General features: G+C 69.6%; 28 protein-coding genes and 1 tRNA gene. 10 read left to right on the forward strand and 19 right to left on the reverse strand.

The features are described 5' to 3' along the window. The first annotated feature begins 174 nt into the window (after positions 1-174). The gene (locus ON38_RS19000; protein WP_039826196.1) at positions 175-357 is read left to right on the forward strand and encodes a hypothetical protein; all 183 of its coding nucleotides are present in this window, start codon (positions 175-177) and stop codon (positions 355-357) included. A 303-nt stretch (positions 358-660) separates the two neighbouring features. On the opposite strand, the gene ON38_RS19005 is transcribed toward ON38_RS19000, so the two are convergent. Next, complete coding sequence (locus ON38_RS19005) at positions 661-1,134, reverse strand: nitroreductase/quinone reductase family protein (RefSeq protein ID WP_051164958.1); 474 nt, start codon at positions 1,132-1,134, stop codon at positions 661-663. A 750-nt stretch (positions 1,135-1,884) separates the two neighbouring features. Next, positions 1,885-1,958, reverse strand: a tRNA-Met gene (locus ON38_RS19010). 559 nt (positions 1,959-2,517) lie between these two features. On the opposite strand from ON38_RS19010, the gene ON38_RS19015 reads away from it, so the two are divergent. After that, entirely contained in the window at positions 2,518-2,853 is a 336-nt protein-coding gene (locus ON38_RS19015) for a transglycosylase family protein (RefSeq protein WP_039826197.1), read from the forward strand. Positions 2,854-3,028: 175 nt separating this feature from the next. On the opposite strand, the gene ON38_RS19020 is transcribed toward ON38_RS19015, so the two are convergent. Next, positions 3,029-6,031: a UPF0182 family protein gene (locus ON38_RS19020; RefSeq protein WP_039826198.1), complete on the reverse strand. Its 3,003-nt coding sequence runs from the start codon at positions 6,029-6,031 to the stop codon at positions 3,029-3,031. Positions 6,032-6,211: 180 nt separating this feature from the next. On the opposite strand from ON38_RS19020, the gene ON38_RS19025 reads away from it, so the two are divergent. Beyond that, entirely contained in the window at positions 6,212-6,805 is a 594-nt protein-coding gene (locus ON38_RS19025) for a PPA1309 family protein (RefSeq protein ID WP_039826199.1), read from the forward strand. A 58-nt stretch (positions 6,806-6,863) separates the two neighbouring features. Here the strand turns inward: ON38_RS19025 and ON38_RS19030 are convergent, their stop codons facing one another. Further along, positions 6,864-7,889, reverse strand: a complete 1,026-nt coding sequence (locus ON38_RS19030) for a YlbL family protein (RefSeq protein WP_039826200.1) — start codon at positions 7,887-7,889, stop codon at positions 6,864-6,866. Between the two features lie 87 nt (positions 7,890-7,976). Further along, entirely contained in the window at positions 7,977-8,207 is a 231-nt protein-coding gene (locus ON38_RS19035; protein WP_039826201.1) for a mycoredoxin, read from the reverse strand. Positions 8,208-8,922: 715 nt separating this feature from the next. Here ON38_RS19035 and ON38_RS19040 point away from each other — a divergent pair. Continuing rightward, positions 8,923-11,052: an ATP-dependent DNA helicase UvrD2 gene (locus ON38_RS19040; RefSeq protein ID WP_039826202.1), complete on the forward strand. Its 2,130-nt coding sequence runs from the start codon at positions 8,923-8,925 to the stop codon at positions 11,050-11,052. Positions 11,053-11,727: 675 nt separating this feature from the next. After that, a complete protein-coding gene (locus tag ON38_RS19045) occupies positions 11,728-12,009 on the forward strand; it encodes a WhiB family transcriptional regulator (RefSeq protein ID WP_051164962.1) in 282 nt (93 codons plus the stop codon). A gap of 151 nt (positions 12,010-12,160) precedes the next feature. On the opposite strand, the gene ON38_RS19050 is transcribed toward ON38_RS19045, so the two are convergent. From ON38_RS19050 to ON38_RS19070, 5 genes are all read right to left on the reverse strand, one after another. After that, positions 12,161-13,480 (reverse strand): ABC1 kinase family protein, encoded by a 1,320-nt coding sequence (locus ON38_RS19050; protein WP_083872810.1) that lies wholly within the window; start codon positions 13,478-13,480, stop codon positions 12,161-12,163. Between the two features lie 105 nt (positions 13,481-13,585). Beyond that, the gene (locus ON38_RS19055) at positions 13,586-14,449 is read right to left on the reverse strand and encodes a TOMM precursor leader peptide-binding protein (RefSeq protein WP_039826204.1); all 864 of its coding nucleotides are present in this window, start codon (positions 14,447-14,449) and stop codon (positions 13,586-13,588) included. A 182-nt stretch (positions 14,450-14,631) separates the two neighbouring features. Further along, a complete protein-coding gene (locus tag ON38_RS19060) occupies positions 14,632-16,047 on the reverse strand; it encodes a zinc-dependent metalloprotease (protein ID WP_039826205.1) in 1,416 nt (471 codons plus the stop codon). Between the two features lie 203 nt (positions 16,048-16,250). After that, positions 16,251-17,180, reverse strand: coding sequence for an NAD(+) diphosphatase (gene nudC / locus ON38_RS19065; protein WP_039826207.1), 930 nt, complete (start codon positions 17,178-17,180; stop codon positions 16,251-16,253). Positions 17,181-17,220: 40 nt separating this feature from the next. Continuing rightward, a complete protein-coding gene (locus ON38_RS19070) occupies positions 17,221-18,285 on the reverse strand; it encodes a potassium channel family protein (protein WP_039826208.1) in 1,065 nt (354 codons plus the stop codon). Between the two features lie 134 nt (positions 18,286-18,419). Between ON38_RS19070 and ON38_RS19075 the strand changes: the two genes are divergently transcribed. After that, a complete protein-coding gene (locus ON38_RS19075) occupies positions 18,420-18,833 on the forward strand; it encodes a DoxX family protein (protein ID WP_051164963.1) in 414 nt (137 codons plus the stop codon). A gap of 149 nt (positions 18,834-18,982) precedes the next feature. On the opposite strand, the gene ON38_RS19080 is transcribed toward ON38_RS19075, so the two are convergent. After that, on the reverse strand, positions 18,983-22,345 hold the full coding sequence (locus ON38_RS19080; protein WP_039826209.1) for an ATP-dependent helicase: 3,363 nt from the start codon (positions 22,343-22,345) through the stop codon (positions 18,983-18,985). Continuing rightward, entirely contained in the window at positions 22,342-26,646 is a 4,305-nt protein-coding gene (locus ON38_RS37565) for a PD-(D/E)XK nuclease family protein (RefSeq protein ID WP_245564105.1), read from the reverse strand. The genes ON38_RS19080 and ON38_RS37565 overlap by 4 nt, the downstream gene beginning before the upstream one ends. Before the next feature lie 93 nt (positions 26,647-26,739). Between ON38_RS37565 and ON38_RS19090 the strand changes: the two genes are divergently transcribed. Together ON38_RS19090 and ON38_RS19095 are read left to right on the forward strand one after the other, a co-directional pair. Beyond that, positions 26,740-27,516 (forward strand): alpha/beta hydrolase, encoded by a 777-nt coding sequence (locus ON38_RS19090; RefSeq protein ID WP_039826238.1) that lies wholly within the window; start codon positions 26,740-26,742, stop codon positions 27,514-27,516. Next, the gene (locus tag ON38_RS19095) at positions 27,516-27,812 is read left to right on the forward strand and encodes an MGMT family protein (protein ID WP_039826210.1); all 297 of its coding nucleotides are present in this window, start codon (positions 27,516-27,518) and stop codon (positions 27,810-27,812) included. Before ON38_RS19090 ends, ON38_RS19095 begins: the two co-directional genes overlap by 1 nt. A gap of 17 nt (positions 27,813-27,829) precedes the next feature. Here the strand turns inward: ON38_RS19095 and ON38_RS19100 are convergent, their stop codons facing one another. Both ON38_RS19100 and ON38_RS35010 read right to left on the reverse strand, forming a co-directional pair. Next, positions 27,830-28,621, reverse strand: a complete 792-nt coding sequence (locus ON38_RS19100; RefSeq protein WP_039826211.1) for an amino acid ABC transporter ATP-binding protein — start codon at positions 28,619-28,621, stop codon at positions 27,830-27,832. Then, on the reverse strand, positions 28,618-30,096 hold the full coding sequence (locus ON38_RS35010; RefSeq protein ID WP_083872814.1) for an ABC transporter substrate-binding protein/permease: 1,479 nt from the start codon (positions 30,094-30,096) through the stop codon (positions 28,618-28,620). Before ON38_RS35010 ends, ON38_RS19100 begins: the two co-directional genes overlap by 4 nt. Positions 30,097-30,260: 164 nt before the next feature. Between ON38_RS35010 and ON38_RS19110 the strand changes: the two genes are divergently transcribed. Further along, positions 30,261-32,051: an NTP transferase domain-containing protein gene (locus ON38_RS19110; RefSeq protein ID WP_039826212.1), complete on the forward strand. Its 1,791-nt coding sequence runs from the start codon at positions 30,261-30,263 to the stop codon at positions 32,049-32,051. 228 nt (positions 32,052-32,279) lie between these two features. Here the strand turns inward: ON38_RS19110 and narI are convergent, their stop codons facing one another. From narI to ON38_RS19135, 4 genes are all read right to left on the reverse strand, one after another. Continuing rightward, positions 32,280-33,020, reverse strand: coding sequence for a respiratory nitrate reductase subunit gamma (gene narI, locus ON38_RS19120; protein WP_039826214.1), 741 nt, complete (start codon positions 33,018-33,020; stop codon positions 32,280-32,282). 58 nt (positions 33,021-33,078) lie between these two features. Next, a complete protein-coding gene (gene narJ / locus ON38_RS19125; protein WP_039826215.1) occupies positions 33,079-33,759 on the reverse strand; it encodes a nitrate reductase molybdenum cofactor assembly chaperone in 681 nt (226 codons plus the stop codon). 61 nt (positions 33,760-33,820) lie between these two features. After that, entirely contained in the window at positions 33,821-35,662 is a 1,842-nt protein-coding gene (gene narH / locus ON38_RS19130) for a nitrate reductase subunit beta (RefSeq protein WP_083872816.1), read from the reverse strand. A 120-nt stretch (positions 35,663-35,782) separates the two neighbouring features. After that, positions 35,783-39,520 carry a nitrate reductase subunit alpha gene (locus tag ON38_RS19135; protein WP_039826216.1) on the reverse strand — a complete coding sequence of 1,246 codons (3,738 nt, stop codon included), beginning with the start codon at positions 39,518-39,520 and terminating at the stop codon, positions 35,783-35,785. A gap of 442 nt (positions 39,521-39,962) precedes the next feature. Between ON38_RS19135 and ON38_RS19140 the strand changes: the two genes are divergently transcribed. After that, positions 39,963-40,706: a chymotrypsin family serine protease gene (locus ON38_RS19140; RefSeq protein ID WP_039826217.1), complete on the forward strand. Its 744-nt coding sequence runs from the start codon at positions 39,963-39,965 to the stop codon at positions 40,704-40,706. 104 nt (positions 40,707-40,810) lie between these two features. Here ON38_RS19140 and ON38_RS19145 read toward each other — a convergent pair. Next, a partial coding sequence (locus tag ON38_RS19145) for a CbiX/SirB N-terminal domain-containing protein (protein ID WP_039826218.1) occupies positions 40,811-41,089 on the reverse strand: 279 nt, incomplete at its 5' end.

Genomic DNA, 41,089 nt, shown 5'->3' on the forward strand with positions numbered 1-41,089 from the left:
GAAAAACGCTAGAATTGCGGCACATTGGTACCGGGCGGGTCCGGCGATCTGCTGTCACTACGTTGCTCGGTCGCGGGAATTCCCGGCGACACCGGTGACTGGGGCGGCGCAATCGGAGCAGCGTACGAATACGCGCAGCGACCCGCCGGCGCACCACGCGTACAGGAGGCAAGGATGCCCGACAACACCGGCCCCGAGGAGAACGACGTGGAATCGACCGCCGAGCACGCACCCGTGATCTGGCCGGAGCCCAGCCGGTTGGACTCCTGGTGGCGCGACATCATGACCGATCCGGTCCAAGGAGCCGCGGTCGCGGAGGCCGAACCGGTGCCCCCGAGCCTCACCCGCAACGGCTGATCCGCCTACCGGCCATCGGCCGGCTCCGGCGCCGGTTCGGCGCCGGAGCACCGGGCGATACCGCGCACCGGCTCTTCACCACGCCCCGGCGCTCGACCACGACAGATCGGGTGCCGGTTCCCGGCGCAGGCCCGGCAGCGTCCCGGGCGTCCAGGGCAGGGCGCTGCCGCCTGCGGACGAGGAGCGGGCCGTCGTCCGCCCACACCTCGGCACCTGTCCGCAGCGTGCGGTGATCCGGTCTCGACGCGCGATCGACGGACCGGGTCTCATGCCGCCGGGACGTAGAGGCCGGTCGAACCGCGTCTACCCGAGGTTCTCGCCGCGGCCGCGTCGCGGTCGAGTCCCACTTGCGGCAGGCGTGAGCCGGACTAAAGGGATCTCCCGATCGGTGCGCTTCTGGTAATCCCCGTATACCGGATAGGCGGCGGTGATCCGGGACCACAGCGGCGCCCGCTGTTCCGCGGAGAGGATCTGTGCCGTCATCGGCCGGCGCGGACCGTTGCGGAAGGAGACCTCGACGGCAGGATTGTCACGGAGGTTCCAATACCACGCCGGGTGGGTCGGATCGCCGGCGCGGGACGCGACGATGATGTAGTCCTCCCCGTCGACGATCGGCGCCGTCAGCATGACCGAGCGCGGTTGCCCGCTCTTGCGGCCGACCGTGGTCAGTTCCAACGCCGGCATCCCGAAGTACTCGGTCCCCAGGCGGCCGAAGCTGATACGCAGCAGAGTTCGGTGTACGGCGTTGACGGCCTTGAGCGTGAAATCAGATGGCACGGCTGGTCCTCCGGTTCGCGGCAGTTGTCCCAGCAAAGCAGCTCGGTCCGCGCCCGGCAACGCCGCACGCCCGCCCTACGGCCGGAGCCCGGCATGGACGCCACCCAGTGACCCCCTACCCGCGGGCTCACGCCTCCGGGGCTTCCGCCGGCGAAACCCGCGCGGCAGGAGGCGAATCCGCGCCCCATCGCCCCGTCGCGGGCGGTCGGAGCGCGGCCATGCCCTGCACCGGCGCAGTTCCGGGCCGCCGCGGACACGGGTGGGCCGGGCCGGCCGGGGCCGATCGAATTGCACCGTTGTAATTCATGAGATGCGTACCTGCTATTACGAATTCGCTCGCTCATAAATATGTCTCGACCACTCGTTTCGAGCGGTATTCACGGGCCGCAAACGACCCGATGGGCCTTTCTTTTATGTGATAGCCGGATGATTGCCCATTCTTTCGCTGTCCCAGCACATCCCGCCATCGGCCGTCCCACCACCGCGGACCACGCACCGAAGGCCCGCCGACCTCGCACGATTCGGCCGGATCACAGGCCCCGGAGAGCATGAAGGAAGCCGGACACCGCCCCCAGCTCGACGCCGGCACTTCCCCACACGACAGCAGCCACGCACGACCGAGGGGCGGACTACAGCGGCTTCGGAGAGCTCGGCCCACCAGCCGCGGAGAAGGAGCACGCCGGACGGAAGGGAGGCGATACGGCAAAAGGAAAAGGCCCCGGAGAGAATCTCTCCGGGGCCTTCCTGTAGTAGCGGGGACAGGATTTGAACCTGCGACCTCTGGGTTATGAGCCCAGCGAGCTACCGAGCTGCTCCACCCCGCGTTGGGTGAACACAACATTACACACGGCTTCGGACTTATACCAAATCGCCTGGTCAAAAGCTTTTTTATCCAAATCCGGCGCCTCCGGGGGCGGGCTCGGCACAGGCCCCGCACCCCATCGACACCCATCGATCCTACGGAGTCGCCGCGACCCCCGGACAGCAGCCCGCCAACTCGGCATCGGAACGTTAGCGGAGCGATTGCCCCTTGTCCCGATCGCTATACGCGTGACACGAATTACGCATTTTCGGTGATCCCCGTCACATTTCAGTGTTGCCGCGGAACGCCATGGGTACGGGAGAAACCCGTTAATGACCTGGACTTTTTCACATATTCCCGCTTTGCACCAATCGACGTATTGATAGTTATCGATACGTGATCTGACGAGATTTCTTCGTTACCGTCGTTGCCAGGCCCCGACCAACCGGGACGGGCCGACCGAACCGGAGAACGCCGGCAACCCTGTCCCACGGTTCGGATCAAACCCCGACACATCACCTGGGGACAGGGGCACGCAAGCTTCGACCGCGCTGCCGGTGGGCACAGGGAGGGATTCGCATATGTCCAAGACCCGAAAGTTCAGCACCCGCGTTCTCGGCATGACCGCTATCGCCGGGGCCCTCGTTGCCGTACCGTTCGGTCTTTCCACCGCCACCGCCTCGGCTTCCTCGGGCAACTGGGATGCTGTCGCCCAGTGCGAGAGCAGCGGCAACTGGTCCACCAACACCGGTAACGGCTTCTACGGCGGCCTGCAGTTCACCCAGAGCACCTGGGAGGCCAACGGCGGCAGCGGCAGCGCCGCGAACGCCAGCCGTGAGGAGCAGATCCGCGTGGCCGAGAACGTTCTCGCCACCCAGGGCCCCGGCGCGTGGCCGGTGTGCGGTCAGTACCTGTGACCCCGCCCGGCGCGTCCTGAGCGCGTCGCCATCCAGCGCGTACGAAGAGGCGCTGCCACCCGATCGGGTGGCAGCGCCTCTTCTTCGTTTCCCACCTGGAGCCCGACCGGACCCGGCAGCCGCCCGCCACGCCGTGGAGTCGACAGCGGCCGGCTCCGCGGTCGCGACCCGGCTGTTACCTACCTCCGCCGGCGTCCTGATACGCCTTCACCGCGGCGTCCAGCTCGTCCAGTGCCCGGCCGAAGTCCTCGAAGTTGCCGGTACGCATGGCCGCGCGTACCTCTTCGATCTTGCGGCCCAGCTCCGCCGCCGCGGCGTCCCGCGCGGCCGAACCGGTACTCGCGGGCGGCGGCGCCGAGCCGTTGGGCGTCGCTGCGCCCTGATCCTGGGAATCGTCGCCCTGGGGCTGCGGCGGCGCGGTGCCGGGGTTCGGCCGGGTGGCCGGGTCACCGCCGGACGGGGTGGCCAGCGCACCTGCGCCGGGTAACACCTGGTTCAACGCATCGGCCAGTGTCGAGCCGTAGCCGACCTTCACGCTGCCGGCCTGATCCCGGTAACTGACCAGCACTCGCAGCAGCTGCGGGAAGGTCGCCGTGTTCTGGCCGGTATTGCGCTCGTTGTAGAAGGGCTCCACATAGAGGATGCCGCCGTCGGCCACCGGCAGGGTGAGCAGATTGCCGTATCTGATCTTGTTCGAGTTCGACAGCAGCGTCTTCTCCTGGGAGACCTGTGGCGCCGTCGTCATCGTGTTCTGCGTCTGCTGCGGACCCTGGGTCTGCGTATCGGTCGGCAACTGCAGGATCCGGAACTTTCCGTAGCCGTCGGGGTCGGAGCGCACCGATATATAGGAGGACAGGAACTGCCGGTTGTACCCGACCATCGCACTGGTCAGATTGAACACCGGCTTCCCGGTCTCCGGATCGCCGAGCAGCACGTAGTACGGCGGCTGGCTCGCCGACACCCCCTCCACCGTCGGATCGGCGGGCACGGACCAGAACGCGTTGTTGGTGAAGAACTCGCGCGGATCGTCCACGTGGTACTTGGTCAGCATCTCGCGCTGCACCTTGAACAGATCCTCCGGATACCGGAAGTGCTCACGCAGATCGGGGCCGATCTCGCTTTCCGGGATCACCGCGTCCGGGAACACACCCCGCCAAGCCTGCAGCACCGGGTCGGTGGGGTCGGTTTCGTACAGCTTGACCGTGCCGTCGTAGGCGTCGACCGTGGCCTTCACCGAGTTGCGGATATAGCTGACCTCTTTACGCGGCAGCAGCCGGCCGGTGCGCTGGTCGACACTGTCCTCGACCGCGCCCTCGAGCGAGGTCGTCTGGGCGTAGGGGTAGCTGTCCAGCGTCGTGTAGGCGTCCACGATCCAGACGATGCGCCCGTCCACCACCGCCGGGTAGGCGTTGCCGTCCGGCGTCAGCCACGGCGCGACCTTCTGAACCCGGTCCCGCGGCGAGCGGTTGTACAAGATCTTCGAATCACCGCTGATCGCCGAGGAGAACAGGATATTGCGTTCGGCGTACTTGGCCGCGAACGCGAGCCGGTTGAACCAGTTCCCGATCGGCACACCGCCGGCGCCGTCGTAGGTGAAGCGGGCCTGGTCGGTGTCGTACTCCCGGGGCGTCTGGCCGTCCTTCGCACCGACGATGGCGTAGTCGGGATCGGACTGCGAGATCAGCTCGCCGTAGTAGATACGGGGCTGATCGACCTTGATCCGCTGCTGATCCTTCGGCGTGAACAGATCGCTGACCAGGAAGATGGGGTAACCCGAATCGCTGCTGCCGCCGGCGGCGTTGGGATCCTCCGACTGCGGCCGGTTGACCCGGTTGGCGGGCGCGGCGACGAATCCGTTGCCGTGCGTGTAGACCGTGTGCTTGTTGATCCAGTCGGTCTGGTTACCGCTCAGGGTGGCCGGGGACAGCTCACGGGCGGCCACGATGTAGTCCTGGACCTGACCGTTGAGCGAATACCGGTCGATATCGAGCGCCTCGGGGAAGCCGTAGAAGTTCTTCAGCTGCCGCAACTGGGTGAAGGTCGGGGACAGGATGTTGGGATCCAGCAACCGGGCGTTGGCGATGGTGGCATGGTCCACCGGCACATTCACCGGATTCTTGCTGCTCTCTCCCTTGTAGTCGACGTATTCGATCTTGTCGTCGGTGATTCCGTAGGCGTCCCGGGTGGCGGCGATATTGCGCTCGATGTACTCGCTCTCCTTCTCGGCCGCGTTCGGGCGCACCGAGAACTGCTCGACCATGAGCGGCCACACCGCACCCACCAGCACCGAGGAGAGCACGAGCAACGCCGCCGCCATCGCCGGCACCCGCAGGTCACGCAGCACGATCCCGGCGAAGAAGGCCAGCGCGCAGATGATCGCGATGGACATCAGGATCAACTTGGCCGGCAGCACCGCGTTGATATCGGTGAACGAACCACCGTTGAAGGTGGGTTCCTTCCGGTTGCTCATCAAGAGCTGATAGCGGTCGAACCAGTAGGCGACCGCCTTGAGCAGCACGAAGATCCCGGCCAGAACCGCGAGCTGGATACGTGCCGGAGTGGTGAGCACACCCTCGCGCCCGGTCAGCCGCAAACCGCCGAAAATGTAGTGCGTCACCAGATTCGCGAAGAACGCGATCACCACGGCGACGAACAACCAGTTCAGCACCATCCGGTAGAACGGCAGATCGAAAGCGTAGAAGCCCACATCGAGACCGAACTGCGGATCGGTGCGGCCGAACGAGCCGCCGTGCAGGAACAACTGCACGGTGACCCAGTTCGACTGGGCGACCAGCCCGGACAGCACACCCAGCAACGCCGGGATACCGATCCCGAACAATTTCAGCTTGCCGAGCACCGTCGTCCGGTACCGGGCGATCGGATCACCGGCGCCCGAGGTCGGCACGAACACCGGGCGTGACCGGTATGCGAGCAACAGGGCGAGCCAGACGATCACGCCCACCACGAGCGCGACCACCGCGAACACCGCGACCCTGGTCAGCAGCACGGTCAGGTAGACGCCGCGGAAATCGACCTCCCCGAACCACAGCCAGTTCGTATAGGTATCGACGAGCCGAGGCCCTACCAACAGCAGTGCGGCCAGCACCACCGCAGCCACCAGCAGCAAACGACTGCGCCGGGACAGCGACGGTAAACCGGCGGGGGGGCGCATGCCCACGATGCCACTCTCCAGGGTCCGGCGGCGAGTGAGCCGGTAGCGCCACCGGCCGCTGCGCCGCAGTCCGAATTGTTGAGGTCGGGCCCGTACGGACCCTCTGCGCCCACTCTACGGAAAACGGACATGTTCGCGACCGCAGGGTTGGGGCGGTGTCGCGGCGGCGGATGCGAGGATGGTCGGGTGAGCGCCGATCTGCATGCCGAAATAGTCCTGGCCCGTTCCGTCCACGAAGTCGCGGAGTTCGTGGACGCCGAGGGCTGGGGAAGAGCGCCGCAGATGTTCGCCCTGGTGCGGACCGCAGATCTGGTGGCCGCCGAACCCGCGCTCATCGACGAGGTCGACGCCGCGGACGAACTGACACCGATCGCCCAGGATCCGCTGCCCGATCATGTGGCCGGCGGATCGATGGCACTCGACGAATTCCTCGCCACCACCAGTTGGCCCCCCGCGGTGGCGGGCTGTGTCCTGGTGCAGGAGATCGTGGTTCTCCCGCCGGACGCCGAGGAGGATCTCGACGAGGCCCTCACTCCGTTGCTGGCCGATGCGGACGCCGCCGACGCGGCCGGCCGGGCCGCCGCCCATGCGCACCCCGGACGGCGCGAGGCCCGGCTCTTCGCGGCTGTGCTGCGAACGGGAAACAGTCTGTGCCTGTTGCAGCTACGGCCCGAAGAGGGCGAAGAGGACAGCGCCGATCTCGACCTGCGCACCTATCCGAACCTCGCGCCCAATCTGGTGGAAGCCCTGCGGCACACGCTCGAGGAATCGGCCGACTGAACGGAGTGCGCCCGGGCTCGCGGGCCCGGGCGCACGTACTCCACCGTCCGCGGGTGCCTCAGCCGCAGCTGGGCACCTCCTGCCCCGCCGACAGATCCTCGAGCGATTGCACCGCTCCCGCGAGCGTCTCCACCCGTACCAACCGCAAACCGGCGGGGACCCGCTGGCTCGCCTCGTTGCAATTACCCGCCGGCACCAGGAACGTTTCCGCGCCGGCCTCCCGGGCCGCCATCATCTTGTACTGGATCCCACCGATCGCGCCCACCTTGCCGTCCTCGTCGATACTGCCGGTCCCCGCCACGAAGGACCCGCCGTCGAGGTCGCCGGGACTCAGTTTCTCCACCAGTGCCAGGCTGAACATCAGACCGGCCGACGGGCCGCCGATATCGGCCAGATTGAAATCGATCTGCATGGGCGGCGCCGCGGCCACGGTGGGCGTCAATCCCAGAAACCCCTTGGCCGCGTCATCGGGCCGGGCACCGAGGGTGATATTCGCGGTCTGCTCCGCACCGTCGCGGCGGTACACCACCGGAACCACGGTCCCGGGCGCCCGGCTCGATGTCTCGTTGAGCACATCCTGTGCGGTCGCCACCGATTTACCGTTCACGCTGACGATCTGATCACCGGCGCGCAGCGCCTCCTGGGCCGGCGCGCCCTCGGCGACCTTGTGCACAAACACCGCGGTCGGCAGATTCAACTGATGCATCGCCGCGACCTCGGCATTGCTCTCCGACGTCGTGAACTCCTGCTCGTTCGATCTGTCGACCTCCTCCCGCGACACTCCGGGCGGATACACCTCGGCGCGCGGCACGATCCCGTGCCGACCGCTCACCCAGAAACCGAGCGCCTCGAAGATGGTGAGCCCATCCCGCACCGCGACCGTGGTCATGTTCAGGTGCCCGGTGGTCCGGTCGACCTCGGCCCCCGACACCTGTACGACCTCGAGACCGTCCACTTCGCCCAGCGTATCGACGGTGGGTCCGGGCCCCAGCGCCACGAACGGCACGGTGAACACACTGCCCACCACACCGAACAGCACAACCGGGACAAGGGCGACCAGGAGCGTGATGATCCGACGATTCACCCGGCCAACACTAGCCATCCGCCCCCGCACAATGCGGGACAGGCACGCGAGCGCGGCCCGGGAGATCACCCACCGCGCCCGGCCGGATCACGCCTGACGCGCGAGCGCCTGCTTCACCTCGGCCAGGGACGGATTGGTAGCGGTCGACCCGTCGGCGAACTTCAGGGTCGGCACCACATGGTTGCCGTTGTTCACGCTGCCGACGAACTCCGCCGACGCCGGATCCTGCTCGATATCGATCTCCACATAGCTGATCCCGGCCTCTTTCAGCTGGGTCTTCAACCGCCGGCAGTAACCGCACCAGGTGGTCGAGTACATGGTCAGATCAGGAGTCACGTCAGTCACGAACAGAGCAACATCGGGCGGGCCGGGTTTATTGCAGTGTTTATTGGCGCGCCTCCGGCGCGCGGGGTTGAGGCCCCCTTGTGTCTCGCCGTTTCGGCCTCGAGACTTGCGCTTCGCGCGGGCGCTTTCGAGGCCGAAACGGCGAGACGGGCCTCAACCCTTTGAGGTGTCTCGCAAAACTCGACACATGCGGGTTGCGGCGGCATTCGAGGTCTGGGTCGGATGCCGACTCAACCGCCCGGCCGACCTGGCGTCTTGATCGCTTTCACGAACAGCAGCGCTTTCGGGGTGCCGAGTTCAGCGAGGCCCACAAAGGGTCGAGGCCCGTCCTGCCCTTGGCCGAAGGTGCTCGATGGTCGCGCTTCAGGTGTGATGTCCAGGGAGGTCGTGCCGGGTTCGTGGGGACTTGGCGTGGTTGTTGAAAGGTGAAGACCTCCCGTTGTGAAGTGGAGATGTCGAGTAACCGCTTCACACATCGGGAGGCGTTCGTGGTCCACGCTGACGCGACATTGGCCCCGCGCACACGATTGCGGCTCGCCCGTTTGATCGTCGAGCAGGGATGGACCTTCTGGCGATAGCCCACCGCACCTCGCCGGCGCGGTAGGCGCGAGTCCCGAGGGCTGAACGTCGCGGCCCAGGGGGCCTCGACCCCGTGCCGCCGCAGGAGGCGCCTATATACACTGCTCGGGTGGGCGCTGTCGATCTTTCCGAGTTGGACCCGGAGCAGGCCGCCGCAGTCCGCGCGCCGCGTGGGCCCGTCTGTGTGCTGGCCGGCGCGGGTACCGGGAAGACCCGGACCATCACCTATCGCATCGCGCATCTGGTGGCGGCGGGGCAGGTGCGGGCGGATCAGGTGCTGGCGGTCACGTTCACCGCCCGGGCGGCCGGGGAGTTGCGGGCACGGCTGCGGGCGCTCGGGCTGGGGGCGGCCGCGTCCACCGTGCAGGCGCGGACCTTCCATGCCGCCGCACTGCGACAGCTGCGGTATTTCTGGCCGCAAGTGGTGGGTGAAGTGCCGTGGCGGATGCTGGACAGCAAGTTTCCGGTGGTCGCGCAGGCTGCGAACCGGGTGGGTCTGGCTTCGGGGACCGAGAGTGTGAAAGATCTGCTCGGCGAGATCGAGTGGGCAAAATCGTCGCTGGTGGCACCGGAGGATTACGCGGCGGCGGCCGCGGCCCACCGGCGGGATACGCCGTTCGCGGCGGCCCGGGTCGCGGAGGTCTATGCCGCCTATGAGTCGGTGAAGACCACGGCGGAGGGTCTGCTCCTGGATTTCGACGATCTGCTGCTGCACACCGCCGCCGCACTCGAGGACTATCCATCGGTCGCCGACGAGTTCCGGGAGCGCTACCGGTGCTTCGTGGTCGACGAGTACCAGGACATCACCCCGCTACAGCAGCGGGTATTGGACGCCTGGCTGGGCGACCGCGACGATCTCACCGTCGTCGGGGATGCCAACCAGACCATCTATTCGTTCACCGGCGCCGGGCCCGGCCAGTTGCTGGATTTCTCCCGCCGGTACCCGGAGGCGACCGTGGTGCGTCTCGAACGCGATTACCGGTCGACTCCGCAGGTCGTCGATCTCGCCAATCGGGTGATCGGGATGGCGCAGGGCCGTATCGCGGGGTCCCGGTTGCAGTTGATCGGGCAGCGGCCGGACGGGCCGGAGCCGGAGTTCGCCGAATACGACGAGCTCGGCGCAGAGGCGGCCGATATCGCCCGCCGGATCGAGGAACTCCTGGCCGGCGGTACCCCGGCCGCCGAGATCGCGGTGCTGTACCGGATCAACGCCCAGTCGGAGGCCTACGAGCAGGCGCTGACCGAACGCGGGATCGCCTACCAGGTCCGCGGCGGTGAGGGTTTCTTCCAGCGGCCGGAGGTCCGCCAGGCGGTGCAGGAGCTGCGTAAGGCGGCGTCCCGCGACGATCTCCCCGACACTGCGCGGTCCGGGAAGAACCTGGTGAGCCTGGTGCGGGCCGCGCTGGCACCGATCGGTCTCACCGCGTCTGCGCCGGCGGGGGCACAGGCCCGCCAGCGGTGGGAGTCCCTGACGGCGCTGGTCCGGTTGACCGAGGAACTCGTCGAGCACGAACCGGAGCTGGAACAGAGCGGACTGCTGCGCGAACTCGCCGCGCGGGCCGAGGCCCGGCACCCACCGACCGTGCAGGGCGTGACCTTGGCCTCATTGCACGCGGCCAAGGGCCTGGAATGGGATGCGGTGTTCCTGGCCGGGCTCACCGACGGCACCCTGCCGATCTCCTACACCCTCAACGGTGACGGGTCGGTCGCCGATGTGGCGGCATTGGAGGAGGAGCGCCGGCTGCTCTATGTGGGGGTGACCCGCGCCCGGGTCCATCTGCGGTTGTCGTGGGCGCTGAGCCGCGGTGACGGTGACCGCCGGCCGCGGCGGCGCTCCCGGTTCCTCGCCGGGCTGGTGCCCGACGGCTCCCCGGCGTCCCGGATCGCCGCCCCGGCCCGCCCTGCCGCGGACGCGAACCGGCCGGTGTGCCGGATATGTGGCCGCGCGCTGCTCGATTCGGAGGCCCTGCTGCTGCGCCGGTGCAAGAACTGTGTGGGACAACCGGATACGGAACTGCTCGGCGCCCTTCAGGATTGGCGCCGGGAGAAGGCGGCCGAACTCGCCGTGGACCCGCGCGGAATCCTCGGTGTGAACACGCTCACCGCGATCGCCGAGCAGCTGCCCGAGGACGAAGCCGCGCTGGCCGCACTGGGTATCGGCGACAGCAAGATGCGCAAGTACGGGGCCGAGGTGCTGGCCATCATCCGGTCCCGGCGCCGTTCGATCGCCGGCCGGTAGCCGCACTCGCTACCGAATTCGGCAAAACTGCAGGTAGAAAATAGGTTGTGGCCTCCGGCGAGATTGCTTAAGGTGGAAATCGCGCTCGGGAGGGTACATCCACGCGCATAGTTGACACACAGTTGAGATCACGACCACGAGTACAGGAGGGAGGCAGTCAGATGAACGGCACAACGAACTACGGCTTCGTCACCGTAGCGCCGAATATGCGGTCGTCCGCTGCTTCCCGGGGGTTCCTCGCTTCGCAGGGGACCGGCCTGTCCTGCCTCGATATTGCCGGTGAGCAGGCGCGTATCCGCTATTCGCATCAGCCGAACATCGTCGAATCGCAGGACCAGTCCGTCGTGAACTGGCACCCGGGGGCTGCTCTGGCAGCCGTCGGCTCCTTCGCTATCGATCCCGCCGCAGCACCCGCAGTGGCAGATAAGCGACCGGAAAGCCTTCGCAAAGGACACCGAGCGACCGTGAACAGGCGGCCCCACAGCCGACCAAGGTAGGGATTCACCCCACACCTCCTGGCCACGGGACGCAGATGCGAAACCGTGGCCAGAATTTTTTGGCCTTCAGCCCACAAGGCACCGGTTTCGCAGAACGAACACCGAACCGCTGCACAACAAGCTGAAGGAGAACGACGTGGTCACCACCACCCAGAGCTGGCCGTCGGCCACCACTGATGTGGCGTGTAGCACCGTGGCAACCGATTCGGGGGACCAGCGACAGCGCGTCCTGCCCTGCCGGGCGGGCGACCCCGATCTGTGGTTCGCCGAGAGCCCGGTCCAGCTGGAAGAGGCCAAGGCGCTGTGCGCTTCCTGCCCGATCCGTAAGGGCTGCCTGACCGCGGCCATCGATCGGCGGGAGCCGTGGGGCGTCTGGGGCGGCGAGATCTTCGACCAGGGGGTCGTCATCGCCCGTAAGCGTCCGCGTGGTCGGCCGCGCAAGGTCGCCAGCTGTGTCTGACCGGGACTCCGTGTCCCCCGCGGACACCCACCCACACCGGAAACGAGCCGCTCATCGCTTCGCCGATGAGCGGCTCGTTCGCTTCCGCGCCGGAATCGATAGGCGCGGGGCGATCACCGGAACCCGGGGAAAACCTGCGCGGTAACGGATTTCAGGCGCTGTCCCGCTGCTCCCGGAATCCGGGCAGCCAGGTGGCAGCCAATTGGATGAACGGCACCTCGGCGTCGAGCTGGGCACAGATGCCTATGGACCCGCCCAGCACCCGGAAGATCATCACATATTCGGCGGGCAACATCATCGCCCGCGCGGTCTTCATTTCCGGCGAGGAGTAATCGGTCGCCTTGCCCGCCACCCGCTGCATCCAGCGCCTGGTGAAGTGGAAGGATTCGGTGCGGATCGGGTCGGTGAACGGGCGCAGGTACTCCTCGATCTCGGTTTCGGTGAGCGTCCGGCCCGGCTGAACCCAGCCGTTGGCATGCAGGATCTCGGTCAGTTCGCCGTACTCCTCGGCGACCGCCAGCGCGAGAATCCGACCCAGCAACTCCGGGAAACCACCGGGCAGAGGCGCGCAGGCGCCGTAGTCGATCACCGCGAGCTTGCCCTCCGGGGTGATCATGAAATTGCCCGGATGCGGGTCGGCGTGCAGCAGACCCACCGTTTCCGGAGCCGAGAAATGGAACCGGCCCATCAGCCCGGCCACCCGGTTGCGCAGGACCCGGGTGCCCTCCGGATCGGCCTGGCCGGCGCTGATGATCGTGGAAACCGGTGTGCCGTCGAGCCATTCGCTCACGATCACCTTGGGCGCACTGGCGACCACCTTGGGCACCACGAATTCGGGGTGGCCGTCGTAGGCCTTGCTGAAGGCCCGCTGATTCGCGGCCTCGTTGCGATAGTCCAGTTCTTCTTCGGTGCGCTCGGTGATCTCGGCGAGCAGCGGTTTCACATCGGCGCCGGGAATGACCTTCGCGAACAGGCCGGTCATTCGGTTCAGGGTGCGCAGATCGGCGCGCAACGCCTCGTCGGCCCCCGGATACTGCACCTTCACCGCGACCGGCCGCCCGTCCGACCAGACTGCCCGGTGCACCTGGCCGATACTCGCCGACGCGGCCGGAGTGTCTTCGAACGATTCGAACCGCTTACGCCAATCGGTGCCGAGCTGCTGGTCGAGAACGCGGTGCACGGTGGCGGCCGGCATCGGGGGCGCGGCGGCCTGCAGTTTGGTGAGCGCCTCGCGATAGTGCTCGCCGAACTCCTCCGGTACTGCGGCCTCCATCACACTGAGGGCCTGGCCGAATTTCATCGCGCCGCCCTTGAGCTCACCGAGTACGGCGAAGAGCTGTTCGGCCGCCTTCTGGTTCAGCTCCGTGTTGATCTCTTTGCGGTCACCGCCCGCGAGCTTCCTGCCGAAACCGACCGCGGCGCGCCCCGCCACTCCCAGCGGGATCTTTGCCAACTTCGCATTGCGGGACATGGGCCGGCGCACGATCTCAGACACTCTCCCATAATGGCCGACAACCCCGGTTCACTGCCACGGAAAACCGGAGAGAATTACCCTCGGCGTCGAATGTGAAAGTCCTCACATACTCTCGCCGACTGTGCTTCCGAGACAACCGCAGCGCGGGTGCGGTGCCCATGACCGGCGATCGAGGCACCGGGTATCGAGATCGAGCTCGAGGGTCCTGTTCAGTGTTTCCGGTGGGAAACGCGGTTCACAGGCGATGATCGTCTCGAGTTCGCCGAGCGCCAGCGCGGCCACCGCGGCGATGCCGGCGGGGCTGGCGTGCCCGGTCCGGCCGAGCAACTGCGCGGCCAGCCGCGGCCATTCCGCGTCGTGATCGACTCGTGTCAGGTCCGCGCAGCGCAGGCAGCTGGTCCGGCCGGGCTGGACCAGCGGGCCGACGATTCCCTTCCCGTCGCGGAGCCGCACGACCAGATGAGCCGTCCGCGTATGGGACAGATCGCGCACCAGCCGCGGATCCGGAATCAGCGCGTCGGCGAGTACCACGAGATCGGCGGGGCGGGCCCGGCCGAGGCTATCACCGCGGTAGTCGCGTGAGCGCTGCGGGCGGATTCCCAGATCGCGCAGACCCGCGGCGATCGCGTCGGTGAGCGGACCGATGCCGTGCACGCGGATGGTCCGCACACGACCGGCCGGCCGAGGCGGATGGACCAGCAGGCCCGCGGTATCGATCACCTCGAACAGCGCCGTGGCCTGCCCGGGCGCCAATCCGAGCGAGCGGGCCCGCCAGATGATCGCGGGCTTGCTGTTCAGCCCGTCGATCAGCCGGAGGAAACCCAGCACCTGCTGGGTTTCCAGACCTGGCGCCTCACAGAGCACCGCGGTATCGGGATCCCAGCCCAGTTGGACCTGCCCGGTGGATCGGACCAGAATCGGCACCCGGGGATGCAGCAGGGGGGCGCGTGGCCGGAGCATCGTCATGCCGGAAGTATGCGAGTCCCGATGCGGCGCAATGGGTTCGCGCACCGGGTTGTCCACAGGTTTTCGCCCTGTGGACAACTGCGTTTCCCGAGGTGAGCGGGTGTCCGTGACGGCCCGCGCGGATACGCGCGGAAATTCGTGCGAAACAGGCCCCGGAAGCCGCCGCCGGGGCCTGTCGGTCGCTACTTCTTACCGGACTCCGGATCCTCCGGGTCGGTATCGGGGCGCTGCTCGCCGCCCTCGTCCTCGGTCTTCGCCGCCTCACGTTCGGCGGCCTCGGTGGCGGCCAGCTGCGCGAGCGGATCGTCGAACGCGCCCGCGCCGCCGCCGATCACCGAATCGATGAATCCGGCGGGCGCGTCGAGGTCGGCGGCGTCGGGCAGCAGGTCGGGATGCGCCCACACGCCGTCACGTGCGTCGATACCGGCGTCGTCGGTGAGCCGCTGCCACAGGGTGGCGGCCTCGCGCAGTTTGCGCGGGCGCAACTCCAGACCGACCAGGGTGGCGAAGGTCTGTTCGGCGGGACCACCGGTGGCCCGGCGCCGGCGCAGGGTTTCGGCGAGCGCGCCCGCGCCCGGCAGCCGATCGCCCACCGCCGCGGCCACCACCACCTGGACCCAGCCCTCGATCAGGGCGAGCAGTGTTTCCAGCCGGTCCAGCGCCTGTTTCTGCTCGGGCGTGGTCTGCGGCTCGAAACTGCCCTGAGCGAGGATCTCCTCGAGTTTGGACGGATCGGTGAGCGCGGACGGGTCGAGATTGCGGGCGGCGTCCTCGAGGGCGGAGAAATCCATGGTGATCCCGCGCGCGTAGTCCTCGACGGCGCCGAGTACCTGCTGACGCAACCAGGGCACATGGACGAACAGCCGCTGATGGGCGACCTCGCGGGCGGCGAGGAACACCATGATCTCGCTCTCCGGCTGCTCGAGTCCCTCGCTGAACTCCGAGATGGCGGTCGGCAGCAGGGCGGCGGTACCCGCCGGGCCCAGCGGCAGACCGATATCGGTGCCGGTCAGCACCTCCTTGGCCAGCTGTCCCAGCGCTTGGCCGAGCTGGGAGCCGAAGGCGAGCCCGCCCATCTGCCCGAGCATCCCCATCATGGGGCCGGCCATCTCGCGGGCCTCCTCGGGCAGCCCGGCGGTCCACATACCGGAGATCTGCTGCGCCACCGGATCGCACAGTCGCTGCCAGGTGGGCAGGGTTTTCTCGATCCAATCGTTGGCGGTCCAGGCGACGGTGCTCGTCGCACCGGCCGGGAAGGTGGTCGCGTCGTCGAGCCACAGTTCGGCCAGATGCGCGGCATCGGCGACCGCGGCGGCGGTACCGCTGGACACGGGCGGGACGGTTTTCCCGAGCTGCTGGCGGGCCAGTCGCTTGGCGACGTCGTAGTTGACCGGGCCGCCGCCCCCACCGGACATACCCTGGCCCATACCGCTGAGCATCTGGCCCAGCGAGGACAGCATCTGGCCCAGTGCCGCCGGATCGAAACCGGCGCCGCCGGCACCGAAACCGAAGGGGTCGTTACCGCCGCCGCCCGGTTTGTCGCCGCGGCCGCGATCGTCGTCGTCGCCGTGCGAGAAGCCGAACGGGAGGTCGCTCATTCCGCCTCACCCGCCGGCATAGCGTCCGGGTGGTGTCCGGGGAGCGCGCGCGAGCCGTTGTCGGGCGCTTCGTGAAGCTGCATGTCGTCCATAGTAGGCGCGGCGAACCGCCCGGTCCGCCTCCCTGGACGGTCTTCGCGCTGGGTGAACATCGCGACGCGGGGCAAGCCGGGTATCGGTCCGGCCCGGACCTGCCGAACCTCTCAGCCGGCGGCGACCCAGGATTCCACGATCGTCCGGGCGATCGAGATCGAGCCGGGCAGCAGCAGCCGCGCTCCGCCGGCCGGGGCGGCCTCGCCCTCCTCGGGCCGGCTCCGCCAGCCGCCCGCCGCCAGCGCCGCGCGCACCTCGTCGCGGGTGAACCAGTGCGCCTCGGCGATCTCGCCGTCGCTGAAGACCAGCGGCTGCGCCGGGTCGGCCTGGGCGCAGAACCCGAGCATGAGCGAGCGTGGGAACGGCCAGGGCTGGCTGCCGAGGTACTCGATATCGCGCACGTCGAGCCCGACCTCCTCGCGCATCTCCCGCTCGACACACCGTTCCAGCGACTCCCCCGCCTCCACGAATCCGGCCAGCAGGGAGAACATCGTCTCCGGCCACGTCGCCTGCCGGCCCAGCAGGACCCGGTCACCGCCGTCGTGGATGAGACAGATCACGGCGGGGTCGGTCCGCGGAAAGTCCTCGCGCCCGTCCTCGGCCACCCGGGACCAGCCGCCCTTGGCCGGCATCGTCGGCGAGCCGTCGAGCCCGTGGTACGCGGCACTGGCATGCCAGTTGATCAGCGCGAGCGCGGTGGACAGCACCCCGGCGGTGAAATCGTCGATCGAGGCGTCGGAGAGCCGGCGCAGATCCTTCAGGTCGCCGGTGAGCGCATTGTCGTGCACGGCCCACAGGTGCACTCCGTCCTGGACACCCAGGAACACGGCATCGGGACTCGGTTCGGGCGCCAGCTCGAGGGCGGCTTCCCAGACCAGCGCCCCCGACTCGTATCGCACCGCGCCGCGCGGACCCACCCGGAGCAGCCGGGCGGTGGCCCAGCCCTCCTTCAGCGATGGCTCGTCGGTGCGCAGATGATCGGCTCGGTCGAGCGCCGAACGGGACAGCAGCGGGATCTGGTTGAGCTGGAAGAGGGCCACATTTCGAGAGTATCGCGACCCGATAACGGCCGCGGCACGGTCAGCGGGCGCGGCGGATGTAGAGGAGTTTGTCCCCCGACTCCAGCGCGTCGACCGCGGGCTCGCCGACCCGCACCAGTTCACCGTCGCGCACGACGCCGAGCACGATATCGCTGAGATGCCGCGGCGATCCGCCGACCTCACCGGGTTCGACCTCGCGTTCGGCCACCGCGAAACCGTGCTCCGGGGTGAGCAGATCCTCCATCATCTCCACCACACTCGGCGTGGTGGTGGCGATTCCGAGCAGCCGGCCCGTGGTCTCCGAGGACACCACCACCGAATCGGCGCCGGACTGCCGCAGCAGATGGGTGTTCTCCGATTCCCGGATGGAGGCGACGATCTTGGCCTTCTTGGTGAGTTCCCGGGCGGTGAGGGTGACCAGGACCGCGGTGTCGTCGCGGTTGGTGGCCACGATGACCGAGGCCGCGTTCTGCACACCCGCCAGTCGCAGCACATCGGACTGGGTGGCCGATCCGTGCACGGTGACCAGCCCGGCGGTCGAGGCCGCCTCCAGGCTCACCGCGTCGGTGTCGACGACGACGATATCGGCGGGCTGCACGCCGTCACCGAGCATGGCGTCGATAGCGGTGCGGCCCTTGGTGCCGTACCCGACGACGACGGTGTGATTACGCACGGTGCGCCTCCAACGCTGGATCTTCAAGGCCTGGCGGGAACGTTCGGTGAGTACCGCCAGTGTGGTGCCGACCAGGACGATGAGGAACAGCACTCGCAATGGCGTGATGACGAAGATGTTCACCAGGCGGGCCGACGGAGTGACCGGGGTGATGTCGCCGTATCCAGTGGTGGACAGCGAAACGGTCGCGTAGTAGAACGCGTCCAGCAGGGTCACCGAATCGTCGGCGCCGTCCCGATAGCCGTCGCGGCCGAGGTACACCACGATCGAGGCGGCACACAGCAACCCGATCGCGAAGAGCACCCGCCGGGTCAGCGAGATCCACGGGCTGTTCTGGACCTCCGGAATACGGAGGAGCCCCACCAGGGCGAAATCCGGTGGTCCGGCCGCGCCGCGGGCCCGGCTCCCGAGATCGGCGAACCGCGAACTCACCGGCGACGCCTCTCACCGATCCGGTCGTCACACGCACCGGTCACTGTCAGTCCCTCCGACACAGCTCGGGAGCCTACCCCGTCGCCCGCCGTCACGTCGGGCACCCGCTCACGGCGGGTATCTATGGTGGTGCCATGGCAGATATCACCCCGGCGAGCGCACCGGATTCCGGTCGCACCCCGGCGCTTCGACTGGCCGCGCTGCTCCTCGGCGCCGGCGTCCTGCATTTCGTGGCCCCCAAACCGTTCGATTCGATCGTCCCCCCGCAGTTGCCCGGAAAGGCACGGTCCTACACCTATTGGTCCGGAGTGGCGGAAATCGGTGTGGGGACCGCGCTGCTGATCCCCCGGACCCGGCGGCTGGGCGGCCGGCTGGCCGCGCTGCTTTTCGTCGCGGTGTTCCCGGCCAATATCCAGTTCGCCGCGGATTCGGTGCGCAACCCGAAGGCACCGTCGATCCTGAAGGCGGTCTCGGTGCTGCGGTTGCCGCTGCAGTGGCCGATGATCACCAGCGCGCTGGCGGTGAGCCGCCGGGCCGCCCAGGACTGACGACCGGCCGAACGGGCGGTGGTCGAGGTACTGCCGAACCCACCGGCCGGCAACCGGGCGAGACCCCGGCGCGCGAGCTTCCGTCCCCACCGGCCGGCAACCGCCCGGCCCGAAACACCGGCGAGCAGCGCCGGGGTGCGGCGGGGCTGCTATCTCTCGTCTCCGTCCCGGCGGGTCGAATCGGTGAGCAACGCGACCAGTTCCTCCGGGCCCGGCAGGCGCTCGGGCGCTACCGTGCGACCGCTGCGCACGTAGTGGAAGGCGGCGCCGATCCGGTCGAGCATCCGCTGTTCGGTCTCCCCGGTACGCGCCGCCTGCAGCCGCGCCCACGCCAGCCGGTAGACCGCCAGCTGCATCGCCACCGCGGCTTCGTCGGCCGGGCCGGGTTCGGCGCCGGTCTTCCAGTCCACGACGGTCCAGCCGCCGCCGGGTTCGGCGAACACCGCGTCCATCCGGCCCCGGATCACCACTCCGGCGATGGTGGTCTCGAACGGTACTTCGATCTCCACCGGGCGGCGCGCCGACCACGGTGAGGACAGGAAGGCGTCCTGCATCCGGGCCAGTTCGGCGTCCGCGGCCGCGCCCGCGTCGGCCGCGCCGGGCAGATCGTCGAAACCGGGTAGCTGGTCGGTGGCGAACCAGCGCTGCACCCAGGCGTGGAAGGCGGTGCCGCGGCGGGCCAGCGGATTGGGCGGATAGGGCAGGGGGCGGCGCAGCCGGGCGGCGAGCCGATCCGGGTCGGCGCGCATCTCGACCAGCGCCGTCGCCGGAAGCTGAGTGGGCAGTTCGACCTCGGCCGCGGCGGCCGCGCCGGCCCGGTATTCGGCGAGCAACGCGTCCACATCCGCGATCCAGCCGTCGGGATCGTCACCGGTTTCGAGCGCTTCCGCGCCGGCGGCGAATTCCGCCAGCGCCGAGTGGACCAGCGCTGCCCCCGCTTCGATATCGGCGCGCCGGGCGCCGAGCGGATCGCCGGGCCAGGCAGCGGTCATCGGAGTGGCCGCCAGCGGATTCGGTTCGCCGGGTTCGGGATCGGCCGCCCAGCACGCGATCTCCACCCCGCTGCCGGGTTGTTCGGCGGCGGCTTTCACCTCGAGCAAGAATGCCGACGGGCCTTTGGGCTTGTCGCCGGTCTCGGGCCAGTGGTGCGCGGAGACCAGCAGGACGCGCTCGGTTCGAGTGAGCGCGACATAGAACAGCCGGCGGTCCTCGTCGAGCCGGCGTCGCGCCAGCGCTTCCTTGTGCGCGGTGAGACCGCGCTGTAACTCCGCCCGGTCGGTGACATCGGACAGATCGAGAACCGGGACCCCGTCCGGGGATTCCGCGGTGGCCCGGTCACCGCGCAACGAGGTGGGTAGTTCGGCCAGCGCGCCGAGCCAGGTATTCACCCCCCGGGTGGACGGGAAGACGTCGCGGGTGACATGCGGTACCGCGACCACCTCCCATTCCAGCCCCTTGGCGGCGTGCACGGTGAGCACCTGGACCCGGTCCGGGGCGACCTCCACCTCGCCGGGTTCCAGGCCGTTCTCCACCGATTCGGCGGCGGTGAGGAAGGCGAGCAGCCCGCCGAGGGTGGCGCCGGTGTCGTTCGCGAATCCGGCGACCACTTCGGCGAAGGCGTCCAGGTGTTCGCGTCCGGCGCCGGACCCCGCGAGCGCGCGCCGAGCCTGGCTCTCGACGCCGACCCCGATGGTGCGTTCCACATCGGCGACCAGTTCGGTGAGCGGCTGGGCCGCCCGTTCGCGCAGCATCGCCAGTTCCCGTCCCAGCGCGGTGATCCGCCGGTATCCGGCGGCCGAATAGCGGTCCGCCGGGCCGGGATCGGCGAGGGCGTCGGCCAGGCCGGCCCGCTCGGCGGGTTCGGGGGCCACCTCGTGCAGGGCCGCCGCCAGAGTCGTGGAGTCGGTGATATCGCCACCGGGGTCGCGGGTGATGGACAGTTCCCGGGCCCGCCGGGCCAGCGCGGCCAGATCGGCGCTGCCGATCCGCCAGCGGGCGCCGGTGAGGATCCGCACCGCGGCACTGCCGGCGGCCGGGTCGGCGATGAGGCGCAGGGTGGCGACGATATCGGCGACCTCCGGTGTCGAGAGCAACCCGCCCAATCCGACGATCTCGACCGGCAACCCCTGGCCCCGCAGCTCTTCGGCGAGTTCGGCGGCATCGGCGTTGCGGCGGATCAGCACCGCGGAGGTGGGCGGCGGCCGGTCCGCGTCCCGGGCCGCCGTCCAGTGCGCGGCGATCCGTTCGGCGATCCATCGGCGTTCGCTCGCGACGGTATCGGTCAGCGCCAGCGCGACGGCACCCGGTTCCGCACCGGGTTTCGGGCGCAGCGGGTCGACCGTGACCCCGCCGCTGTCCCGGGCCCCCGCGCGCAGTGGTTCGACGACCATATTCGCCAGATCCAGCGCCTCGGGCGGATTGCGCCAGCTGGTGAGCAGCGGCAGCACCGGCGCCGCGATACCGGGCGCGACCGGGAAATCGGTGGTGAAGCGCGGGAGGTTGGCGGCCGAGGCACCGCGCCAGCCGTAGATGGACTGCATGGGATCGCCGACCGCCGTCACCGAGAGCTCGCGCGGCCGGGCGCCGCGTCGCGCCGGGTAACCGGCACCGAACAGCGCGGACAGCAGGATGCGCTGGGCGTGGCCGGTGTCCTGGTATTCGTCCAGCAGCACCAGCCGGAAGCGGGCGCGTTCGGCGGTGGCGACCTCGGGGTGCTCGGCGGCCAGACGCGCCGCCAGCGACATCTGGGCGCCGAAATCCAGGGCGCCGCGCTGATGCAGTGTCTCTCGCAGCTGCTGGACCAGCGGCAGCAGCGCCACCCGCTCGCGCTGGGCGCGCAGGATCGACAGCAGCTCTTTGTTCGGCCCGCCGCGCTGCCGCGGACCGGGCGGCAGGGTGTGTACGAGTTTCTCCAGCTCGGTGTGTGCCTCGGCGAGTTCCTCCGGTTCCACCAGATGTTCGGCCAGCTGCCCGGACAGTGCCAGTACCGCCTCGGTGACCGTCAGCGGTGAACGCTCGGTGTCGAGGTCGCCGTCCCAGCCGCGCACCACCTGGTGGGCCAGCTGCCACAGCTGGGTCTCGGTGAGCAGCGCCGCCGACGGCTCCACCGGCAGCAGCAGGCCGTGTTCGCTCAGCAGCCGGCCGGCGTAGGAGTGGTAGGTACTGATCTCCGGTTCCGCACCGGCCAGGGTGGCACGCAGTTCGCCGGAGGGGTCGAGATCGCGCAGCAACCGGGATCCGGCAAGCCGGGCCAGCCGCGTACGGATCCGGGCGGTGAGCTGCTGGGCGGCCTTGCGGGTGAAGGTCAGCCCCAGCACCTCCTCCGGCGTGACCAGCCGGTTGGCCACCATCCAGACCACCCGGGCCGCCATGGTCTCGGTCTTGCCCGCGCCCGCCCCGGCCACCACCAGCGCCGGGCCGGGCGGCGCGGCGATCACCGCGGCCTGTTCCGCGGTCGGCGGCGGGAGCCCGAGTGCGTCGGCCAGCTGTTCCGGCGAGACCCGGGCGCTCACTCGTCGGTCACCTGGCGCCCGGCGTCCTGCACCGGGCAACTGTTCTTCACGGCGCAGTGCCGGCAGCCCTCGTTGCGGATCGCCAGGAAACCGGGTCCCTCGGTGCTCGCGGCCGCGGCGTGGATGGTCTCGCGCCAGGTCTCCAGCGCTTCGGCGTCCAGCGCGGGCTGGATCCGCTCCTTCGCCACTCCGCCGGCCGCCGGCAGACCGACGTACACCAGCCGTGCCCCGCCGGGTTCGGGATCGCCGGCGCTCTCCTCCAGGGCGCCCGCCGCGGCGGCGACCTGGTAGGTCGCCAGCTGCGCGTGCTGGGCGGCGTCGGCTTCGCTGACCGGGTTCTTCCCCGTCTTCACATCGACGATGACGAACCGGCCCTGGGCGTCCCGTTCCAGCCGGTCGATGCGGCCGCGGATGCGGACCTCGGGCATCTCGTCGCCGGTACCGGGCAGCACACAGTCGACCGGTACCTCGATTCCGGCCTGGGTGAGTTCGCCGCGGGTGGTGCGCACCCAGGCGACGAACGCGTCCAGCATGGCCTCGGTGCGGCGCAGTTCCTGCCGGGAGTACCAGCTGGTTTCGGGATCGATCGTGGACCAGCTGCGGGCCAGTTCGGCGCGCACCTGGTCCAGCGGGACCCGGCCGGCCAGCGCCTGGACCAGCGTGTGCACCAGGGTTCCCTTGACCGCGTAGGGATTCTCGCCATCGGATCCACCGTTGCGTTCCAGTGCCCACCGCAGCGGACAGGTCCGCAGCAGCTCCACCGTCGAGGGCGACAGCGCGATCGGGGCGTCGTCGTCCCACAGCGTCTCGGTGGAGCTGAGTTCGGGCACCCCGTACCAGTCGTCGGGCGCGGTACCGGGGATCCCGGCCAGCGCAAGCCGGGCCAGTTGCCGGGCGGCGCGCCGGCGGCGTTCGTCTCCGGCGCCGGGATCGCAGACCGCCGCGCGTAGTTCGGCGATCAGCGCGTGCAGGGCCAGGACCCGGCCGGGTTCGGCGATGGGAAGCGCACCGGGTTCCCCGCCGGTGTCGCCGCCGAGCAGTTCGGCGAGGAACCGGGAAGGCACCAGATCACGTTCTCCGGTCACCGATTCCACCGCGGTCACCAGCAGCGACCGGCGGGCCCGGCTGCACGCGACGAACAGCAGCCGCCGTTCCTCGGCCAGGATCGGCGCGGCGCGGCTGACCCGTTCGGTGATACCGGCGACCTCATCCACCAGATCCTCGGTGTGCAGCAGTGTTCCGCGCGGGCGGGGATCCGGCCAGATCCCCTCCTGCACCCCGGCGACCGCGACGACCTCCCATTCCCGGCCGGCCGCCGCGTGGGCGCTCAGCAGATCCACTGCCTCCTCGCGCTGCGCTCGCACGACTCGGTCCTGCGGGATCTGCTGCTGGAGCATGTATTCGACGAAACCCTCGATGGTCGCGCCCGGCAGGCGGTCGGTGTAGGCGGCCGCGGCGTCGAACAGCGCGACCGCGGCATCGAGATCGCGGTCGGCCTGCATACCCGCCGCTCCCCCGCGCCGGGACTGCGCCAGCCAGCGCCGCTCCAGCCGCGACCCGGTCCACAGCGCCCACAGCACGTCCTCGAGGCCGCCGCCCGCGCGCCGGACCCGGCGGGCACTGTCCAGGGCACGGGCCGCCCGCGCGAGCGGGGCGAGCTCGACCTCGGTGAGGCCGGCCACGATCCGGTCGTCACCGGCGCCGAGCAGGAGGTCGCGCAGCACCTCCACCGAAGGCCGGTCCGGACCGGAGCCGCCGGGGCCCGGTCGCCCGGGGTCGGCGCCCGGTCCGCCGGTGGGGGACCGCGGATCTGTTCGGGGAGCGCCGGATTCGACGACGACCTCGCCCGGGACCGGCCCGATCGACTCCCGTCCGGAACCGGGCGATCCACCCGGTTTTCCGGGATCGGTGCTCGGGTCGCCGGCGGAGCCCCCTGGATTTTCCTGGTAGGCGCCGGAATCGGAGACACCGCCGGACCCGGCCGGTTCTCGTCCGCCGGTGCCGGTACCCGGCCCGCCCGCGCGGCCTCGTGCGTCGAATCGATCACTATCGGTTCGCGCGGGATCGGAGGCTTCCACCCCGATGGCCTCATCGGACTCGCCGGGGTACAGCTCCGGCGGGAAATCCTCTTCGTCCACGGGAGGTTCCGGCGGGAGACCGTCCCACGGGTCGTCACCGAAGCTCGCCTCCTCGAGCCCGTACCAGTCCGCGTCGGCCCGGTGCCGGCTGACATCGGCGAAGAGATCCCGGGGTGGGAACTCGTCGAGAGGGTCCTCGGCCGGGTAGGTGTCGAGGACGGGGGGTTCGCGCACCGGCTCGGGCGGGAAGTCCGGGGGCACGGCGGAGTCCGGTCCGGCAATGTGGGCAGGGCCGGAGTCCGGGGTGCCGGCAAGGTCAGGGCCCGGGGGCCCGGCAACGTTCGGGCCTGTCGCAGCGTCGAGGACCGGTCCTGAGGCACGGGCACGGCTCGCTCCCGGCACACCGCCATCGCCCGAACCCGGCACACCCGCAACGCTCGGATCCGGCACACCCCCGACGCTCGAACCCGGCGCGTCGGAAGGGTTCGGCCCCGGGGCACCGGCGGCATCCGCGGTGCGGGCGAGTTCCACCGCGGCGCGGCGGATACCACGACGCAGGCGCCGCAGGCTGATGGCGTCGGCCCCGCCGAGTGGTCCGGACAAGAGATCGAGGGCCTCGTCCGGGCCGAACAGGGATTCGGTCGAGCCGGTGCCGCGCCGGGTGGCTTCGCCGGCGAGTACCGCGCGTAGAGCCAGCAGCATCCAGGCGGCGCCGCGGCGGCGGGCCAGCGGGATATCGTTCGCGGGCTGCGCGATCGGGACCCCGGCCGCCAGCAGGGCCCGGCGCAGTGGCGGCAGCAGCAGCGGCACCGAGCGCACGATCACCGCCATCTGGGACCAGGGCACGCCCTCGGTGAGATGCGCGCGGCGCAGATGGTCGGCGATCAGCGACGCTTCCTTGGCCGGGCTGCCGAGCACCCGCACCCGCACCTCCGCCGGGACAGGCGGTCCGGCACCGGGATCCGAGGGCAGGTCACCGCGTTCCGCGGGCCCCAGATCGGCCCGGATGGTGCGATGCGGGACGCGCCCGGGTAGCCGCGACGCGATCCGGGCGGTGGCGGTGACGATCGCCGGACCGGACCGGTGGTTGTCGTAGAGGACGATGCGCCGCCCCGCCGGAGAGTCCTCGGTGAGGAACCGTGAATCGGCGCCGCGGAAGGTGTACACGGCCTGGTCGGGATCACCGGCGATCACCGTGGTCCCGGCTCCGGCCGCCAGCACCCGCACCAGCAGGGCCGCCTGCGGGTCCAGATGCTGGGCGTCGTCGACAAGCAGACAGCGCAACCGGGCCCGTTCGGCCGCCAGCAGTTCGGGGTCGGCGGCCAGTGCGTCCAGGGCGGCGCCGACGAGTTCGGCCGCGTTCAGGGCGGGCGCCGACGCCTCGGGCGCGGCCACCCCGACCGACCAGCGCAGCAGCATCGCCTGTTCGTAGCGGAGCGCGAAACCGCCGGCCGCGACCCAGTCGGGCCGGTCCCGGCGCCGGCCGAGCTCGATCAGGTCCTCCGGGCCCAGCCCGCGTTCGGTGGCCCGCAGCATCAGGTCGCGCAGTTCGTCGGCGAACCCGGTCAGGCCCAATGCGGGCTGGAGCCGCCGTGGCCACAGGTCACCGGCTCCGGCGGCGATATCGGCCAGATCGCCGCGCAGCATCTCGCGCAGCACCGCGTCCTGCTCGGCACCGGTGAGCAGCCGCGGCGGCGGATTTCCGTACCGCGCGGCCTGCCGGCGCAGGATCCCGAAAGCATAGGAGTGGACCGTGCGGGCCATCGGCTCCCGGGACGCACCGGCGGCACCGGGTACGGCGGAGGATGGGCGAACCGGCTCGGGGAGCGCGAACAGCGGATCGGCCGCCGGCTCGGCGGCGCGTGCCGCCGCGTCCGTGGACGGGGCGCCCGTGATCGCCGGAGCGCACACCGCCCAGTTGTCGAGCCGCTCGGTGAGCGCGTCCCGCGCGGTCGCGGCCGCCTGTTTGGAATGGGTGAGCAGCAGCACCGATTCCGGATCCGCACCGCCGGCGAGCCGCGTCGCGGCCAGATCGATCAGCAGGGCGGTCTTGCCGGTACCGGGGCCGCCGAGTACGCGCCAGACCCGGTCCGGGTCCGGTTGCGCGGCGGTAGCCGGCGGCGGGGCGGCGAACAGCGCGCCGATATCGGCTCCCCAGGTCCGAGCCCGGGGAGCCGCCGCTTTCCGGCGCACCAGCCGCACCGGCTTATCCGAACGCACCACGACGGCTATTGCAACAGACGGGGCCGACACCGCCGGTACCACGTCGGAACCGCACCCGCCACGGTGTCGGGGCGCTCGGATAAGAATGTCATCGTGTCCACACTGCATGTTCACCGTTTCGGCCCGGCGACCGGCCCGGTACTGCTGGCCCTGCACGGCCTGACCGGCCACGGCAGACGCTGGGAGGCGCTGGCCACCGAGTTCCTGCCCGATATCCGGGTGATCGCTCCCGACCTGCGCGGACACGGCCGTTCCACCGCACTGCCGCCCTGGGATCTGGAAACGATCGTCGCCGATCTGGTGGCGTTGATCACCGCCGAAACCGAGGAGCCGGTACTGGTGGCCGCCCACTCCTTCGGCGGTGCGTGCGCACTGCAGCTGGCCCGGCGGCATCCGGGGCTGGTCCGCGGCCTGGTACTGCTCGATCCGGCCGTCGCACTGGACCCGGCGTGGTTGCACGAGATCGCCGAGGCCACCCTCGGCTCGCCCGATTACACCGATGCGGACGAGGCCCGGATGGACAAACTCGCGACCGGCTGGGGCGCGGTCGCACCGGAGCTGCTGCGCGCCGAACTCGACGAGCACCTGGTGCCCGCCGCGGGCGGCCGGATGCGCTGGCGGGTGGATACGGCGGCGCTCATCGCGTACTGGGGTCAGCTCGCGCGTGAGCTGGTACTTCCCGAGCCCGGTCTGCCGACCGTGCTGGTCCGGGCCACGAAAGTGGATCCGCCGTTCGTCACCCCCGAGCTCCGCACCGCCCTGGCCGACCGGCTCGGCGCGGCACTGACCGTGCACGAATGGGATTGCGAGCATATGGTCGCCCAGATCCTGCCGCGCGAGACCGCGGCGCTGATCCGGGCCGCGTTCTGATGGTCACCAGCGACGAACAGATCGAACGCGTCCGCGAACTGGTCGCGGCGATTCCGCCGGGCCGGGTCGCGACCTACGGCGATATCGCCGCGGCGGCCGGACTGTCCACCCCGCGGACCGTGGGCTGGATCATGCGCACCGATGCCGCCGATCTGCCCTGGCACCGGGTGCTGGGCGCCTCGGGCCGCCCGGCGGCCCACCTCGCCGACCGGCAGCTGCGGCTGCTCGCGGCCGAGGGCGTACCCGTTACCGACGGCCGGGTCACGCTGCGTACCGCCCGTCATCGGTTCGACTGAACCGGCCCGCCGCGCGATCAGCCGGGCTCGAGCACACGGTGCAGGAAGCGCCGCGTCCGCTCTTCCCGGGGCTCACCGATCACCTGGTCCGCCGGGCCCCGCTCGACGATGACGCCCTCGTCGAGGAACAGCACCTGATCGGCCACCTGCCGGGCGAACCGGATTTCGTGGGTGACGATCACCATCGTCCAGTCCTGGGTGGCCAGCTCCTTGATCACCGCGAGAACCTCACCGACCAGTTCGGGGTCCAGCGCGGAGGTCGGTTCGTCGAACAGCACCACTCGCGGTTTCAGGGCCAGGGCCCGCGCGATCCCGACCCGCTGCTGCTGGCCACCGGAGAGCTGGAACGGGTAGGCGTCGGCCCGGTCGGCCAGACCCACCTGCGCGAGCAGGGTCCGCGCCTCGGCGACCGCCTCCTCCCGGGGCCGCCGCTGGGCGGCGACCGGTCCTTCGATGATGTTCTCCAGCACCGTGCGGTGCGGGAAGAGGTTGTGCGACTGGAAGACCATCCCGCTCTGGGCGCGCAACCGGTTCGCTTCCCGGCGCCCCGCCCGGCCGCGGGGCAGCCGGGCGAAATCGATTTCCACATCGTCGATGCCGACGACTCCCCGCTCCGGGATGTCCAGCGCGTTCAGTGACCGCAGCACGGTGGTCTTGCCCGATCCCGAAGGCCCCAGCAGGACCGTCGAGGTCCCTCGCCGCGCTTCGAAGTCGATACCGCGCAGCACCCGCCGGTCGCCGAAGGACTTCTCCAGGCCGTGTACCCGGATCCGGGCCGGTCCGGTGTTCTGGTCAGCGGTGTCGGTCATTTGGCCACATACCTGTCGAGTCGGGTCTCCAGTCGTTTCTGACCGGCGGACAGCGCCACGCAGATCACCCAGTAGTACAGCGCGGCGAATGTGTAGAGCGCGAGGAATTCATTGCTCTCGGCCGCCGCGAGCTGGGCTTCACGGAACAGTTCGGTCAGGAGCACCACCGAGCCCAGCGAGGTGTCCTTGAGCAGCGAGAGCAAGGTGTTGGACAGCGGCGGCACCGCGGTCCGGGTCGCCTGCGGGAGGACGATACGGCGCAGCGTCTGCGCGTAGTCGAGGCCGACGGTGGCCGCCGCCTCGAACTGCCCCTTCGGCACGGACAGAATCGCCGAGCGGATCACCTCGGCCGCGTAACCGGCCACATTGAGACTGAACGCGATGACGGCCGCCAGGAACGGATCGAACTTCAACCCGATCTGGGGCAGCCCGTAGAACACGATGAACAGCTGGACCAGCAGCGGCGTACCGCGAATGATCGAGACGAACGCACGGGCCGGGCCGGCCAGGACCCGGTAGGAGGAGATTCGCGCGAGCGCGACCAGCAGTGCGAGCACCAGCCCGATCGCGAAACTCAGCGCGGTCAGCGGGATCGTCACCTTCACCAGCCCGACGAACATGGGCCACGCCGCCGCGCGCAGCACCTCCCAGGTGTCGCGGTGGCCGCGCCCCTCGGACAGGTCGGCGCTGCCGCCGTCGGGGACCGAGACATCGGCCCGGAAGTATTTCTGCGAGATGGCGGTGAGCGTCCCGTCGGCGGCCAGTGCGGCGATCGCCCGGTTCGCCTGGTCGAGCAGGGCCGAGTCGTTCTTGCGGAAGGTGAGGACCTGTTCGCTGGTCTCCGACCCGGCGTCACCGGCGATCTCGATATCCGTCGACCCGGTACTGGCCAGATAGTCGAGCACGGCGATGTTGTCGTTGACGATCGCGTCGACCCGGCCCTGGGTGAGCAGCGCCGCCGCCTGCGTGAACCCTTCGACCGCTTCGACGTCGGCACCGGCATCGCGCGCCACCCGGGCCCAGTTGCTGGTGCTCGATTGGGCGGTGGTCCGGCCGGCCAGATCGTCCAGGGTCCGGATGCGCTCGTCGCCGGTGCGCCGGACGAGCACACCGTGCGAATAGGTGTAGGTATCGGAGAGACCGTATTTCGCCCGGCGTTCGTCGTTCACCGAGACCTGGTTGGCGATGACGTCGATCCGGCCGGAATCCAGTGCGGGGAAGATCGCGTCCCACTGTGTCTCGACGAATTCGAGATCCCAGCCCGCCCGCTCGGCGATCGCCTCGATCACCTCGATGTCGTAACCGGTCAGCTGGCGGCTGCGCGGATCGTGGAACGAGAACGGCGGATAGGTGCCCTCGGTGCCGACCCGGACCACCGGCCGGTCGGGATCCTGTGCCGTCGCCACGCCCACCTGCGTGGCCCCGGCGAGCACCAGCAGCAGGGACAACAGTATCCCCCGGAGCACTTGTCGCATCGGCGACCCCCTCGTTTCGGACGGAACCGGAATCCGGCCCTCCGGAGGGAGGGTAGTGCGGTCCGGGTCCCGGCGCCGCGCGGCCGGTCCTCCCACCGGCCCGGAACGCCCGGCGGCGGCGCCTCCGGCGGACCATCGTCCCAGACGGCGAATAGCATGACCTCATGCCGAATTCTCCGCTGGCCCCGGACGTGATCGTGCTCGCCGGGGGGCGGGCCAGCCGTATGGGCGGTGTCGACAAACCGGGCCTCGTGGTCGGCGGGCGGTCCATGCTGGAGACGGCACTGGCCGCGGTGGCCTCCCTGGGGCGGACGGTCGTGGTGGGGCCGCCGCGCCCCGAACTCGCCGCCCATATAGTGCAGACCCGGGAGCCGGAGCCCGGCTCGGGCCCGGTCGCGGCGGTGGCCGCCGGCCTGGCCGCACTCGGTGCCGAACCCGCTTCCCGGATCGTCGTCCTCGCCGCGGACCTCCCGTTCCTCACCGACGCGGTGATCGGTGAACTGGTACGGCAGAGTGCCGATTTCGACGCGGTGTTCGCCGCCGACCCTTCCGGTCGTCCTCAGTATCTGATCGGTGTGTGGCGGACCGAGCCGCTCGCGGCCCGGCTCGCCGAACTCGACAGCGTGCTCAACCAGCCGATGAAAGCCCTGGTTCCGCGTCGCACGAATATCGTGGCGCTGCCCGGGGTGGACGACTGCGATACCCCCGGCGAGATCGCCGCCGCCCGCAGCGCTCTCGGCCACCGGGCCATGGGTGAATCCGCGCCGCCCGCCTCCCGGGCCGACGCCGCGGCGGTATCACTCGACCGGGCCCGGGAGCTGCTGCGTACCGGCTTGTCCCGACTCCCGGAACGAGTGGCGGATCTGCACGCGGTGCGCGGGGCCGCCCTCGCCGCACCGCTCGCCGCCGCCGAGGCGCTGCCCCGCTTCGATGTCTCGGCCATGGACGGGTACGCCGTCGCCGGGGACGGCCCCTGGGAGCTGCGCGCCGATATCGGTTTCGCCGGCGGGCAGCGACCCGACGGGTTGCGTCCGGGCGAAGCTGTGCGAATCGCCACCGGCGCCCAGGTCCCGGAGGGCACCGCCCGGGTGCTACGCGACGAATTCGCCCGGGTCTCCGGCGACCGCGTATTGCACCGGCTCCCGGAGACCCCGGTGCGCTCCGATATCCGCCGGCGCGGCGAGGACCGCGCTCCCGGCGACGAGATCGCACCGGCCGGTACCGCGGTGACCCCCGCGCTCGTCTCGGCCGCCGCGGCCGTGGAGGTCACCACCGCCACGGTCCGCGGCCCTGTCCGCGCTCGTATCGTCATGACCGGTGACGAGATCCGCAGCAGCGGACCACTGCAGGCCGGGCAGACCCGTGATTCGATCGGCCCGATCCTGCCCGAGCTACTCGCCGCGCAGGGCGTCGCGGTATTCGACCGGGTGCATCTGCGCGATACCGCCCACGGTTTCGACCAGGTCCTGGCCACCGCGGCCGATTGCGATCTACTGGTCGTGGTCGGGGCCACCGGTGGCGGCGCGGCCGATCAGCTACGCGGTGCCCTCGACCGCTGCGAGGCCCGGTTCCTGGTGTCCCGGCTCGCCCTGCGTCCGGGCGGCTCCACCGTGGTGGCCGAACTATCCTCCGGCACCACGGTTCTCGGCCTACCCGGCAACCCCTACGCCGCGATCGCGACCCTGCTCGCCCTGGTGCCCGTGATCGTCGCCGGCCGTACCGGCGCCCCCGAGCCCCGGCGGGCCCGCGGACCGCTGCGCAATGCGGGTGAGATCTCCGGCCCGGTGGCGCGGATCGTGCCCGCCCGGTACGCGACACAGCCCGGCGGCGGCTGGGTGGGCGATCCGTCGATCCGCACCGCCCACCTCGGTGGACTGATCGACCGCGACGGCCTGGTCGTCGTACCCGCGGGGGCCCACGACGACGACCACGTCGAGTTCATCCCGCTGGTATAGGTGGAGTCACCCGATGCCGATCACACCGGCGCGCTCCGACCGCGCGGCCCGCTCCGACGACTCGAACCGAGCACGGCGGCTTCTCCCGACCGCATCGGCGTGAACCGGCCGGGCGGCGGCTCGCTGTGACCGGCGCTGCTCGCTACCGACCGACATGCCGGTTCCGACCGACGCCGGCCGGTCCGGCCGGCCCGGCACCACGACCGCGCTGTCGAGTGGGAGCCGGGTTCAGCTCCAGTGGTCGGGGGTGACCGGCGCGTCCCAGGCGCGGGCGTAGCGGCGTGTGTCCGGACCCGCCACCTCCTTGCTGCGGTACACCACATACGGCCGGACCAGGTAGCCGACCGGGGCGGAGAACATATGCACCAGCCGGGTGTACGGCCACGCCGCGAGCAGGACGAGCACGAACAGGCCGTGCGCCTGGAACGTCCACGGCGTGCCGACCATGAGTTCGGGTTGCGGGCTCGCGGTGAACAGACTGCGGAACCACGGGGACACGGTTTCCCGATAGTTGTACGTGCCCCACAACAGATTGCTGCCCACGGTATTGAGCAGACCGGTGATCAGGGCACCGCCGAGCAGGAAGTACATGAACTTGTCGTTGGCCGTGGTCGCCTTGCGGACCGCCGGGACGGTGAACCTGCGGTAGAGCAGGATGCCGATACCGGTGAGCACCATCAGCCCGGCCACCGTGCCCGCGCTCACCGCGACCAGGTGGTACATGTGCTCGCTGATACCCACCGCCGCGGTCCAGGATTCGGGGATCAGCACACCGAGCACATGGCCGAAGAACACCCCGAGCATGCCGAAGTGGAACAGCGGGCTACCCATCCGCAGCAGGCGGGATTCGTAGATTTGCGAGGACCGGGTGGTCCAGCCGAACTGGTCGGTGCGGAAACGCCAGATATGGCCGAGCACGAAGGAGGTGAACGCTACATAGGGCAGGGTCAGCCACAGGGTGGAGTTCATCAGGTTCTCCTCGAAGCGGGTGCACAGCGGAAGTCGCGGCGTCGGCGGAGGTATCGCCTCATCGGCGGCCCTCCGAGTGCTCGGGCATGGCCGGGTCCAGGGCGAAGGGTTCGAGCCCGACTTCTTCCTCCGGCGGTCCCTGGGCGGCGAGTTCGGCGATCCGGCGCCGATCCGCCGTGGTGGGCGGGGCCAGGGTGGCGACGACCGCGGCCAGCACCGACGCGTACGGGGAGTCGCTGTCGGCCAGCGACAGCCGCAGCAGTTCCAGTACCGGCACATGTTCGCCGAGCAGGCGTTCGCCGCCGATCGGATCCACGGTGGCCGCGAATTCGAGCACGACGGGCAGATGGTCGGGCAGTTCGGTATCGCCGAGTTCCACCCCGGCGTGCCGATAGGCGTGTTTGAAACGCAACAGCGCCATCCCCCGCTTCCGGGTGTCGCCGTAGGCGTAGAAGGTCAGGTGCAGGCTCGCACGGCGCCGCATATCGAAGGTTTCGACATAGCGTGCGGCCAGTTCGAGTTCGGGGGTGGCGCGCACGTGATCGCAGAAATCCCGCAGCCGGGTCCGCACCGGCTCCGGTAGTTCGCCGATGGCCGCCTCGATCTCCTCCAGCGTCGCGCGGAGCCCGCTACCGGGATAGTCCAGCAGCAGCGCGGCCGTGCGCCAGACGACCCGGCGGTCCCGTTCGCTCATCGCCAGTGCCGGTTCGGCCCGGCGGCGGAGTTTCAGCAGCGCCATCGGTTGTTCCTCGGAGCAGGTTCATGAGATCCGCGGCCGGAGCGGAGGCGGAGGTACCGGATCATCGCCGGACCTCCGTCGCTGCGGGGGACGCCGCGTCATCGTTGGCCGATACGCCGGGATGGTTTTCGCTCGGTCCGCCGGAGCTGTCGGTGCGGTTGTGGTCACGCTCGCCGGCTCCATTCGCCGCCCGCCCGCTCGCGCCGTGTCCGTTCGCCGCCCGTCGGTTCGAGCGGTGTGCGTTCGCCTCTCGGCGCGCGCTGTGGCCGCCCGTGCCGTCCTCGTTCGCCGCGGCGTTCGAGCCGCTCGCACCGGCGGGCACCAGTCCGTCGGTGCTCCGTCCGTCCCAGTTCAGCAGGTTGATCCGGCCGGTCTTCGCCTCCGGCGCGGCGCCGTTGGTGTCGGTGAGATGGAATTTCTCCACCATCTCGTCGAACGCGGTCATCCCCGGACCCCCGTCGTTGTCCAGACTGCATCCGGTGGCCAGTGAATCCAGCTCGTGGGCCCGCGCACTCGCGCCGGTGGGGATCACATAGCGGTGTTCGTATTTCGCGATGGCCAGCAGCCGGTACATGGCTTCGATCTCCTCGGGCTCCAGCCGCACCGAGGGGGCGATGGCCGGATCGGGTTCCTGACCGAGGTTGATCGAGCGCATGAACGCGCGCATGCCGGCCAGCCGCTGGAGCGCCGCCCGCACCGGGCCGACCTCACCGGCGGTGAACAGTTCGGCCAGGTACTCCACCGGGATCCGCAACGCGTCGATCGCGCCGAAGAGGTTCGCGTGGTCCTCACCGTCGTGGCCGGTCTCCGCCAATACGTCCACCACCGGCGACAGCGGCGGGACATACCAGACCATCGGCATGGTGCGGTACTCCGGATGCAGCGGCAGCGCGATCTGGTAGTCGACGATGAGCCGGTAGACCGGTGAATTCTGCGCGGCCTGAATCCATTCCGGTGAGATACCGGCGCGTTCGGCTTCGGCGACGACCCGTGGGTCGTGCGGGTTCAGGAAGACCCCGAGCTGGCTGGGGTACAGGTCCTTGTCCTCGGTGACCGACGCCGCCGCGAGCACCGCGTCGGCGTCGTAGAGCATCACGCCGATATAGCGCAGCCGTCCGACGCAGGTTTCCGAGCACACCGTCGGGATACCGACCTCCACCCGCGGATAGCAGAAGGTGCACTTCTCGGCTTTGCCGGTCTTGTGGTTGAAGTAGATCTTCTTGTAGGGGCAGCCGGTCGTGCACTGCCGCCAGCCGCGGCATTTGTCCTGGTCCACCAGGACGATCCCGTCCTCGGACCGTTTGTAGATCGCCCCGGACGGGCACGCGGCCGCGCACGACGGATTGAGGCAGTGCTCGCAGATCCGCGGCAGATAGAACATGAAGGTCTTGTCGAATTCGAGCTTCACCTGTTCGGAGACCCGGGCCAGCAGCGGGTCCCGGCCGACCTGATCGGGCCCCGAGCCGAGATCGTCGTCCCAGTTGGCACCCCAGGTGACCTTCGTATCATCTCCGGTGATCAGCGATTTCGGCCGCGCCACCGGAGTGGTGTCGATGGCCGGGGAGGACAGCAGATTGTCGTACTCGTAGCTCCAGGGCTCGTAGTAGTCCTCGATGGTCGGCAGGTCGGGGTTGGCGAAGATGTTCAGCAGCCGTTTCAGCCGCGAGCCCGATTTCAGTGTGAGCCGGCCGCGTCGGTCGAGTGTCCAGCCGCCCTTCCACTTCTCCTGGTCCTCGTACTGCCGCGGATAGCCCTGGCCGGGCCGGGTCTCCACATTGTTGAACCAGACATACTCGGTCCCGCCGCGGTTGGTCCACGCCTGTTTACAGGTGACCGAACAGGTGTGGCAGCCGATGCACTTGTCGAGGTTCATGACCATGGCCATTTGCGCCATCACTCGCATATCTTGTCCTCCGGGGTCGCGGTCGGCTCGTGGTGGCGGCGCATCGGTGTTTCTTTCGACGTGATCGGGAGCGCTACGTGATTACGCTGCGCTACCGCCTCCGCGCTCGACCCGATCACGTCAGTACTCCACCTGCTGGCTGCGGCGGCGGATGGTGGTGACCTCGTCGCGCTGATTACCGGTCGGGCCGTGGTAGTTCAGCGCGAACGACTGCTGGGCGTAACCGCCGATCAGATGGGTGGGCTTGATCATGATCCGGGTGAGCGCGTTGTGGATACCGCCGCGTTTGCCCTTGCCGGTGAAGGTTTTGCCCGCCGCGGCGGTGCCCTCGATCCGCGGGACATCCACGGCCCGGTCCTGCGCGTGGTACATGAATACGGTGCCCTCGGGCATCCGGTGCGAGACGATGGCGCGGGCCACCACCACCCCGTTGCGGTTGATCGCCTCGATCCAGTCGTTGTCGGCCACCCCGATCTTGGCGGCGTCCTTCTCCGACATCCAGATGGTCTGGCCGCCGCGCGAGAGGGTCAGCATGTGCAGGTTGTCCTGGTAGGCCGAGTGGATCGACCATTTGGAGTGCGGGGTCAGGTATCGCACGGTGACGCCGCCGTCACCGATATCGCCGACGGCGGGTTCGGCGAACAGCGCGGTCATGTCCAGGGGCGGCCGGAAGGTCGGCAGCTGTTCGCCGAGCTCGATCATCCAGTCGTGGTCGAGATAGAAGTGCTGGCGGCCGGTGAGCGTATGCCACGGTTTGAGCCGTTCGGTATTGATGGTGAACGGCGAATAGCGGCGCCCGCCGGTTTCGCTGCCCGACCACTCCGGTGAGGTGATCACCGGCACCGGCCGTGCCTGCGTATCGGCGAAAGTGATCCGCTTACCCTCGTGTTCGGCCGCCAGATCGGCGAGTTCGGTGCCGGTGCGGCGTTCCAGTGCCTGGAAACCCGCCACCGCGAGCCGCCCGTTGGTGGTGCCGGACAGCGCCAGGATCGCCTCGGCGGCATGTTTGTCCGCGGCCAGCGAAGGCCGGCCCTGCGCCACCCCCGACACCACGGTCCCGTTCACTCCGGCCAGGTATTCCACCTCGGCGCCGGGATGGGTGGTGACGCCCTTGACGGTGAGTCCGAGGGTCTCCACCAGCGGCCCCAGCGCGGCCATCTTCTCCGCGATCTTCGAATAGTCCCGTTCGACGACCACCAGTTTCGGCATGGTCTTGCCCGGGATCGGTTCGCATTCCCCGGCTTTCCAGTCCAGCACCCGGCCGCCGGCCTGGGCCATGGCGTCCGGTGAATCGTGCTGCAACGGCACCGCGACGATGTCCTTGCGCACCCCGAGATGCTTCTCGGCGAGCCAGGAGAAGCCGCGGGCGATGCGGTGGAATGCCTCGAAATCGGTTTTCGCCTCCCACGGCGGCGAGATGGCCGGGGTGAAGGCGTGCACGAACGGGTGCATATCCGTCGAGGACAGATCGTATTTCTCGTACCAGGTGGCGGCCGGGAGCACGATATCGGAGAACAACGTGGTACTGGTCATCCGGAAATCCAGCGAGAGCAGCAGGTCGAGCTTTCCGGTAGCGGCTTCCTCGCGCCAAACCAGTTCCTCCGGCCGCACCCCGGTGGTGTCGGTGGTCTGCAGATTGGAATCCGCGCCGAGCAGATGCCGGTGGAAGTACTCGTTGCCCTTACCGGAGGAGCCGAGCAGATTGGCCCGCCAGACGGTGAGCACGCGGGGGAAGTTCTCCGGGGCGTCGGGGTCTTCGCAGGCGAACCGCAGCGCACCGGATTTCAGTCCGTCCACCACATGGTCGGCCGCGGTCCGGCCGGCCGCTTCGGCCTCGTCGGCCAGGTCGAGCGGATTGCGGTCGAATGTCGGGTACGAGGGCATCCAGCCCAGCCGGGTCGCCAGCGCGATATTGTCCGCCGCCGTGCGGCCGGCGAACTTTCCCTTCCCCAGCGGTGAGGAGAAGGCGTCGGCGGTGAAGGGGTCGTAGCGCCACTGGTCGTTGGTCAGATACCAGAACACCGTGCCCTGCATCTGGCGCGGCGGACGCTGCCAGTCCAGCCCGAACGCGAGGGTGGACCAGCCGGTCACCGGGCGGCATTTCTCCTGACCCACGTAATGTGCCCAGCCGCCACCGTTCACCCCCTGGCAGCCGGTGAGCAGGGTGAGGGTGAAGAAGGACCGGTAGATCTGGTCGGAATGGAACCAGTGATTGGTCCCCGCGCCCATCAGGATCATGGACCGGCCACCGGAGCGGTCGGCGTTGTCGGCGAATTCCCGGGCGATCCGCCGCGCCTGCACGGCCGGGACACCGGTGACGGTTTCCTGCCAGGCGGGGGTGTAGGGCTCGGTGGCGTCGTCGTAATCGGCCGGCCAGGTGCCGGGCAGCCCCGGACGGCCCACCGCGTACTGCGCGAGCAGCAGGTCGAACACCGTGGTGACCCGTTTCCCGGCGACCGTGGCGGTCGGCACGCCGCGGGTCAGTACGCCCGGGGTGTCGGTATCGAAACGGGGGAACTGTACGGCCGCAGCATCGTCGGTGCGGCCGTACAGCGTCAGGAGTGGCTCGACACCCCCGAGATCCAGGTTCCAGCGCCCGGTGCCGTTCGCGCCGAAGCGGTCCCCCAGCGATCCGTTCGGCACCACCGGCGCGCCCTCGCCGTCGAGCAGGACGGTCCGGAACTCCGCCCCCTCGTCGGTGCGGCCGAGATCGGCGGCGGTGAGGAACTTTCCGGGCACCGCCACCCCGTCCGCGCCGTCCTCCAGCGTGATCAGGAAGGGCAGATCGGTGTACTTGCGGACATAGTCGAGGAACCGGGGTGTCTCCCGCTCGACGAAGAACTCCCGCAGCACCACATGGCCCATTGCCATGGCCAGGGCGGCATCGGTCCCCGGCCGGGCGGCGACCCATTCGTCGGCGAACTTGGTGTTGTCGGCGTAATCCGGCGAGACCACCACGACCTTCTGGCCGCGATAGCGGGCCTCGGTCATGTAGTGGGCGTCCGGTGTCCGGGTGACCGGGACATTGGACCCCCACATGATGAGGTATCCGGCGTCGAACCAGTCCGCCGATTCCGGGACATCGGTCTGGTCGCCGAACACCTGCGGCGAGGCCACCGGCAGATCCGCGTACCAGTCGTAGAACGACAGCATCGATCCGCCCAGCAGCGAGATGAACCGGGCGCCGACCGCGTGACTGACCATCGACATGGCCGGGATCGGCGAGAATCCGGCGACGCGGTCGGGTCCGTACTTCTTGATGGTGTGGACGTGGGCCGCGGCCGCGATCTCGGCGGCCTCCCACCATTCGGCGCGCACGAAACCGCCCTTGCCGCGCGCGGCCTTGTACCTGCGGGCGCGTTCGGGGTCCTCCACCAGGTCGGCCCACGCCAGTACCGGGTCCTTCAGCCTGGTCTTGGCTTCCCGGTACAGCTCCAGCAGCGTCGCCCGCACATAGGGGTACCGGACCCGGGCCGGCGAGTAGGTGTACCAGGAGAACGACGCGCCGCGCGGACAACCGCGGGGTTCGTATTCGGGTTTGTCCGAGCCGACGGACGGATAGTCGGTCTGCTGGGACTCCCAGGTGATCACCCCGTCTTTCACATAGATCTTCCAGGAGCACGACCCCGTGCAGTTCACGCCATGGGTCGAACGCACCACCTTGTCGTGCGACCAGCGGTCCCGGTAGAACTCGTCGGCGCCGCGGCCACCCACCTTGTGCACCGTGCGGTGGTCCGCGGACACCTCGCCACGCTGGAAGTACTTGCCCAGTCGCAGCAACGCGTCCCCGGCGGCCGGAGCCCCGGTGTGCCCTGCCGCGGTGGTGTGCGCCGAGCCCGGAGTACGTGAGACGACCACGACGCCCCCTTTTCTGCAAGCGGTGAAAACGGCTGATGCACCGACTGTAAAGACGCCGCCCGACCTGGCCAAACACCGTTCTCACAGTGAAAACCGCAGGTCGGTGAGCTGTGAGGTCACCGCAATCCGGTTGTCACGGCGGGCGGGTGCGTCCCGCCACGGCGGGGACCGGCCTCCTGGGAAAACACGGGCGGAAGCGGTGGAACCGGCCGCCACGCGGGCCGTTCGGGCCGCGACGGTGAAATTTCGGAAATCGCCGCTTCTCCAGTGATTTACATTTGTTTACACACGCCGGAACGGTCGCCGGCACCCGTCCGGCCTCCGTGCGTCCGCTCTTCCACGGATTGGGAAGAGCCGAACCGGCGGCATGGCGCGCGATCGTCTACGCTGACTGCCCGATCCGACCGCGTCGGCGGTCGCTCGAGCCAATTCGAGGTACGCGATGTTCAGCGTTTTCCGGCGTGGGCGCAGTCGCCGCCCCCAGTCCGTCACCGCGGCGGTGTGCGCGGTGCTCGCCGCGGCCGGTACGGCGCTGATTCCCGGGTCCACCGCGATGGCCGCACCCACCGCGGCCGCACCCACCGTGACGGTGTACCCGGGCATGGAGATCCGGCACACCGAGATAGCCGACGGGAAGGCGGTCACCACCCGCTGCACCGTGGGACTCACCGGTTCGATCGGCTCGGCCCAGTACGCGGTGACCGCCGGCCACTGCTACCACCAGGGAATCGTCACCGACAAAGTCGGCAATCCGATCGGCTGGTTCGAAACCCATCGCCCGGACGAGGGCCTGAAGTTCGGTTTCGGATTGATCCGCCTGTACGACGGGATCGGCGTCGCCGCGTCCATGGGCCGCTTCGGCCTGTCCACGGTGGATATGAAACCCCAGCTGGGACAGGAGATCTGCAAGATCGGCGCGACCACCGGCTGGACTTGCGGATCGATCACCGAGGCCAACGAGGACTGGCTCTACGCGACCAACGCGCTCGGCGCCGAAGCCGGCGATTCCGGTGGAGTGGTGTACCGGCAGACCGCCGACGGGCACGCCGCATTCGTCGGGATCCTGGTGGCCTACGACGACGCCCAGGGCCGCAGTGCCGTCGTGGAACCGGCCGCCCTCCTGTTCGACCAGATCGACCGGTACGGCCCGACTCGCGAGGACCCGTTCATCTGGTACCGGGTCTGAGCCCGCGGACCACCGGCACGCTGGGCTTCAGCGGCATTCGCCTGCGCAACGCGCGCTGACGGATCCGCCGGCCGCGACTCCTGGCGCACAGCACGGCAGCACGGTCAGCGCACTCGCTGCCGGTCCGCGTCGCGGACCGCGCTGCGGTAGCGGTCCGCGATCAGCCGCACCACCGCCGGATGCACCCCGATCGGCTCGGCCACCCCCGTCGCACCCGCCCGATGCAGCCGCTCGTGGAAAAGCCCGTGCGCGAGCAGATAGGAGGCGATGAACACCCGCTCCTGCCCGCTCTCCCGCAACTGCGCCACGACCTCGGGAACACGGGGCGTCCCGGTGGCGACATAGGCGGTGCGCACCGGCGTCGCGAGCTGGGCGGTGAGCAT

It is taken from the genome of Nocardia testacea NBRC 100365 (assembly GCF_000308775.1).
Lineage (GTDB): Bacteria > Actinomycetota > Actinomycetes > Mycobacteriales > Mycobacteriaceae > Nocardia > Nocardia testacea.

What these genes read in the sequence shown, in the direction of transcription:
- ON38_RS19000 (WP_039826196.1), top strand. Translation starts at nt 175, where the DNA reads ATGCCCGACAACACCGGCCCCGAGGAGAACGACGTGGAATCGACCGCC.
- ON38_RS19015 (WP_039826197.1), top strand. Translation starts at nt 2,518, where the DNA reads ATGTCCAAGACCCGAAAGTTCAGCACCCGCGTTCTCGGCATGACCGCT.
- ON38_RS19035 (WP_039826201.1), bottom strand. Translation starts at nt 8,207, where the DNA reads ATGTACTCGACCACCTGGTGCGGTTACTGCCGGCGGTTGAAGACCCAG.
- ON38_RS19050 (WP_083872810.1), bottom strand. Translation starts at nt 13,480, where the DNA reads ATGTCCCGCAATGCGAAGTTGGCAAAGATCCCGCTGGGAGTGGCGGGG.
- ON38_RS19055 (WP_039826204.1), bottom strand. Translation starts at nt 14,449, where the DNA reads ATGACGATGCTCCGGCCACGCGCCCCCCTGCTGCATCCCCGGGTGCCG.
- ON38_RS19060 (WP_039826205.1), bottom strand. Translation starts at nt 16,047, where the DNA reads ATGAGCGACCTCCCGTTCGGCTTCTCGCACGGCGACGACGACGATCGC.
- ON38_RS19075 (WP_051164963.1), top strand. Translation starts at nt 18,420, where the DNA reads ATGGCAGATATCACCCCGGCGAGCGCACCGGATTCCGGTCGCACCCCG.
- ON38_RS19095 (WP_039826210.1), top strand. Translation starts at nt 27,516, where the DNA reads ATGGTCACCAGCGACGAACAGATCGAACGCGTCCGCGAACTGGTCGCG.
- ON38_RS19100 (WP_039826211.1), bottom strand. Translation starts at nt 28,621, where the DNA reads ATGACCGACACCGCTGACCAGAACACCGGACCGGCCCGGATCCGGGTA.
- ON38_RS35010 (WP_083872814.1), bottom strand. Translation starts at nt 30,096, where the DNA reads ATGCGACAAGTGCTCCGGGGGATACTGTTGTCCCTGCTGCTGGTGCTC.
- ON38_RS19110 (WP_039826212.1), top strand. Translation starts at nt 30,261, where the DNA reads ATGCCGAATTCTCCGCTGGCCCCGGACGTGATCGTGCTCGCCGGGGGG.
- narI (WP_039826214.1), bottom strand. Translation starts at nt 33,020, where the DNA reads ATGAACTCCACCCTGTGGCTGACCCTGCCCTATGTAGCGTTCACCTCC.
- narJ (WP_039826215.1), bottom strand. Translation starts at nt 33,759, where the DNA reads ATGGCGCTGCTGAAACTCCGCCGCCGGGCCGAACCGGCACTGGCGATG.
- narH (WP_083872816.1), bottom strand. Translation starts at nt 35,662, where the DNA reads ATGCGAGTGATGGCGCAAATGGCCATGGTCATGAACCTCGACAAGTGC.
- ON38_RS19140 (WP_039826217.1), top strand. Translation starts at nt 39,963, where the DNA reads ATGTTCAGCGTTTTCCGGCGTGGGCGCAGTCGCCGCCCCCAGTCCGTC.